The organism is Actinomadura darangshiensis, from assembly GCF_004349235.1.
In the GTDB taxonomy this organism is placed as follows: Bacteria; Actinomycetota; Actinomycetes; order Streptosporangiales; family Streptosporangiaceae; genus Spirillospora; species Spirillospora darangshiensis.
Window position 1 is genome coordinate 1 of the sequence record NZ_SMKY01000046.1, and the last position, 42705, is coordinate 42705.

Genomic DNA, 42705 nt, shown 5'->3' on the forward strand with positions numbered 1-42705 from the left:
GGGCTTGGGTGGGGATGTCCAGGCGGGCGTGCCGCTCGCGTTCGCCGAGAAGCCAGAGCAGGACGTCCTCGGATGTGGGGCGGGCCTTCGGGTCCTTGTGGAGGCAGGCGGCGGCGACGTCGGCGAGCGGGCTCGGCAGGGCGGCCAGGTCGGGCGTCTCGTGGAGGATCCGGTACATCACGGTGGGCAGCGGGCCGCCGGCGAACGGGTCGCGGCCGGTGGCGGCGAACAGCAGGGTCGCGGCCCAGGCGAACAGGTCGGTGGACGGCCCGACGCGCCCGGAGAACTGCTCGGGCGCCATGTAGGCGGGGGTCCCGACGACCTGGCTGGTCATCGTGGCGCCCGTGTCGAACGCGCGGGCGATGCCGAAGTCGATCACGCGCGGCCCGTCCGGGCCCATCAGGACGTTCTGCGGCTTGAAGTCGCGGTGCACGATGTTCGCGCGGTGGATCGCCGACAGCGCCGTCACCGAGCTGATCGCGAGCCGGTCGAGGTCGGCGCCCTCGCGGGGCCCCTCCTCCTGGACGAGGGCGCGCAGCGACGGCCCGGGCACGTACTCGCTGACGATGTAGGGGCGGTCGCCCGCCGTGTCGGCGGCGAGCATCTGCGCGGTGCAGAACCCGGCGACCCGCTCCAGCAGGGCCAGCTCGCGCACGAACCGCTCCCGCGCGTCCGCGTCTGCGATCAGCTTGCCGTGCAGGAGCTTGACCGCGACGCGCGACGGCCCCGGGCCCGGCGCCGCCGGGCGGCCGAGGTACACCACGCCCTGGCCGCCGGCGCCGATGCGGCCGAGCAGTTCCCAGCCGCCGAGGCGCGCCGGATCGGCCGCGGTGAGGGGAACCGGACCCGCCATTCGTACCCCCGCGAAAAATTCGTCCATTCCGGCGGGCACAAAACCGCTCCGCCCGGCATCGAAGAGTATAGGTTCGGCGAGCCCGAAGCGGGGGAAGAGGCATGCTGAAGATCCGTTCGACAATTGCACGGTACCGGGCTTGCGCGGTGCCGCTGGCGGGGTCGGCCGCGGCCCTCGCGGTGGCGGCGGGCACGCTGTCGGGCTGCGGGGACGCGGGCGCCACCATCACGCGGCTGACGGTCGGATCGCCCGGTCCGGAGCCGTACACGCTGGTGGCCGACACCGACAAGGCGAACGTGAAGGAGCGGCCGCGGGCGGGCGGGACGAAGGACGGCGACTCGCCCGGCCTGTACGGCGGGACGCGCCGGGCGTCGACCTGCGACCGGCGGAAACTCGTCGCGTTCCTGCAGGCCAACCCGGACAAGGCGCGCGCGTGGGCGGGCGTGCAGGGCATCCCGGTGAGCGACATCCCGCGGTATGTGTCGCGGCTGACGCCGGTGCTGCTGCGCACCGACACGCTCGTCACCAACCACGGGTACCGGGACGGGAAGGCGACGAGCGGACCCGCCGTCCTGCAGGCCGGAATGGGCGTTTTGATCAATGGTTACGGTGTGCCCGCGGTTAAGTGCAATTGTGGCAATCCCTTGACCCGGCCGGAGAAAAAGATCTCCACCCGGAACGCGTCCTACGATGGCCGGTCCTGGCCGGGATTCGAGAAGGCGAATGTGACCCGGATCCGCCCGCGGGATTCGCGGAAGGGGACGATCACGACCTTCGTCCTCGTCGATCCGGAGGGCACCATGGGGTTCGAGCGGCCGCGCGCCACCGGCGGCCCGGAGGACGGCCCGCCCACCGGGCTGCCGTCGACCGAGACGGAGGTGCCGTCGAGCGACTCGCCGTCGCCGTCCGACTCCGGCCTGGAGTCCCCCGGCACCGAGTCCCCGGGCACCGAATCGCCCGGTCTGGAGACGCCTGGGACGGAATCGCCCGGCACACCCGGGCCGGAGACGCCCGATCCGCAGCTCTCCCCCGCATCACCGGGCGTGACGCCGCAGGAGCGGGGTAGGGGCACCGGCGGGATGCGGCCGGGCGACGGCCCGCCGAGCCCGATCTCGCTGCCGCCGTCCGAGGAGCCGGCCCCGGCCGTCACCTGAACGGGCATGCGATAGATTGTTCATATGAGCAGTGCTTCAGACGTTGTGGCCGCGGCCGGCCCCGCGGAGGTGCCCGCCGACGCGTGCGCCGTCCGCGTGGTCGACGCCGAGAAGGTCGCCGCCGTCTCCGCGTCCCTGCCGGGCGCGGAGACGATCGCGGACCTGGCGCAGGTGTTCGGGCTGCTGTCCGACCCCGGCCGGCTGCGGGTGATCACCGCGCTGCTCGAAGGGGGAGAGATGTGCGTGTGCGACATCGCCGCGGCCTGCGGGCACTCGGAGTCGGCGGTCTCGCACGCGCTGCGCCTGCTGCGCGCCAACCGCGTCGTCCGGGTCCGCCGGGCCGGCCGGATGGCCTACTACCGGCTGGACGACTCGCACGTCCGGCTGCTGCTCGATCTCGCCCTCACCCACGTCGGCCACGGGGAGGAAGGCACATGACCGGGGAGGACGCGCCGGCCGGGCACGGCCACGGCCACGGGCACGCCGTCTCGGCGGGCGCCGACCGGCGGCTGCTGACCGCCGCGCTCGCGCTGATCCTCGCCTACATGTCGGGCGAGGTGGTGATCGGGTTCGCCGCCGGGTCGCTGGCGCTGATCACCGACGCCGCGCACATGATGACGGACGCCTTCGCGATCGCGCTGGCGCTGGTGGCGATGCGGATCGCCGTGCGCCCGCCGAAGGGCGGCTACACCTTCGGCCTGCGCCGCGCCGAGATCCTGTCGGCGCAGCTGAACGGGCTGACGCTGATCCTGCTCGCGGTCTACTTCGTGTACGAGGGCGTCCGGCGGCTGGTCGACCCGCCCGCCGTCGAGGGCCAGTTCGTCTTCTGGACGGCCGTCGCGGGCATCGCCGTCAACATCGCCGCGACCGTGCTGATCAGCCGCGCCGACCGGCGCAGCCTGAACGTCGAGGGCGCGTTCCAGCACATCCTCAACGACCTGTTCGCGTTCATCTCCACCGCGGTCGCCGGCCTCGTCGTGTGGACGACGGGCTTCGCCCGCGCCGACGCGATCGCCTCCCTGGTGGTGGCCGCGCTGATGTTCAAGGCCGGGTACGGGCTGCTGCGGGACGCGGGCCGGGTGCTCATGGAGGCCGCGCCCGCCGGCATCGACCCGTCCGAGCTGGGCGCCCGGCTCGCCGGGCGCCCCTGCGTCGAGGAGGTCCACGACCTGCACGTGTGGGAGGTCAGCTCCGGCTACCCGGCGCTGTCTGCGCACGTGCTCGTCGACACCCAGGGCGACTGCCACGCCGTCCGCCGCGACCTTCAGGAACTGCTGCGCGACTCGTACGGGATCACGCACACGACCCTGGAGGTCGACCACGTGGACGACCCGTCCGGCGGGCACGGCCACTGCGACGACGCGCACGGCCCCCGCCATGTGGCGGAGGCCGGCGAGCCCCACGATCACGCGGGCACCGCCCCCTGCGACCACTGACAGCGGGCTAGGTGGTGCAGGTGGCGTTGTTGACCTTGAAGGTGGACGGGGCCGGGTTGGTGCCGCCGCTCGACGCGTTGAACCCGATCGTCACCGAGCCGCCCGGTTCGATGGCCTTGTTCCAGTCGAGGCCGCGGGCGGTGACGTTCGCGCCGTCCTGCGCCCAGGTGGCGTTCCAGCCCTGGGCGACGCGCTGGTCGGCGGCGAACGCGAACCCGAGCGTCCAGCCGGAGAGGGGTGAGGTGCCGGTGTTGGTGACCGTGACCTGCGCGGTGAATCCGCTCCCCCACTGGCTCTGCACCTTGTAGGCGACCTCGCACGCCGGCGCGGCCGGGCCGTCGTCCGCGGGGATCTCGACCAGCGTGATCGAGGACGCGGGGAACGTCGAGCTGAACCCGTCCGAGCCGACGGTGACGTCGGGGGCGTGGACGATCGACGACTGGTCGGCGCCGCTGTAGCGGTAGACGTGGCCGGCGGCCGAGCCCGACCGCCCGGCGACCGACACCGTGCTGGTCAGGTCGTCGGTCAGCGACTTGTTCACGATCATCAGCGTGAGCGCCTTGTCGGCGGAGCGCTGCGCCGCGTACACGGCGAGCTTCCCCTGGTCGGCGCTCTTCGCGCTGACCGACGTGTCGCCGAAGGACGCCCCTGCGCCGTCGTAGTTCCGGTACATGCGGAACGCGTACGCGCCCGGGTCCGCCGAGCCCGGCGGCGCCCACAGGGTGGCCAGGTCGAGTCCCTCGCGTCCGAAGATGCCGAGGACGTCGGCCTCCGCCAGGGCGCCGTTGACGTGGCCGAGCGCACCCCAGTTGTACTCGGTGACGGCGAGCTTGGTGCCCGGGTAGTTCGCGTTCACCAGATCGCGCATGCGCGGGATGTACTGGATCGGCTGGTCGATCCAGCTCTCGTCCGTGTACGTGGGGTCCCAGAGCTGCCGGGTGGAGCGCAGCCGCAGCTCCTGGGTCGCCGCGTCGCCGGCCTCGCCGAGCGCGACGCCGCTCTGCTGCGGGTAGAGGTGCTCGTCGAAGTAGTCGAGGATCCGCTTGCCGTGCTGGTCCTCGTACGCCTTCATCTGCCGCAGGTACCAGTCGGCGAACGCGACGCCGCCGTGCGCGGCGCGGTCCGGCGGGTTCGACCAGCAGTCGCCGCCCTCGCGGTCGCAGGTCTGCTTGTCCAGGCCCGACATCGTGAGCGACTGGTAGCCCCAGCCGACCGGGCCGAGCGTCTTGGCGCCCGGGTCGGCGGCCTTCACGGCGGACGCGATCGCGTACGTCTGGTCGCGCATCTCGTCGTAGCCGGCGCCCTCCGGGTGGACGTCCCGGTGGGTGGCGTGCCACAGGTCGGGCTCGTTGTCCAGGTTGTAGAACCGGACACCGCCGCCGTCCGCCGTGCCGTACTTGCCGGTCAGGTGGGACAGCCAGTCGGTGACGTACCGCGGCCCGGCCGGGACGCTGGTGTCGGCCGGGTCGTTGCCGGTGACGTTCGAGCCGTCCGGCTTGACGCCGTTGCCGCAGTCGGGGCGCCATTCGGTGTCGGCGCCCTGCTGCGGCCCGTACTTCTCGATGCCGAACCCGCAGGTGTAGTCGCGGGCCTTCGGCGTCCAGCCGATGAGCGGGACGGACAGGATCGTGTCGGTGCCGGTGCGCCGGTCCTGTTCGGTGAACTGGTCGGTCTCGGACCCGTCGGGCAGCGCCGCGGGGTCCGGCGCCGGGCCCGGCACGTTCTCGAAATACCAGTCCGAGCCGCGGTTCGTCTCGTCGTACAGGTAGTTGTAGCGGGTCGTCGCGTTGCCGCCCCACCGCCGGACGGGGAGGTTCAGCTCCTTGGCGAGATCCTCCCCGGCGAAGTTCATCCCGTAGATGTAGGGGCTGATCGTGTGCCGGGACGCGCCCGGGTCGACGGTCAGCGCGGGGCCGTCCGCGGCCTGTGCGGCGGGCGCGGCCCACGGCAGGAGCGCGGCGGCCAGCGCCGCGGCGAGCAGTGCCTTCGTCCGTGCCACGTCACACCTCGCACGCCTGGTCGTTGACGTCGAACGCCGTCGGCGTCCCGGACGTGCCGGTCGCCTGGAACCCGACCGTGAGCGAGGCGCCGGGCGCGATGGCGGCATTCCAGCTCAGGCTCTCGGCGCTCACGTCGGCGCCGCTCTGGGTCCAGGTCGCGCTCCACCCCTGGCTGACCTTCTGGCCGCCGGGGAAGGCGAACTCCAGCGTCCAGCCGTTCAGCGCCGACGAGCCGCTGTTGGTGATGGTCACCTGGGCGGTGAAGCCGTCCGCCCAGGTGTTCTGCACCTTGTAGGCGACCTTGCAGGACGTCTCCGGCGGCGTCCCGGGGTCGCCGTCGCCCGGGTCGCCGCCCGGGTCGCCGGCGCCGAGCAGGTACGGGTCGAGGTACGCCTGCTTCGCCGTGTTCACGGTCGTCCAGTCGTCGTTAAGGATGCCGCCCGTGTCACCGGAGTTGGGGTTCCACGACCAGTACGTGAAGGACATCCCGCTCGTGCCCGTGCCGAGGTAGTCCATCAGGGTGCGCAGCCAGGTCTGGTCGCGCGGGTCGCGCAGCGTGGTGCCGAACTCGCCGAGCAGGACGGGCGCGACGTTGTTCTTGTAGAGGTAGCCCCAGTTCTTGTCCCAGATCCCGGCCAGGTTGGACGGGAAGGACGGGTCGTCGAACCACGGCTGCGGGTACACCGACGTCGCGTAGTCGTGCGCGGAGTAGACGAGCCGGTTCGGGACGTCCAGCCGCACGGGGGCCGCCGCGGCGCCCTGCAGGTTGCCGCCCCACCAGTAGTTGTCGCCGCTGTAGTCGTTGACGCCCTCGACGATGATCAGCCAGTTCGAGTTGACGGCGAGGATCGCGTTGCCGGCCCGCTCGGCGGCGAGCCGCCAGTCCGTCGCCTGGTCGCCGCAGCCCCAGCAGGCCGGGGAGTGCGGCTCGTTGTGCAGGTCGGCGCCGATGACGGTGGTGTTGCCCGCGTAGTGCCGGGCGAGCATCGTCCAGTCGGAGATCCACCGCGACTCGGGATAGGCGCCCGTGTACCAGAGCGCGGACTGCCCGCCGGAGTCCGGGCGGTGCCGGTCGAGGACGACCTTCAGCCCGAGCTGCCCCGCATACCCGATGATCTTGTCGAGGACGCCGAGGCCGTCCAGGCCCTGCAGGTCCGGGTTCTTGGTGTAGTCGATGCTGTTCGGCGTGCTGCCGGCGTCGAAGAGCTGGCTGCTGTAGGGCAGCCGCAGCGTGTTGTACCGCAGGCTCTTGATCTGGTCGAGCATGTCCTTGTAGCCGCGCGACCAGAGGCCGTGCGGCGAGTAGTTGGACGTCTCGGCGCCGAACCAGTTGATGCCCGTCATCCGCACCGGCTGCCCGCCGGAGTCGAGCAGCTGACGGCCGCTGGTGTGCCAGTACCCGCTGCCGGCGGCGGCGTGGGCCGGCCTCGGCGTGCCCGGCACGAACGCCAGCGCCACCAGCGCGGCCAGGGCGAGCAGGATGAGGCGGCTGCGTCTCGCGATCGCGGTCATGGTCGTTCTCCTCTTCCGGGACGTCAGCGCGCCGCGCGGGTAATGGCCGGGGCGCCGGGTGCGGAGCCGGTGCCCTGGATGCCGAAGCTCGCCGAGCCGTGCGCGGGGACGGCGCCGTCGTGGTCCGCGTTCACGGCGTGGCCGGCGCCGCCGACCGTGACGGAGAACGAGTTCGTCGCCAGCCCCGCCCCGCCCTGCCAGATCTCGAAGCCGGCCTCGGCGTCGATGAGGTACCACGCGTTCTCGATGTAGCCGCGGGACACGGCGTCTCCGGTGATGGCCCGCAGGTCGAGCCCGCTGACCGAAGCGGTGCCGTCCGTGCGCACGTAGGCGATGTAGTTCCAGTTCATCCGGCTGTACCAGACGTCCCAGGTCGCACCGGCGATCTGGACGCCGCTCGCGACCCGCGTCCCGGCCGGCTGCACGCCGCCGCGGTGGTTCAGCCAGACCATCACCTCGGCGCCGTCCGGGTCGGTCTCGGTGCTCGGGTGACTGTCGTACCAGAGGTCGTACGACACGTTGTACGAGCCCGAGCCCGGCTGCGTCGTGCTCCAGTCGCTCGTGACCGACGGCATCGACCCGACCTGCACCGGGAAGCCGCTGCCGGAGGTGCACTGGCCCCAATGGCAGCCTTTGAACAGCGACGGGTACGCGGCCGGGGCGCCGCTGGTCGAGTTGCCGTGCCCGGACGAGTCGACCGTGAACGACGTCCCGTCCACGGTGATGCACTGCGGGGTGCTCGCGCCCCAGATGTTGTTCTGCGCGATGTACTCGCCGCCGTTGACGGGTGTCGAGTCGGTGGCACCGCACAGCCGGGTCGCCGCGGACGCGGGTGCCATGAAGGGGACGGGGATCGCCAGCAGGGCCGCGGCGAGGACGGCACAGCTCTTGAGACGCGCTTTCATGCGGGGTCCTCATTCGGTCGAGTGGGAGCGCTCCCAAAGTCGCGGCGCCCACCCCGCCTGTCAAGGTCGGAGCCGCGCGTCCCGCGCTGACCAGCGGCCTCGCATGAAAACTGCTGAAACGCCTACGCGAGGCCGAACAGCTTGGCCGGGCCGTGCCAGCACACGGACCGCATCCAGTCGTCGCCCAGGTCGAGGGCCGCGAGGGACTCCAGCTGGTGCGCGTACTCGTACGGGATGTTGGGGAAGTCGGTGCCGAGCAGGATGCGGCCGTCCAGGCCGAGGTCGCGCAGCCGGGGCAGGAGCGCGTCCGGGAACGCGGCCAGCGCCGCGAAGCGGGTGAAGACCATCGTCGTGTCGAGGTGGACGCGCTCGTACCGGTCGGCGAGGGCGAAGAAGCCGTCGAACTCCGGCGCGCCCAGGTGCGCGACGATGGCGGTGAGGCCCGGGTGCCGGGCGAGGACGTCGCCGAACGGGCCCGGACCGGTGTAGCCGTTGGCGACCGGGCCCGAGCCGGCGTGGACGAGCGCGGGGACCCCGGCGTCGGCGAGCATCCCCCACACCTCGTCCAGCTCCTTGGCGCGGGGGTCGAACCCGCCGACCTGGAGGTGGACCTTGAAGACCCGGGTGCCGCCGTCGAGGGCGCGGCGCACGTAGTCCGCGACGCCGGGCTCGGGGAAGAACGTTGCGGTCTGGAGGCATTCGGGGACGCGGGCGGCGAACTGGGCCGTCCAGTCGTTCAGCGACTCGGCCATGCCGGGCCGGTGCGGGTAGGTGAGCGAGGTGAACGCGCGGACGCCGAGGCCGCGCAGGAACGCCAGGCGCTCCTCCTCCGAGTCCCGGTACCGGATGGGCCACTCGGTGCCGATCAGCGGACCGGCCTCGTCGAAGTACCCCCAGACCGCGCTCATCAGCCGCTGCGGCATGAAGTGGACGTGGACGTCGATGATCCCGGGCAGCCCGAGGGCCCGCCAGAACGAGGCGACTGCAGAATCAGAATGAGGTTCGGCCACGCCCCGACCCTAGCCGGGCGTCAGGTGATCTCCGCGAGCAGGGCGGGCAGCGCGGCCCTCAGCTCGCGCCGCCAGTACGGCCACGTGTGCGTGCCCCGGTAGAAGTGCGTCGAGACCGGGATACCGAGCTTCTGCAGCTTGCCGGCGAACTCCCGCGAGACGGTGTGCGCGAGCGCCTCCAGCACGTCCGCTCCGGGAACCGGGTCGAAGGGGCCCGCCGTGCCGTCGCCCGCGCTGACGTGCACGCGGACGCCGGCAAGCCGGTCCGCGAGGTCGTACGGGTTGTGCTGCCGCCACACGACGCGCTGCTCGTCGGGGTCGCCCCACACGTCCGTCCAGTCGGCGGACGGCGCGCCGATCGCGACGCCCAGTTCCACGAGGTCGGCGACGTCCAGTCCGGCCGGGTCGCGGTGCAGCGTGTGGACGGGCCCGCTGAACGAGGCCGCCGCCCGGAACAGGCCGCGGTGCCGGGCCGCGTACGCCAGCGCGCCGAGCCCGCCCATCGCCTGCCCGGCGACGGCGCGGTCCGGCCCGGCGCGGTATCCGCGTTCCAGGATCTGCCGGAGTTCGGCCAGATGAAAGGTCTCCCACTTCGGCGCGCCGCCGTCGCCGCGATTCCACCAGTCGGTGTAATTTCCGCACGGGCCGCCGTCCGGCATGACGACGATCACATCGGCGTGCTCGGTCAGTTCCTCGATGTCGCTGTGGTCGCTCCACGCGGTGTGGCCGTCCCGGCCGGCGCCGGCCCCGTGCAGGAGCCAGAGCACCGGCCAGGTGCGGGAGACTTCCCGCGACCAGCCGGGCGGCAGCAGGAGGCGGGCGTGCGCGACGCGGTCCAGGACGGGGGAACGAACGGCCAGGTCGAGGACGCGGCGGCGCGGGCGGCGCTCGCCGACCACCGTCGCGCCGTCGTCGGCGGGGGCGCCGGGCGGCGCCGTGCCGCCCGCCGCGATGGACGCCGTGACCCCGGCGACCAGCACGACGAATCCCGCTCCGGCCAGGCCGCGCAACCCCATGTTCCCGCCCGTCATTCAGATGTGCTCACTTGTCAGGATTCCCCCTGACGGCGATGTTTCAACGCTGTGTAAACGGTTTATAAAATGTCGGGCCGGGAGTTCCGGTCCGGTGTTCCTTGTAGGGTGACGCGGACGAAGGGGGCGACCGGTCGAGATGCGGAGCGTCCAGATGCGGAGCAAGGCGGAGCTGGAATCGGCGATCGCGGGCGGCGGGCGCGCGGTGCTGGTGATCAACTCCCGTTCGCGGCGGGGCCGCCGGCTGTACGGCACGGCCCGGCGGCTGCTGCGCGAGTCGGGCCTTGAGTTCCCGCACGTCTTCCCGGTGACCGACCCGACCCGGCTGCGCGAGCTGTTCACCGACGTGCTGGCACTGGAACCCGACCTCGTCGTGGTCGGCGGCGGGGACGGCACGGTCGCCGAGGCCGTCGGGCACCTGGCGCACCGCGACATCGCGCTCGGCGTGCTGCCGCTCGGCACCACCAACAACTTCGCCCGCAGCCTGGAGCTGCCGCTCGACCTGGCGGGCGCGGTCACGACGCTCGCCGTCGGCCGGCCGGGCGCGGGGAAGGTCGCGGACGTCGACGTCGGCTGGTTCGAGTCGACCGGCGACCCGCAGGGCGAGGGGCCGGGCGCCGACCGCGAGCACATCTTCGCGAACATGGTCAGCCTCGGCCTGTCGGTCGAGGTCGCCGGGCACGTCCCGCACACGCTGAAGCGGTTCGTCGGGCGTCCCGCGTACGCGCTGACGGCGGCGCGGCTGCTGCCCCGGCACGAGGCGTTCACCGCCCGCGTCACGATCGACGGCGAGGTGCGGGAGCTGGCTACCCACCAGCTGAACATCGCCAACGGCGCGCACCACAGCGGGCAGCGGATCGCCCGCGACGCCAGCCCCGACGACCGGCTGCTGGCCGTCTACCGGCTGGGCGACGAGCGGCGGCTGCGGCTGGCCTCGGCGACGGCCCGGCACGTCCTCACCGGCCAGTGGCGGTCACTGGAGGAGGACGCGTTCCTCACCACCGCGCAGGTCGAGATCGAGACCGACCCGCCGATGCGGGTGGACGTGGACGGCGAGATCCGCGGCCGCACCCCCGTGTCGATCAAGCTGCGCGGCAACGCGCTGCGGGTGATCGTCCCGCAGGCGTTCCTCGACACCTGACACCGCGCCGCCGGTCAGCTCCGCTCGTCCGCCATGACGTAGGCGCCGCCCTCCAGGCGGCCGATCAGGGCGAGCGTCCACGCCGTGGCGGAGTCGGCGGAGTGGACCCACCAGCCGAGCAGCTCGCGCAGGTGGTCGGACGGGTCCTGCTCGTCCAGGTGCGGGGCGACCTCCGCGCGCCAGCCGGCCAGGCCGTCCAGCCGCTCGCGCAGCAGCCCGATCGCCTCGGCGCGCGGCAGCTCGGTGAGGAACCCGAGCCCCGCCGTCAGCATCTCCGGATGCCGGACGTCGACCGCGGCGAAGGCGCAGCGCAGCAGCCGGAGGAACTCGGCCCGGCCGGCGTCGGTGATCTCGTAGTCGGTGTGCGGCGGCCCGGCGTCGCTCTCCTCCACCTCGTGGGCGCGCAGCAGGCCCTCCTTGGCCAGCTGCTTGAGCGCGTGGTAGATCGAGCCGGGGTTCACGTGGGCCCACTCGTCCGACCCCCACGAGATCAGCTCGCGGCGGACCTCGTAGCCGTGCGCCCGCCCGAACCGCCGCACCCCGCCGAGCACCAGCAGCCGCGTCGTCGACATCCTCTCCCCCTGATCGCGAACAAACCTGTTCAGGGTAGAGGCTCCGGTCGGCGGCGCGCGGCAACCTCACCGCTTAAGGTCGGCGAGATCCTCCGGGGTGAGCGTCAGCCGCGCGGCGGCCAGGTTCTCCTCCAGGTGGTCCGGGGAGCCGGTGCCGGGGATGGCGAGCAGCACGGGCGAGAGGGCGAGCAGGCCCGCGAGGAGCACCTGCGGGACGGTCGCGCCGCGCCGGGCGGCGATCGCGTTGACGACGGCGTCGTCGGGGATGCCGAACCCGCCGAGCGGGAAGTACGGCGCGTAGCCGATGTGCTCGCGCTCGCAGACCGCCAGGAGTTCGGCGTCCTGCGGCTGCGTCACGTCGAACCGGTTCTGGACGGCGGCGACCGGCGCGATCGTCCTCGCCTCGTCGAGCTGCGCCCGGCTGATGTGGCTCAGCCCGAGGTGGCGGATGAGGCCCTCTTCGCGGAGGCCGGCGAGGACCTCGAAGCGCTCGCCGATCGGCTCGTCCGAGGGGTCCTCCATGCCGCCCGGACGCAGGTAGACGAGGTCGAGCCGGTCGCGGCCCAGCTCGGTGAGGTTGCGCTCCACTTCGGCGCGCAGCTGCGACGCCTTGAGCTGGCCGGACGGGATCGGGTCGTCCGGCCCCCGGTACGGGCCCACCTTCGTGGCGACGACCAGGCCGGACGGGTACGGGCTGAGCGCCGCGCGGATCATCTCGTTCGCCGCCGCGCCGTCCTGGTGGTAGTAGAACGCGGCGGTGTCGATGTGGTCGACGCCCAGCTCGACGGCCCGGCGCAGGATCTTCAGGCCGGTGTCGCGGTCGTTGGGCGGTCCGTCGAGGGAGCTCACGGGCAGCCGCATCGCGCCGAAGCCCATCCGCTTGATGCGCAGGTCGCCGCCGAGATCGAAGTTCTGTGTCATGCGGTCCACTGTGCTGCGGGCCGGCGTCCTGGACGAGCCGGTGGCAGCTTGCTGCCACCGGCCACGTGGCAGACTGGACACCGATGAGCGTCGATCTGGACCGGAACGTCGTGCTTCGCGGTGAGGCGGAGCTGGTCGAGCGCGCCGGGCGGCTGTTCCTCGCGAGCGAGGAGTTCGCCTGCGCCGCGACCGACATGAACACGTGGGCGCTGCCCGGATACCGGGAGCGGATCGTCGCCGAGCGGCACCGGAACCGCGCCGGGCCGGCCACCTACAAGCTGCACAACCCGGCGGCGCTCGCGGACGAGGAGTCCGAGCGGCACCTGGTGGAGATCGCGAAGGCGGGGGCCCAGGTGCGGATCTGCCCGACCCCGCTCCCGCACGAGACGATCATCGTGGACCGCAGGGCCGCGATCCTCGCGGGCCCGGCGGTGGGGGGCGTCCGCGAGTACACGGTCGTCCGGTCGCCGGGCGTGGTGAAGGGCGTCGTCTCGCTGTTCTGGGCGACCTGGGAGACCTCGATCGAGCTGGCCGACTACCGGCGCGACCGGCCGCCGGCGCTGAGCGAGGAGAGCCGGCGCATCCTGCGGCTGCTCGCCGGCGGGCTGAAGGACGAGGCGGCGGCGCGGCAGCTCGGCATGTCGCTGCGCACCTACCGGCGCCGCGTCGCGGAGATCCTCACGCTGCTGGACGCCGGCTCCCGGTTCCAGGCGGGCCTGCGCGCCCAGGAGTTCGGCCTGATCGGCTGACGGGGGTCAGCCGCCGGCCAGCGGGACGAGCTTGACGAACACCAGGTCGGGGTCGCCGGTGAGGTCGATCTCCTCGTCGAGGTCCTCGACCTGGCGGTCGCCCGCGAGCACGAAGAAGCCGTTGCTCAGGAACGCGCGCTCGGCGATGCCGGCCTGCCGCTCCCAGTCGAGGCGGCGGGGTTCGCGGAGCCGGTAGCCGTTCAGCTCCGCCTCGGCGTCGTCGGGCCGGACCAGGCCGCTGAACCGGTCGGACGGGCGGGCGTTGTGCCGGGCGACCTCCTCGCGGACCCGGAGCCTGATCAGCTCCCGGACGGTCATCCGGTCCGGGAGCCCGGCGACCTGGAACTCGGCGACGGCCGCGCCGGTCGCCGTCTCGTCCTTGAACTTCACGGCGGGCATCAGGCACCTCGCTCGATCTGCGTGCGGATGGACTCGTCGTCGATCCTGTCGTCGGCGACGAGAAGGAACGCCTTGCTGAGGATGAGGGAGAGCCGCTCGTCCTCGAACGGGAGGAAGACCGTGGCGCCCGTCTTGCGGCGCTCCGGGACGATGCAGAGGAACGCGTCGTCCGGCTCCATGACGATGTTGGCCGACCCGAGGTGGATTCTGTAGGTGCGCAGCTCGCCCTTGACGACCAGGTAGCGGCCGTCGATCGTGCAGCGGTCGGCGATCTTCGTGCGGGGCAGGATGCGCCGCAGGGCGTCCTTTCGGGTCTGCGTGGATTCGCCGAGGTCCGCGTACCACTCGCGCATCCAGTACTCGTGGGCTTCGCCGTCCTCCCACATGGGGTCGGCGGCGATCGAGGTGACGCCGACGAACAGGTCGACGTCGCGCATGGCCTCGCTGAGCACCAGCGGCGGGACGCGGGCGAGCGGCGCCTCTCGCCAGGCGCCGTCGTCGCGGCGGTCGAAGGCGACCCGGTTCGTCCCGGCGATCTCGTCCTCGCCCTGCCAGTCGGCCAGGACGTGGGAGAACCTGACCCGCCACTCCCCCGCCGCGAGCGTCCGAGCCGCCTCGTCGGTGCTTCCGCCGTCCCAGGGGCCGAGCAGGCTGCTCGTCCAGCCGCGGGCCCGGAACAGCGCGAACATCCGCCGGTAGTGGACGAGGTGCGCGGCGAACCGGTTGGAGTAGGTCCCGGTCTCCTCCTCGGCCGGGGTGAGGAGGTAGATCTCGCGGAACGCCTGCTTGAACGGCTGCCGGATCCGCCGGTCGACGAGCAGGTCGCGCCAGGCGCGCACCTCGTCCGGCCGCGACCTGATCGGGTGCCACAGCCGGACGGGCGCGTCGTCGGCGGCGTCCGGCAGTTCGCCGGCCTCCGGGAGGACGGTCTGCCAGGTGCCGGGCTCGACCTCGATCTGCCAGATGAGGGTGCGCACGGCCGGAGCGGCGATCGGATGGTGCAGGAGGGTGTCGCGCCATCGGCCGAACGGGTGCGTGGCCTCGACGGTGAAGCCGCCCTCCAGCGCCCGCGCGAGGGTGACGAGCTGGGCGTTAACGCGTTTGACGAGGTCGCGCAGCTCCTTGACCTCGTCCTTGTGGTCGCGGCGGACGGCCGCGGGCACGCCCTTCAGGGCCTTGCCGTCCTTCTCGAAGGTCAGCTCGGCCTTGCCCGTGACGGTGACGACGGCCGTGTGGCCGCCGAGTTCCCGGCGGAGGACGCCGCCGGGACCGAAGCCGAGGCCGGGGAGGCGGAGCGCGACCTCGGTCCGCTCGGCGAGGGCCGCCTCGACCTTCTTGAGCATCTTGTCGAGCTGCTTGGGCACCCCGGCGTGCCGGACGTTCTGCCGGACGGTCCGGATCGTGGCGACCAGCTCGGGGATCGGAAAGTCCTGCGCGGCCCGGACGACCTCGTACAGAAGCGCCTGCGAGGGCAGCGTCTTGGCCTCGGTCGGGGCGACCGAGACGTCGGGAAGGAGCCGGTCGAAGAGGGCGGGGAGCCACGGCTCGTCCCGCAGCAGCAGGAGGCGCGCGGCGCGGCCGAGAGTCACGGCCTCGCCGGAGGTGAACGCCTTGTCGGCCCGGTACGGGACCTCTCCGCGTTGGACCGCGCGTGCCCGGTCGGCCGCCTGTTCCAGGGTCCGGCGGGCGAACCGGGCGTAGGCGGGAATGGCGGCGAGGCGTTCCCACGCGTCCGCGAGGGGAGGCGGGCTGGTGTACGAGCCGCCGTGGTCGAGTTCGGTCAGCAGCACCCGCTCCGCTGGGGCGAGGCCGAGGATGACGTCGAGTTCGTCGAGCGCGAACGAGCCGGCCTTGTTCTCGCGCAGCCGTTCGGCCACCAGGTGCAGGACGTCCTCGCCCGCCAGCCCAGCGATCGCCAGCAGCGCGAACGGCTGACCGAGGCGGTCGTCACCGAGCAGGAAGTCGACCAGGGTGCGGGCCTGGGCGGCGACATCCGGCCACGGGCCCGTGCAGCGGAGCAGCGAGCCCGCGCCGAGGGTCAGGTCCGCCCATTGGCGCTGGGGCAGGCCGTCGACGAGCGCCTCGAACATCCGCTCGCACGCCTCCGGGGTGTAGCGGGGCTGCCGCTCTTTGGCCTCGCCTTCCACCATGAAACGTGCGGAGGTCGAGACATACCCCTCTGCTCGGCCCAGGCCGTAGGCGACGGGCATGAGGGTGCCGAGATCCCGGTCGGAGAGCTGCGGCAGGTCGGCGTACCGGGCGCGGAGGTGCTCGTCCTCCGGGGCCGGGTCGGTCATGGCGCGCAGGAGGCGGGCGGCCAGGTCCATCAGGCGCCCCTCGTGATCTGCCCCAGCACGGCCTCGTCGGTGATCTTGTGGTCGGCGGCCAGCAGGAACGCGGTGCCGAGGATCTGCGTGAGCCGCTCGTCCTCGAACGGCAGGAACAGGCCCTTGCGCCCCAGCCGCCGGGACGGCTCGACGTGCAGCCTGTCGTCGCCGGGCTCCATGAGGACGCCGCCGGAGTCCAGATGGATCTTGTAGGTGCGCAGCCCGCCGCGGACGACGAGGAACCGGCCGTCGACCGAGAAGCGGTCGGCGATCCGCGTGCCGGGCAGGATGCGGCGCAGCGTGTCGCCGCGGATCCCGGCGGTCGCGGAGAGCTCGCCGAACGGCTCCTGCGCCGCGATCGAGGTGACGCGGACGAACAGGGCGACCTCCCGCGTCCCCTCGCTGAACACCAGCGGCGGCACGTCCGCGGGCGGCGTCTCGCGCCAGCGCCCGGCGATCCGCCGCTCGAACCGGACCAGCTCGGGCCCGTGGTGGCAGCTGACCCGCCAGGCGCCCTCGGCGAAGACGCGCCGGACCTCGCCGTCGAAGCAGCCGCAGCGCAGCTCCGGCCCGGCCTCGGGAGGCCCGAGCCGGAACGTCTCCCGGAACGCCTGCTTGAACGACTGCGTCATCCGGTTGCCGGTCACGAACCCGCGCCAGGCCCGGACCGCGCCGGGGAGCGCCCGCGCCGGATGCCACAGCCGAACGCGCGCCCCGGCGGACGGGACGGGCAGCGCCCGGCCGTCCACGGTCACCAGCACGCCCTCGCCGGGGGTGGCGCCGTGCCAGCGCCCGTCCGGCGTCTCGAACTCCCAGATCAGGCCGCGCGCGACCATGCCGGTGACCGGATGGTCGCGGTAGTGGTGGCACCACTCCCCGAACGGCCAGGTGCGCTCCACCGCCATCAGCGCCTCGACCCGGGTGCGCTCCGCGGCGAGCGTCGCCCGGACCCGCTTCACCAGCGTCTTCAGCTCCTTGACCGGCGCGGCGAACGGCCCCCGCAGCGCGCCCGGCACGGTCGGCAGCGGGCGGCCGTCCGCGCCGATGAACGTGAGCCGGACGGTCAGCGGGTCGGTGACGGCGAGGACCGCCTGGTAGCCGCCGATGTCGCGGGCGAGCGAGCCGTCCCGGCCGAGGCCGTGCGCGGGCACGCCGCGCTCGACGAGCTGCGCCGGGGTGATGCCGCGCCGCCCGGCCGCCGCCTCGATCGCCGTCCGGATCTGCCGGCCGAGGACCGGGTCGCGGACGTCCCGGCTCAGCCCGCGCAGCACGTCCAGGGCGCGCGGGTCGGCGAACTCGCCGAGCGCGTTGACCGCCCCGCCCGCCAGCTTCACCGCGGGCGCGAACTCGCGGGTCACCCCGGCGGCGCGGCGCGCGATGACGTCCAGCAGCGGGATCACGCCGGGGTCGCCGACGAGCGCGGCGGCCCAGACCCGGCCGCGGGCCCCCGGCTCGTCGCGCAGGGACGGGTCCGAGAACGGCCGCCCGGCGGCGAGCCGCGCGTCCTTCGTCGCGTACCAGCGCACCCGGTCCAGGACCTCGCCGCGCGCGACGGGGTCGTCCAGGAGTTCCAGCGTGCGGCGGCGCCACGTGCGCGTCGGCCGTGGTGCGTTGAGCGCGTCCAGGTGCGCCCTGAGGTCGTCGGACATGAGGTGATCTTTCCAGAAGGCGGCGCCGGGTCCGGGCGTTTCAGGTGATCACAGGCGTGATCTGGTGCCGGATCGCGGGGTCGGTGATCTTGTGGTCGGCGGCGAGCAGGAACGCCTTGCTGAGGATGAGGGAGAGCCGCTCATCCTCGAACGGCAGGTACAGCGCGCTCTGGTTCCGGCCGCGCGCCTGGACGATGCAGAGATACGAGTCGTCCGGTTCCATCAGGATATTGGCCGAGCCGAGGTGGATCCTGTAGGTGCGCAGCTCGCCGCGGACCACCAGGTAGCGGCCGTCGAGCGAGCAGCGGTCGGCGATCTTCGTGCGGGGCAGGATGCGCTCCAGCGCCGCGCGGCGGACCTCGGCGTTCGCGGTCAGCTCGCCGAACGTCGTCCGCCGCCAGTAGGCGGTGTACCTGTCCTCGCCCCGGTCGGCCCAGTCCGCGTCGGCGGCGATCGAGGTGACGCCGACGAACAGGTCGACGTCGCGCATCGCCTCGCTGAACACGACCGGCGGGACGTCCGCGACGGGCGCCTCCCGCCAGTGGCGGCCCTGCCCGCGCTCGAAGCGGACCTGGTCGGTCGTGGCGTGCTCGGGCGCCCAGTCGGCGTCGTCCGCCGGGTCGTGGTAGAAGCAGGCCCGCCATTCGCCGCCGCCGTACTCGCCGCGCGCCTCGCCGTTGTAGCCGCTCTCGTAGCGGCCGAGGAAGTTGGCCTGCCAGCCGCGCTCCTTGAACAGCGCGTAGAGCCGCCGGTAGTGGACGATGTGCGCGGCGAACCGGTTGGAGTAGGTCCCGGTCTCCTCCTCGGCCGGGGTGAGGAGGTAGATCTCGCGGAACGCCTGCTTGAACGGCTGCCGGATCCGCTGGTCGGCGACGCGTGCCCGCCACTCCTGTATCTCGTCCACCGTGGCCCGGATGGGATGCCAGAGCCGCACCCGCACGGGCTTCCCGCCGGGGGCCATCTCGGCGTGCCAGGCGCCGTTCTCGTCCTCGAACTCCCAGATGAGGCCGCGGACGATGACGCCGGTGACCGGGTGGTCGCGGTAGTGCTCGCGCCATTCGCCGTAGGGCCAGACCCGGTCGTCGGACATGAGGCCCTCGATGCGCGCCCGCTCGTTCGAGAGCGTTGCCCGCACTTCCTTGGCCAGGGCCTTCAGTTCTTTCAGCTCGCCGGGGAAGCCGTCCTTGACCGCGGCCGGAGCCGTCCGGGCGGGCTTGCCGTTCGCGCCGGTGAAGGTGAGCCGCACGGTCGCCGCGTCCTCGACGGCGACTCGCGCGGTGTGGTCGCCGAGCGTCCGCTCCACCGAGCCGTCCGGCCGCAGGCCGTGCGCGGGGACGGTGCGCTCGATGAGCTGCGCCCGCGTGATGCCCTGCCGCTCGGCCGCCGCCTGGAGCGCGGTGTCGAGCTGCTTCCGCAGCGCCCGGTTCCTGATCTTCGCCTGGAGCCGCCACAGCGCCTCCAGCGCACCCGGATCCTCGACCGCCCCGAGCGCGTTGATCGCCGCGCCCGCGAGCTTGAGGTCCTCGTAGAGATCCTCGCCGGGCACGCCGGTGCGCAGGGCGAGCGCACGCAGGTGCGGCACCGCCGCCCCGCCGCCCGTCAACGCCGCCGCCCAGACGATGCCTCGCGCCACGTCCCCGTGGTTCTGGTGGACGAGGTAGTGGTAGTGGTACACGTCGCTGACCCAGTCGGCGTGCGGGCCGTGCTCCTTCGTGCACAGGGGCTCGTCTTCCGCGAGCGCACGCAGGCATGCGGCGACGGGTTCGCGCGCCGAGGCCGCTTCGGCGAGCGACACGCACGCCCGGCGCCACTTCTGCGAAGGGCGCGGCCCCGACAGGTTCGCCAGGTGCCGGACGAACCGGGCCATTTCCAGCGTCGATGCCGGCTTCGTGCGGTCGCGCAGCGGAGCGGCCCACATGCCGTGCACGGGAAGCAGCCCGTCGGGGACGTACGCCTCATCGACGCTTTCCAGCAGGGCCAGCAAGTGCCGGGCGACCGGTCCGCGGAATCCGACCGGGACATCGGCCTTCGCGAACGTACGGTCGACGCGCTTCAGCCTCGGCGCGAGTTCGCGGAGGCCGTCGGCGTCGAGCCGCTTGGCGGCGGCCAGCGCGACGTCGAGGGCCTCGGCGAACCGGAAGCCGCCGTCCTTGGACTCGCAGGCGCGCACCAGCATCACCGCGACCTCGCCGGGCGTCCAGCCGTCCGCCCGCGACGCCAGGCCGTGGGCCGGCGTGCGGTACTCCCAGGTGGAGTACTCGTCGAAGCCGGTGCGGAGCATGATCGCCAGGGCGGCGGCCCTGGCGTCCGCGCTCCCGCGTCCGTCGAGGTGGAGGCGGATCTCGCTCGCACTCGCGGACTTCTCCAGCAGGGCGAGGAGCCCGCGGGACCTGTCCAGGGCGGCGAGGCGGATGCCGTCCAGGCCGTCGTTCTTGCGGTAGCCGGCGGCCAGGGTGTCGTAGCGCATGGCGGGATCGTGACAGGGGTGACTGACACTCCAGGGTCACCTACTCTCGGGAGGTATCCGCAACAGAATCGGATTCGGGACGGCCAATGGCGCACAGCGTGGTGATCATCGGAAGCGGGTTCGGCGGAATCGGGATGGCGGTCCGGCTGCGGCAGGCCGGCGTCCACGACGTGGTGGTCCTGGAGAAGGCGGACGGGCTCGGCGGCACCTGGCGGGACAACACCTACCCGGGCGCGGCCTGCGACGTCCCGTCCCACCTGTACTCGTTCTCGTTCGAGCGCAAGACGGACTGGTCGCGCCGGTTCCCGCCGCAGCCGGAGATCCTCGAATACCTGTGGCACTGCGCCCGCAAGTACCGGGTGCTGGACAAGATCCGGTTCGGGACCGAGGTCACCGAGGCGCGGTTCGACGAGGCCGCCGCGCTCTGGCGGATCTCCACGACGGCCGGCGAGCTGGACGCGCGGGTGCTGGTCTCGGCGTGCGGGCAGCTCAACCGGCCCGAGCTGCCGCCGATCGAGGGGCGCGAGTCGTTCGCGGGGCCCTCGTTCCACTCGTCCCGCTGGGACCACGGCACCGGCCTGCGGGGCAGGCGGGTCGCGGTGGTCGGGACGGGGGCGAGCGCGATCCAGATCGTCCCGGAGATCGCGAAGGAGGCGGCGGAGCTGCGACTGTTCCAGCGGTCCGCGCCGTACGTGATCGACAAGCCGGACAAGCCGTACCGGGCGTGGGAGCGGGCCGCGCTGAAGACCGTCCCGGGCCTGTACGCGCTCAGCCGGGCCCGCGTCTACGCGCTGTTCGAGACGCGCGCCCTCGGGTTCATCAAGTACCCGAAGCTGATGGGGCTCATGGAGCGCGGCTTCCGCCGGCACCTGGAGGAGCAGGTCGCCGACCCCGGGCTGCGCGCCGAGCTCGTCCCCGGGTACCGGATGGGGTGCAAGCGGATCCTGCTGTCCGGCGACTACTATCCGGCGCTCACCAGGCCGAACGTCGAGCTGGTCACCGACCCGATCGAGCGCGTGACGCCGGCCGGGATCAGGGCGGCGGGCCGCACGCACGAGGCGGACGTCATCGTGTACGCGACCGGGTTCCGCTCCACCGAGTTCCTCTCCCCCATGAAGATCGCCGGACGGGACGGGCGGGAGCTGAACGAGGCGTGGCGGGACGGCGCGCAGGCGCACCTCGGCATCACCGTCAGCGGCTTCCCGAACCTGTTCCTGCTGTACGGGCCGTACACCAACCTGGGGCACAACTCGATCATCTACATGCTGGAGTCGCAGATCCGGTACGTGCTCGGCTGCGTCCGGGCGCTGCGCGACGCCGGGCTCGACTGGATCGACGTGCGGGCGGAGGTGCAGGACGCGTTCACCCTCGACATGCGGGAGCGGATGCGGACCACCGTGTGGGAGGCGGGCTGCCAGAGCTGGTACATGACGGCTGACGGCAAGGTCGTCAACAACTGGCCCGGGTACACCTTCGCCTACCGGAACGCGACCCGGCGCCCCGACCCGCGGGATTTCCGCGCGCGGCGTGCTACCGCCCGGTAGCCGGGGCGGCCTAGGCTCGGTGCCATGCCGACCGCCTTCATCACCGGTGCGACCGCGGGGATCGGTGCCGCCTTCGCCCGCCGGCTCGCCTCCGACGGGTTCGACCTGGTCCTGCTCGCGCGCGACGCCGAGCGGCTGGAGCGCACCGCCGCCGGACTGCGCGACACGTACGCGGTGCACGCCGAGGTGCTGCCCGCCGACCTGTCCGCCGAGGAGGGGCTGGCGGCGGCCGAGGAGCGCGTCCGCAAGGACGTCGACCTGCTGGTCAACAACGCGGGGTTCGGCAACAGGGGCGTGTTCCTGGACGTCCCTGTTGCCGACGAGCTGACCATGCTGAAGGTGCACTGCGAGGCCGTGCTGCGGCTCACGCACGCCGCGCTGCCCGGAATGCTGGAGCGCGGCCGGGGCGCCGTCGTCAACGTCTCGTCCGCCGCGGCGTTCGCGACGCGCGGCACGTACGGGGCGTCCAAGGCGTGGGTGGTGAACTTCAGCCAGGGCGTCGCGGCCGACATCAAGAAGCGGTCGCGAGGCCGGGTCCGGGTGATGGCGCTCTGCCCCGGCTACGTGCACACCGAGTTCCACGAGCGCGCCCAGATGGACATGTCGGACGTCCCGGGCTTCATGTGGCTGGACAAGGACGACGTCGTGGACGCCGCCCTCCGCGACCTGCGGCGCGGCGTGCAGGTCAGCATCCCGAGCCCGCAGTACAAGGCCCTCGTCGGCGTCAGCCGCCTCCTCCCCCGCGCGCTGGTCGCCCGCGTGTCGTCGACTACGGGCCGTAAATACGATTGATCAACCTGTCAAGGGTCACGGTCTTGTCACGCGCGGTACGACAGGGCAGGGTTGGCGTTCGAGCCGCTTCGCCGGCGCGCCGAACGGCTCTTCCCACCCCCGTCCGCCGAAGGGTCCCACCCGATGGGTCACGACCTGGGCTATGCCGCCCTCGCGCTGATCGCGACCACCGTCTACTACATCGCCTTCCTCGTCTTCCGGATCTCCGCGCGCCGAATGGAGCCGCTGCGCGGCAGCCGCCCGTTCCGGGTGGCCCGGCTCATGCTGACGAGCCCGGTGTGGCTCGGCGGCGGGCTCCTGCTGTTCCTCGGCCTCGGCTACGAGGTCGTGGCGTTCTCCGCGGTGTCGCTCGCCGTCGCCCAGCCGATCTTCGCCGTCAGCCTGGTGTTCCTCGTCGCGTTCGCGGTGCGCTTCCTCGGCGAGCGGCTGAGCGTCCGGGAGTGGGCGAGCGTCGCCCTGTTCGTCCTCGCCACGATGCTGATCGGGCTGTCCGCCACGTCCGAGGGCGACCTGCATGCCGACGCCACCCTCACCGGGACGCTGACCGACCCGTGGATGATGATCGCCGTGTGCGCGCCCGCGGTCGTCGTCGCGGCGCTGGTGTGGCTGGTCGGCGACCGCCGCACCGGCGGCCGGCACGCCCGCAAGCTCGCCGGGGTCGCCTACGGCATCGGCGCGGGAGCGTGCGCCGGGCTCGCCGAGGCCGGCATCCGCGGCATCTCGATCCGCTACGAGGACACCGGGAGCGTCCGGGCGGTGCTGGAGTCCCCCTACCCGTACCTGACCCTCGGCCTCGCCGCCATCGCGCTCGGCCAGCTGCAGATCGCGCTGCAGCGCTGCCGGGTCGCGATCGTCGCGGTCGTGCTGACCGTCATCGGCCGCTCGTACCTGATCGTCAGCAGCAGCGTGCTGTTCGACGAGCAGTGGCCGCGCGACGACGGGGCGTTCGCCCTGCGCACCGGCGGCTTCATGCTGGCGCTGGCCGCGCTGGTGCTGTTCCCCCGCTACGAGGAGCCGGCCGCGCCGGAGCCGGAACCGGCCGCCGGGAAGGGCGTGCGGACCGTCCCTTGATCGCTTACATTGCCGCAATGGCCTCCACCCGCCGCCGGGCCCTCGGCACGGCACTGTTCGCCGCCTCGCTGCTGCTCGCCCTGTTCGCCGCGCCCGCCAACGCCATCGTCGGCGGGGCCCCTGCGCAGACCGCGAAGTATCCGTGGCTGGCCGCCGTCGGATCGCCGGTCTTCTTCGTCCGGCCGTCCGGCCAGTTCTGCGGCGGCGTGCTCATCAAGGCGGACGAGATCCTCACCGCGGGCCACTGCGTCTCGATGTTCCGCGCGGTGCCGGGCATCCTCACGGCCACCTTCGGCCGGGACGAGCTGACCGGCGGCGCGGGCGAGACGGTCGCGGTGAAGTCCGTGCGCATCCATCCGGAGTACAGGGAGACGTCGTTCAAGGACGAGACCGTGGGCCACCACGACCTCGCCGTCCTGACGCTCGCGCGGCCCGTGCACCGCCCCACGGCGGCCCTCGGCTCGCCCGGTTCCGCGCGCACGGGACAGATCGCCGGCTGGGGGTTCACGTCCGAGAACGACCTGTTCAACACGCGTTTGCGGGCGGCGGACGTGCCGCTGCCCGGGGACGCGGCGTGCAAGCGCGCCTACGGTGACTCGTTCGACCCGTCCGACATGCTGTGCGCGGGGTCGGACAAGGCGGACTCCTGCCAGTTCGACAGCGGCGGCCCGCTCATCGCGCGCGGACGCGTCGCCGCACTCGTCTCCTGGGGCTACGGCTGCGGCAAACCCGGCTACCCCGGTGTCTACGCGAAGCTCGACTCCCTGCCCTGACGCGCCATTGCCGCCGCCCCCGCCCGCCTGGATGCTGGTCGTATGCGGGTGCTGGTGACGGGGGCGGCGGGATACATCGGATACGCGGTCGGGCGGCGGCTGGTCGCGGCCGGGCACGAGGTGGACGGCCTCGTCCGGCGGGCCGCGGACGTGCCGGACGGGGTGCGTCCCGTCCACGGCGACCTGCTCGTCCCGGACGGGCTGCCGCGCGGCCCCTACGACGGCGTGTGCCATCTCGCGGCGCTCACCCGCGTCCGCGAGTCGTTCGACGCGCCGCTGCGCTACTTCACCGCCAACGTCCAGGGCACGGTGAACCTGCTGGAGGCGGTCGGCGCGGACCGGGTCGTGCTCGGGTCGACGGCCGCCGTGTACGGGACGCCGGAGCGGCAGCCGATCCCGGAGACCGAGGGCACGGCGCCCGCGAGCCCCTACGGGGCGTCGAAGCTGGCCGCCGAGCAGGCCGTCCGGTTCCATGCCCGGACGGGCGCGGCCGGCGCCGTCGTCCTGCGCACCTTCAACGTCGCCGGGTCGGTGGACGGACGGCCCGACCCGGACGAGACCCGGCTGATCCCGAAGGCCCTCGCCGTCGCCGCCGGGCGCGCCCCGCACCTGGAGGTCAACGGCGACGGCCTGGCGGTCCGGGAGTACCTGCACGTGGACGACCTGGCCGCCGCCTACGTCCGTGCGCTGGAGGCGGTCCGCCCCGGCGAGGACCGCGTCTACAACGTCGGCACCGGCGTCGGGACGGCGGTGCACGAGGTCGTCGCCGCCGTCGAGAAGGTCACCGGCCGGCCGGTGCCGGCCCGCCGCCGCCCGGCCCGCCCGGAGGCTCCGGTGCTGGTCTGCGACGCCGCCGCGATCCGGGCCGGGCTCGGCTGGCGGCCGGGCAAGTCCGCGCTGCCGGAGATCATCGCCGCCTCGTGGAACGCCCTGACTTGCGCGGACGGCTAAACTCGCCCGCGTGTCCGAGCCGAAGTTCGAAGTCCAGATGCTGCACGACCGGGTCATGATCAAGGTCGAGAAGGACAGCGGGGAGCGCCGCAGCACCGGCGGGATCGTGATCCCCGCGACGGTCGAGGAGGCGAACCGCCTCGTGTGGGGCGAGGTCTGCGGGGTCGGCCACCACGTGCGGATCGTCAAGGCGGGCGACCGCGTCCTGTTCCACCCCGGCGACCAGTACGAGGTCGAGATCCAGGGCGAGAACTACCTCGTCATGCGGGAACGCGACCTGCACGCCATCGCCAGCGAGCGTCCCGAGCACGGCACCGGCCTCTATCTCTGACCTCGGGGATCGTCAGGCGGGCCGGGCCGGGCTCACCTCCTGCCGGTGGACGACCACGTCGTACCACTGGCGCAGGGTCCCGCCCGACATGTACGAGCCCGGGCCCGTGTGCGCCAGGCCGCGGGTCCTGATCGGGGCGTCCAGCCAGCGGCGGACCGGCGGCGGGGCGGGGCTCCGCAGGTCGAGGACGAACTGCGCGGTGCGGACGCCGCCGAAGGGGCGCTCGAACCAGTCCGGCGCCGGCCGCGGCATGTCGACGGCCGGGTTCCCCTCGCCGACGGACACCTTCCCGTGGTCGAAGGTGAAGCCGATCGACCGGTATCCCGTCCCGTACCAGCGGCGCAGGTACGTCCCGGCGCTGGCGAAGCGCATCTCCGGGTCGGGGCCGACGATGCGCAGCCTCGGGGCCACGGCGGTGTGCGGGCTCGCCGCCCAATAGGCGATCTTGTCGCCGCTGTACCGGCGCCACCACTTCAGGTTCCCGGCGGCGTGGGCGTCCCGGTAGGAGTGCTGGTCGGTCTCCGGGAGGCTGTAGTGCTCGTAGAACGACACGATCTGCCGGGCGTTGTGGAGTGCCAGCGCGTGCGCGCGGTCTCCCTTGCGGTGCGGTAGCCCCTCGACGAGCTCGTACAACCGGTGGGCGTGGCGGATGTACCGGTCCTTGTCGTCCGCCGCCCCGTAGAAGGCGGCCCATTCCCACATGTCCGCGATGCGGGGCTCGACGACGTCCAGGTGCCGCTGGAGTTCGGGCAGCCGCTCCGGGGCGGTCGCGGCGACGTAGGACTTGACGGCCTCGTACTCCGCGGGACCCGTCAGGAAGTACTCCACCCCGACGAAGCGCACCTTGTCGCTCCGGCCGGTGTTGAAGCCGCGGAGCCAGCGCAGCACGTCGGCCACCTCGCGCGTCTGGTACTGCGGGAGCATGTCGCGCATGATCGCGTCCAGGTCTCCCTGGCCGGTGCGGATGTAGCGGTCGATGCGCAGGCCCGTGGTCCAGTTCTCCTCCCAGGCGACGGAGCGGAAGCCCATCCGCTCGACGAGCAGGCGGAGCGTCCGGTGCTTGAGCAGGGTCTCCTCGGCCGCGCCGTGCACCGACTCGCCGAGCCCGACGACGGTCGCGTTCCCGATCGACCGCCTCACCGGCGCCTGGTCGTCGAGCGGCGCCGAGGGGTCGACCGTGCGCAATGGCTCCGCGTTCTGTCCGGCCCAGACCGTCACCGGTTCCGTCCGTGGCTGAGCGTTGGCGGCGGGCGCACCTGCCAGCACGGCACCGGCACCGACGGCGGGCGCGAGCAGCAGCAGCGATCGTGAGGTCCAGCGGAGTTTCGTCATGGTCTTCTCCTTGTCGTGGAGAAGCACGATCGCTCCTGTGTTCGCGGGGCCGCGTCCTCCCACGGGCGGCTCGTCCGCTACGCCCGCCGAGGTACGGCCGCGTGTCAGGCGTCCGTCTCGATCAGGAAGACCGGCCGGTCGTCGGCGCCGGGTGCCGCCGGCTCCCCCGAGGCGGTGGTGAAGGCCGTCCGGACGAACGGCACGATGCCGAACTTGCGGCGGTAGGCGGTGATGATCCGCTGCTTGCGGTCGTCGTCGATCTCGGTGAGCCGCACCCGGCGCATCCGCCGCCCGCGGCCGATCTCGGCCCGGCCGTCGGCGCGGACGTTGTGCGCCCAGTGGGTCTCGCCGAACGGTGAGACGAGCCACTGCCGGCCGTCGAGCTTCAGCACCGCGACCGGCGTCGTGCGGGGCAGCCCGCTGCGCCGCCCTCGCGTGCGCAGCAGGCGCAGCGGCCCCATCGGGACCCCCCAGCCGAGCATCCTGGACGGTCCGCGGCTCATCCGCGTCAGGCGCGGCGGCAGCTCGGCGCTCATGGCGTCGCCCCTTCCTGCGAGTCGTTAAGTGGTGGAAACCTCTCCACTTGACTGTGCCACGGCGGCTCGCCGTCCGCAAGAACAAGCGGAGTAATTTTCTCCACTTCCTCTCACGCGGCGGATGTCTCCTTGCGGAGGACGGGGAGGACGTCCCGCGCCAGCGACTCGACCTGCCCCTCCTCGCCGGGTCCGGACGGCATGAAGTTGAACGACGTGAAGCCGATCTCCATGAAGCCGAGCAGCCGCTCGATGACGGCGCCGGCCGGGCCGGTCACCATGCCCAGGTCGTCGTCGACGCGGTCCTGGATGCGGACACCGACGTTGTAGGCGCAGGTGATCCGCGCAGGGTCGCGGCCGGCGTCCTCCGCGGCGGCGAGCACGCGATCGCGCATGACCCTGGCCTTGCCGGGCGGGGCGAAGCCGAGGGAGGGGATCCAGCCGTCGGCGAGCCGCCCGGTGAGGTCCAGGGCGCGCGGGCCGAAGGTGCCGAGCCAGATCGGGATGCGGCGCCGGGGCTTCGGCTCCAGGTGCGCCTCGCTGGTGCGGTGCAGGCGGCCGTGGAAGGTGAACGCCTCCTGCGACCACAGGCCGCGGGCGATGCGGACGGCCTCCTCAAGCCCGTCGACCTTGTCCCGGGCGGTGGGGACGTGCATCCCGAACGCCCGGAACTCCTCGTCGGAGTACCCGCCGCCGAGCCCCAGGACGAGCCGCCCGCCGGAGAGCCGGTCGAAGGTCTCGGCCATCTTGGCGACCATCGCGGGGTTGCGGTAGGGCACGCCGAGGACCCGTGTGGCCACGCCGATCCTGGACGTCGCGGCGGCGATCCACGCCAGCATCGTCCAGGTCTCCATGCTCGGGTGCGCGGTGGACGGGTGGTCGGAGGCGGACACGAAGTCGAACCCGAGATCCTCGGCCCGGCGGGCGTCGGCCACCGGGTCGGCGCCGTCCGCCGCCGAGGTCGAGATGTTCAGGCCGTAGCGCATGGCCGAAGTATTTGACATGTCAAACAACGTAGGCAGCGGGTATGTGACATGTCAAGTAAGCTGCCGGGCATGGACGAACCGCGCTGGCTCGAACCGGCCGAGGACCGCGCGTGGCGCGGCTACCGGCGGCTGTCGCTGCTACTCGACCGGCAGGTCGCCCGGGATCTCGCGGCCGACTCGGGGCTGTCGGAGCCCGACTACGATGTGCTGTCGAACCTGTCAGAGACGCCCGGCGCCCGGATGCGGCTGACCGAGCTGGCGGCGCACATGCGCTGGTCGCCGAGCCGGCTGTCGCACCATGTGACCCGGATGCAGCAGCGCGGGCTGGTCACCCGGCACAACAGCCCGGCCGACGGGCGCGCGGCGGTCATCGCGCTCACCGGCGAGGGGCTCCGGACGATCGAGGAGGCCGCGCCCGCGCACGTGGAGTCCGTGCGGCGCCACTTCATCGACCTGCTCACCCCCGAACAGGTCGGGGTCTTCGCCGCGCTGGCCGACTCGGTCGTCGCCCACCTCGTCGAGGTCGAGTCCCGCTAGCGCCGGCGATCTTCCGGTCATGGACGGGCCACCGCCCGAGCCAGTACGCTAACGTACTAGTTCGTCCATACCGAGGAGAGGCGGCTCGCGACATGCGCAGGTCGATCGCCACGGTCTCGCTGAGCGGCTCGCTGGCCGACAAGCTGACCGCCGCCGGCGCCGCCGGGTTCGACGGTGTCGAGATCTTCGAGAACGACCTGGTCGCCGGCGACCTGACCCCCGAGGACGTGCGCCGCCGCGCCGCGGACCTGGGCCTCGGCATCGACCTCTACCAGCCGTTCCGCGACTTCGAGGCGGTGCCGCCCGGCGTCCTCGCCGGCGGGCTGCGCCGCGCCGAGCACAAGTTCGCCCTGATGGAGCGGCTCGGCGCGACCATGATGCTCGTCTGCTCGAACGTCTCCCCCGCCGCCGTCGACGACGACGGGCTGGCCGCCGAGCAGCTGAAACTCCTCGCGGAACGCGCCGCCGAGCACGGCATCCGGATCGCCTACGAGGCGCTCGCCTGGGGCAGGCACGTCAGCGACTACCTGCACGCGTGGCGCATCGTCCGCGAGGCGGACCATCCGAACCTCGGGGTGTGCCTGGACAGCTTCCACATCCTCGCCCGGGACACCGGCCCGTACGCCATCGAGACGATCCCGGGCGAGAAGATCTTCTTCCTGCAGCTCGCCGACGCCCCCGCCCTGCCGATGGACGTCCTGTACTGGAGCCGCCACTACCGCTGCTTCCCCGGGCAGGGCGACCTCGACGTGGCGGGCCTCGTCGCGAGCGTGCTGCGGACCGGCTACGCGGGGCCGCTCTCGCTGGAGGTGTTCAACGACATCTTCCGGCAGGCCGCCGCCATGCGCACCGCCCAGGACGCCCTGCGCTCCCTCATCGCGCTGGAGGAGCAGGTCGGCGAGCGGCTCGGCGGCGCGTCCCGCCCGGCCGCGCTCGCCCCGCCGCCGCGCCCGGTGGTGCCGAGCGGGTTCGCGTTCGCGGAACTCGCCGTACCGGACGCCGGCCCGCTGCCCCGGCTACTGGACGGCCTCGGCTTCACCCGCACCGGAACGCACGCCGGCAAGCCGGTGGACCTCTGGGAGCAGGGCCGGGCGCGCATCCTGCTGAACCGGGGCAGCGCGGAGAGCCAGGACGGCCCCGCCCTCGGCGCGATCGGGCTGGAGTCGCCGGACCCGGCCGCGTCGGTGAAGCGGGCCGAGGCGCTGCTGTCCCCCGTCCTGCCGCGCCTGCGGGGCCCCCACGACGCACCGCTGGACGCCGTCGCCGCCCCGGACGGGACCGAGCTGTTCTTCTGCCGGACGAGGCATCCCGACCACACGAGCTGGACCGACGACTTCACCACCGGACGCCGGGCCTCGGAGGACGCCGGCGGCGAGATCACCCACATCGACCATGTGGCGCTCACCCAGCCGTGGCACCACTTCGACGAGGCGTCGCTGTTCTACCGCAGCGTCCTCGGTCTTCGTCCGCACGACAGCCTGGAACTGCCCGACCCCTACGGCCTGCTGCGCAGCCGCGCGGTGTCCAGTGAGGACGGCGGTGTCCGGGTGGCGCTCAACGTCGCCTACGTCGGGGCACATGGCGGGAGGCCCGATGCGGCCTGGCAGCATGTCGCGCTCGCGAGCCGGGACATCGTCGCCGGCGCCCGCCGGCTGCGCGCCGCCGGGCTCTCCCCGCTGGCCATTCCCGAAAACTATTACGACGATCTCGAAGCCCGGCACGATCTCGGCACGGAACGCCATGAACTGCTCCGCGAGCTGGGACTTCTCTACGACCGGGACGAGTACGGCGAATTCCTGCACTTCTACACCGCCACCACCGGGCGGGTGTTCTTCGAAATCGTGCAGCGCATCGGCGATTACCGCGGATACGGCGCGATCAACGCGCCGGTCAGGCTCGCAGCCCAGCACACGCGTGCCCAGCGCGTCCCGCCGCCATAAGATGAGCCCCATTCTCCTCCAGCAATCGCCTCCGTGGAGCCACATGTCGTCGCAGCCCGCCACCCCCGCCGCCGGAGAACGCCTGCGCGACGCCGACCGCACCCGTGCGGAGATCCTGGACGTCGCGCAGCGGGAGTTCGCCCGGCACGGATACGCCGGCGCCCGGGTGGACGAGATGGCGGCGCTCATGCGCACCACCAAACGAATGATCTATTACTACTTCGGCGGCAAGGAAAAGCTGTACATCGCCGTTCTGGAAAAGGCCTACGGTGAGGTCAGGGCGCTGGAGTCGACCATCGACGTGCAGCATCTCGCCCCGGTCGAGGCGATCCGCACGCTGGCGGAGCTGACCTTCGACCACCATGACGCGCACCAGGACTTCATCAAGCTCGTCAGCATCGAGAACGTCCACCGGGCCGAGCATCTGCGCAAGTCCGAGCTGCTGGTGAACCTCGGCGGGCCGGTGTCGCACCTCATCTCGCAGATCCTCGACGCCGGCCGCGGCACCGGCGACTTCGTCGCCGACGTGGACGCGATCGACATGCACATGATGATCAGCTCGTTCTGCTGCTTCCGCATCGCCAACCAGCACACGTTCGGCGCGCTGTTCGGCCGGGACATGACGGCGCCCGAGCACCGGGCGAAGCACCGCGAGATGATCGGCGAGATGGTCGTCGCCTACCTGACCGGCGGCGGCCGCCGGTAGGCGAAGCCGCTCCCGGCGACGCTCCCGGCGGCCTCGGCCGCGTCGCGCACCAGGTGGTGGTCGGGCGAGAGGCCGCAGGCCGGGTCGGTGCGCGCGGCGTCGCCGGTGAGGGCGAACGCCTGGCAGCGGCAGCCGCCGAAGTCGGTCTCCCGGCGGGGGCACTCCCGGCAGGGGCCGGTCATCCAGCCGGTCCCCCGGTAGGCGTTGAAGGCGGGCGACTCCGCCCAGATCCAGGCGAGCGAGTGGTCGCGCACGTTCGGCGGCGCCAGGTCCGGCATGGCGTAGGCGGCCGGGCAGGGCAGCGCGGTGCCGTCCGGGCCGACCGTGATGGACCGCGCGCCCCAGCCGCCCATGCAGGGCTTCGGCACGCCCTCGTAGTAGTCGGGCAGCACCCAGACGATCTCGGGTCCTGAGCCGTCGTGCGCGGCGACGATCTCCTTCGCGCGGTCGAGCTGCTCGCGCGCGGGCAGCAGCGCCGTGCGGTTGCGGAGCGCCCATCCGTAGAACTGGGCGTTCGCCAGCTCGATCCGGTCGGCGCCCCAGCGGGCGCCGAGGTCGAGGATCTCCTGGAGGCGGTCGAGGTTGTGCCTGTGCAGGACGACGTTCAGGCCGAACGGGAGCCCGGCGGCGGCGATGACGCCGGCCGCTCGCTCCTTCGCCCGGAAGGACGTGCGTCCGGCGATGAGGTCGGACGACTCCGCACGGGCGTCCTGCACCGAGAGCTGCACGCTGTTCAGGCCCGCTCGGACGAGGTCGTCCAGGCGGCGCGAGGTCAGGCCGAGCCCGCTCGTGACGAGCTGGGTGTAGACGCCGGCGTCGTGCGCGGCCTCGACGATCTGGACGATGTCGCGGCGCAGCAGCGGCTCGCCGCCCGAGATGTGCGCCTGGACGATCCCCATCCCGGCCGCCTCCGCGAACACGCGGGCCCATTCGGCGGTGTCCAGCTCGGCGTCCCGCCGGACGAGTTCGAGCGGGTTGGAGCAGTAGGGGCAGTGCAGCGGGCAGGCGTGGGTGAGTTCGGCGAGCAGCGCCCAGGGTGCGTCCGTCATCGCAGCCATCCCTCCGCGCGGACCCGGTCGAGGAACTCGGGCACGTCGTCGTCCAGCGGCGCGCCGGGGAACGCCTCGCCCAGCTCGGCGACGATGTCGCCGACGGTCCGGCTGCCGTCGCAGAGCCGCAGGACGCGGCCGCCGGTCTCGCTGAGCCGCACGGCCCGCTCGGGCATGAGCAGCAGATCGGCGCCGCGCACCGTGTCGTGCCGCAACACGATGGAGCGCGCGAGGGCGGGCCGCCAGTCTCCGTCCGTCCGGTCAGCGGGCATCGACGGCCTCCCCGACCCGGGCCGCGTGCTCGACCGCGTCCAGCAGCGACCAGAGCACGTCGCACTTGAAGGTGAACGCGGCGAGCACGCGTTCCTCGTCCTCGGGCGTCCGGGCCCATTCCTGGACGAGGGCGAGCGCCTCGGCCGCGTCCTGGCGTCCCTGCGAAACCCGCACCTGAAAGTAGCGCAGCCCCTCGGGCTCGACCCACGGATAGTGGAGTTCCCAGGCGTCGATCCTGGTCGCCATCAGGTCGGGCGCGAACAGCTCGGTCAGCGAGGACGCGACGGCCTCCAGGCGCGGGCGGTCCCGGCAGAAGTTCACGTAGCCGTCCACCGCGAACCGCACGGCGGGCAGGACGCCCTCGCCCGACAGGAGCAGCGTCCTGTCCAGGCCGACGGCCTCGCCCAGGCGGAGCCACCGCTCGATGCCGCCGTCCTCGCCGGGCCGGCCGTCGTGGTCGTGGATGCGGCGGATCCAGTTCTGCCGCAGCTCGCGGTCGCCGAGCTTGGCGAGGATGAAGGCGTCCTTGACCGGGATGTGCCGCTGGTAGTGGAATCGGTTGAGCACCCAGCGGCGCAGCTCCTCCTGGGACAGCAGCCCCTCGTGCATGCGGAGGTTGAACGGGTGCCGGTGGTGGTAGCGCTCGGCCGCGAGCCCGCGGAGCCGGCCTTCGAGGTTCACAGCTGGATCACCGCGTTCTCCGTGGCGACCTCGATTCCCAGGGCGGCCAGGGTGCGGTGCCCTTCGGCGTCGGGGTCGACCAGTGGGTTCGTGTTGTTCAGGTGGGTGTAGAGGCGACGTGTGGCGGGCAGTGCGGCGAACCGCTCGGACGTGCCGTTCGCGCCGGTGATGGGGAGGTGGCCCATCTGCGTCGCGGTCCGCTCGGTGAAGCCGGAGCGGCGGGGCTCCTCGTCGTCCCAGAAGGTGCCGTCGAGGAACACGCAGTCGGCATCGCCGAGGACGTCGTCCAGTTCGGGAGGCCAGTCGGCCAGGCAAGGGGCGTAGACGGTGGTCGTGCCGTCCCGCCGGTCGGTGATGCGCAAGGCAACGGACCACGCGTCACCGTGACCGTCGAGGCCCGCGGCGTAGCGGGGGCGCTTTCCTGACACCCGGATTGTCTCCACCTCCAGCGTTCCGAAGGAGGCGGGCTCCTTCTCCGGCAACTCTGACCAGGTCACGCCCGCGTACGGGGCGAGGACAGCGTCCAGGCGGAGGCCGTCCGCCAGCGCCTGCCGGACCGTAGCGGTCGCGAGGACGTGGAGGCTCGGCGCCTCCCGCAGCCGCGGAAGCCCGAGGACGTGGTCGAGTTCGGCGTCGGTGAGGACCACACCGGCGACCGGGCTGCGCCGCGTGCCCGTCTCCGGGCGCAGGTCGGGGTGCGCCTCGATCTGCTCGGTGATGTCCGGTGTCGCGTTCACCACGAGCCACCCTCCACCGCCGGCGTCGACCGCGATGGAGGCGTGCCGGCGGCGCAGCCCCGGGCGGGCGCGGGCGGCGGCGCACCCGCCGCATCCGCAGTTCCACTGGGGAACGCCGCCGCCCGCCGCGGTGCCGAGAATGCGCACCCGCATCCGTGCCGCCCTTTTCAGCTTTCCGCGGTGAAATACGCGGTGACCTCCATCGAGGTCTCGATGATCTCGTAGTCGGGCTTCACCCAGGACGTCGAGCCGGTCATGGCTTCTCTTTTCACTCGATCCATCACTTCACCACGATCTTTCCGGTGTTCTGCGGAAAGACCGGGTCGTTGTAGAAGTACTCGCCCGGCTTGCGGAAGGTGTGGCGGTACGACTCGCCGGGCTTGAGCTTCCCGGTGTTGAACTCGTGCTCGAAGAACGACGCGGCGCCGTGCGAATGCTCGTTTCCGGACGGGTTGAGGAACGTCACCTCGGTGCCGACCGGAATGGTCAGGTGCTGCGGTGACATCGCATCCTGCGCGACGAAGTTCTCCTCGTCGCCGGGGATGTTCTCGTCCTCATTCCAGATCCGGCCGAGGGTGACCGTGTTGCCGGTGACCGCGCCCTCGACGGCCGCCGCGCGGATCTGGTTCCGCTTGGACGGCGGCGTCGGTGTGGGCGCCGGGCCGACCTTCCCGTGCAGCTTGAACGCCCACAGGTGGTCGCCCTTCGGGATGTCGCGGTAGGGCAGCCAGCTGCCGCCGGCGAACACCGCGACGTACTGCTCGCCGTCGATCTCGTAGGTGATCGGGCTGGTGTGCACGCCGGCGCCGCACTGCCACGTCCACAGCTCGCGGCCGTCGGTGTCGTCCATCGCGACGAGCACGCCGTCCGGGCGGCCCTGGAACATGACCCGGCCGGCCGTGGTGAGGATCCCGTTGCCGTGGGCCAGCGACCACTCCCCCTCGCGGCGCCAGGCGGGCCGGTTGGTGCGCGGGTCCACGGCGACGATGCCGCCGGAGAAGTACTCGCCGAGCGGCCGGGCGGTGTTGACGCGCCCGCCGTTGGTGTTGGAGTAGGCGGAGTTGACGAGCCCGTACCCAACGTAGACGAACCCGGTGTGCGGGCTGAACGACAGGTACGACCAGTCGGCGCCGCCGCCCGCGCCGGGGAACAGGATGGTCGCGTCGTCCCAGAACGGCGTGTAGATCTCCCCGGTCGGGTAGTACGGGACGGGCCTCGTGGTGTCGTGGAAGCTCGGCGACTGGTGGACGAACGGCTCGCCGCCGGGGAACGGCTGGGTGGGCCACGTCTTCTGCCGCGGCTCCTGCGGGACGGGCCGCTCGGTCATGCCGTGGACCGGCTTCCCGTTCTCCCGGTCGAGGATGTAGTACATCCCGGTCTTGCTTCCGTACACGACGACCTTGCGTCTGCGGTGCCCGATCTTCAGGTCGCACAGCACGGGCGCCATCACGTTGTCGAAGTCCCAGATGTCGTGGTGCACCGACTGGAAGTGCCAGCGCCGCTTGCCGGTCTTGGCGTCGATGGCGACCAGGCAGTTGGCGAACAGGTTCGCGCCGGCCCGGGTGGAGCCGTTGGTCCGCGGATAGGGGTTGCCGAACGTCCAGTAGACGAGGCCGAGCTCGGGGTCGATCGCCGGGTGGATCCAGCAGACGACGCCGCCGGTCTTCCAGGTCTCGCCCTCCCAGGTGTCGTTGCCGTACTCGCCGGGTCCGGGCGGGCCCCAGAAGATCCAGGCGGTCTCGCCGGTCCGGGCGTGCAGCGCGTACCCGCGGCCGCGCGCGCCCGCGGTGCTGCCCTCGGTGCCGACGTAGATCAGGCCGTCCCAGTAGACGATGGCGCCGGCGAGCCCGCCGCGGTTGCCGCCGCACTGCCCGCTGTCGGGGTCGCAGTCCGGGTCGCCCTCGCCCGCGATGAGCAGCTCCCGCTGCCAGACGACGGCGCCGGTCCGCTGGTCGAGCGCGTAGACGATGTTGGCGCCGGACGTGGTGAAGACGAGCCCCTCGCCGAGCCCGACGCCGCGCATGTTGGTCTGCTCGGAGCCGACGCTGGTCTTCCACTTGATCTCGCCGGTCCGGCCGTCGACGGCGAAGATGTTCTGCTGGGCGGTCTGGACGTACAGGACGCCGTCCTGGGCGACGATCGTGCTCTGCTGCGATCGGCCCTCCGTGCTGCCGCCCTCCAGGTTGACGTGCCAGGCGCCGCCGAGGTGCCGGACGTTGCCGCGCGTGATCCGGTGCAGCGCGGAGTGGTTCTGGTTCCCGTAGTCGCCGCCGACCTTGGGGAAGTTCCTGGCCGCGCGGCCGAGCCGCCGGGACTGCTCGGGGACGGGGAGTGCGAGCCGCGGGCGGGTCGCGGCGCCCGCCTCCGGTGCGCGGAGCCCGGTAAAGGCGGCGGTTCCGCTGATGACGGCGGCACCGGTCAGGAAGTTCCGTCGTTCCATGCTGCACTCCCGAACTCGTGGTCCGTTAGACGGACCAACCGATCCGATCAACGGACGACACGGTAGGCCGCCGCCGCGAAATTGACAAGGGTATTGCCGCCCCGCCGTCGTCATGAGATCGTCCTAACGCCTCTGAACGGTACATCTGGACCGCTAGATGGACCACAGAGCGAGCCTGTCAGGAAGGAACCTGCGCCATGAGGAGACCCTCGTCCCACCTGGTGACCGCGGTGACGGCGGCGACGGGCACCGCCGCCGCGCTGGTCGCCGCGACGCTGCTCACCGGACTTCCCGCCGCGGCCGGCGGAACCCACGCCAAGCCGCAGCAACGCGGGGCACAGCAGCTCGGCGACCCCGACTACGGCGTCTGCCGGGGCACCGACCCGCGCTGCTACCACGACTGGGGCAACTTCGACCCCGCCGAGGGCTACAAGGTCCTCGTGTACAGCCGGACCGCGGGGCCTCGGCACGCCAACCTCGGCCCCGCGCTCGCCGCCGGGCTGAACCCGCCGCTCAGCGACGCGAACGTCGCGCAGAAGGCCCTGGTCGAGATGGGCCGGGAGAACGGGTTCGCGGTCGACTGGACCGAGGACGTCACCCAGCTCTCGTCCCCCGGGAAGCTGTTCAAGTACAACGCCGTCGTGTTCATGAGCACCACGCGGGACACCCTGGACGACGCAGCCCAGACCTCGCTGCGGCAGTACATCCGGGGCGGCGGCGGGTTCGTGGGCGTCCACAACGCGTTCGGCACCGAGTACAACTGGCCCTGGTACGAGGGGCTCCTCGGCGGCGCGAACTACTACGACCACGGGCACGCCCAGACCGGGACCGTCCGCACCGTGGACCGCAGGGACGTCTCCACCGCCGGCCTGCCGGGACGCTGGACGTTCAGCGACGAGTGGTACAACCTCGTCCCGTTCCCGTCCAGGGTGCGGTTCCTCGCGGCCGTCGACGAGAAGTCGCTGCCGGAGGGCGTGCAGGGCGGGTCGGGCCATCCCGGGCACGGGTCGTTCCACCCCGTCGCCTGGTGCCAGTACTACGACGGCGGGCGGGCCTGGCTCACCACGCTCGGTCATGACGCCAAGGCCTTCACCGACGACGGCACGGGTTTCGCCGGCGCCGTGCAGTTCCGGAAGATGCTGCTGGGCGGCATCGAGTCGGCCATGGGCAAAGAGCCCTTCTGCCGGTGACACTGATGTGCCGGTGACAGTGCTGTGCGTCGCGTTCCGGCGGCCGGGTCCGCACCCGGCCGCCGGCCGCTACAGGCCCAGGTAGATGCGCCGCACCTGGACGTCCTCGCGCAGTTCCCGGGACGTCCCGGTCATCGCGACCTCGCCGTTCTCCATGACCACGCAGTCGCTCGTGGCCTCGAACGTCAGCTTGGCGTTCTGCTCCACGAGCAGCAGGCTGAGCCCCTCCTCGCGCAGCCGCACGAGGACGGCGAGGATGTCCTCGACCAGCTTGGGCGACAGCCCCATAGACGGCTCGTCCAGCAGGATCAGGCGGGGCCGCGACATCAGCGCGCGGCCGACGGCCAGCATCTGCTGCTGCCCGCCCGACAGCGCCCCGGCGAGCCGGGACCGCATCTCCTTCAGCACGGGGAACAGGTCGTACACCTCGGCGAGCGCCTCCCCGGTGCCGCCGTCGCGCCACGAGCGGGCGTAGGCGCCGAGCATCAGGTTCTTCTCGACGCTCAGGCCGGGGAAGACGTGCCGCCCCTCGGGGACGTAGCCGATCCCGTGCCGGACCACGTCGCGCGCCTTGACCTTGGTCAGGTCGGTGCCGCCGAACCGGATCCGGCCGCCGCTGCGCGGCACGAGGCCCATCAGCGCCTTGAGCGTGGACGTCTTGCCCGCGCCGTTCGCGCCGATGATGCCCACCGACTGTCCCGGCGCCACCGAGAACCCGATCGACCGCACCGCGCAGACGCCCCCGTAGTGGACCGACAGGTCCTCCACCGTGAGGGTCTCCGCCTTCTCGTCCTCGCCGGGCATCAGCTCACCTCCGTCGGGTCCGGCAGCGGCATGTCCGCCATCGCCGAGTCACCGAGATACGCCTCGATCACGGTGTGGTCGCCGGCCACCTCGGCGGGCGTCCCCTCCGCGATCACACCGCCGTTCGACAGCACGGTCACCCGCTCGCACAGCGACATGACCAGGCCCATGTTGTGCTCGATGAGGACGACGGTGACGCCGCTGTCCCGGATGGACCGGACGATCTCGGCGAGCTGGCGCACCTCCTCGCCGTTCAGCCCGGCGGCCGGCTCGTCCAGCAGCAGGAGCCGCGGCGAGCCCGCCATCGCGCGGGCGATCTCGATGCGGCGCTGGATGCCGTAGGGCAGCGAGCCCGGCGGCGCGGCGGCGAACTCGGTGAGCCCGAAGCGCTCCAGCAGCGCGTCCGCCCGCCGGTGCAGCCGCCGCTCCTGCCGCCAGATCCCGACCGGCCACAGCAGGTACCGCCAGATGGCGCGGGTGCGGGTCCGGTCCAGGGCGACGAGCAGGTTGTCGCGGACCGTCAGCTCCCCGAACAGCCGGAGGTTCTGGAAGGTCCGGGCCAGGCCGAGCATCGACAGCCGGTACGGGCGGCCGCCCGAGATGACCCGGCCGTCCATGAGCACCCGCCCGCCGGACGCCTTGTAGAAGCCGCTGACGACGTTGAACAGCGTCGTCTTCCCCGAGCCGTTCGGCCCGACGATGCCCCGGATCTCGCCGCGCTCCACGGTGAGCGACACCTCGCTGAGGGCCTTCAGGCCGCGGAACTGCTTGGAGACGTCCCGGACCTCCAGCATCGGAGGCGCGCCCTCCTGCGCGGCCGCCTCCTCCCCCGGCTCGTACGGCCGGAAGGGGCGCAGCGCCGCGCGGTCGGCGGACGTGCCCCGGCGCCGGTCGACGACGGCCCGCACCCTCGCGGGGACGCCCGCCAGCCCGGTCGGGGCGAACACGACCATGAGCACGACGACCACGCCGAAGCCGAGCTGCGCGTAGGTGGGGTAGTCCACCAGCTGCTCGCGGATCAGCGTGAGCCCGACCGCGCCGACGACGCAGCCGGCCAGGCTCTGCCGGCCGCCGATCACGACCATCGCCAGCAGCAGGAACATGTTGGCGATGCTGAAGGTGTCCGGCGCGATGTAGCGGATCAGCCCCACGTACAGCACCCCGGCGAGGCCGCCGAACACGCTGGACAGCATGAACGCCGTCATCCGCAGCAGCGGGATCTCCGCGCCGACCGCGCCCGCGGCGAGCGGGTCGTCCCGCATCGCCATCATCCGGCGGCCGAGGCCCGTCCGCACCACGAACTGCCCGAACAGCAGCGCGAGCGCGAACACCACCGCTTCGAGGTAGTAGTACAGGTACTCGCTGGACAGGTCGATGCCGAACATCGGCGGGACGGGGATGGCCGAGATGCCCTCGGCCCCGCCCGCGATCTCCGCGTTCGTCGTCCAGTTGATGAACCCGAGCGCGAGCCCGAGCGTGACGATGCCGAGGTAGTGCGACTGCATCCGCAGCGCCGGGACGCCGACGAGCAGCCCGATCACCGCGGACGCCAGCAGCGCCAGCGCGGCCGCCGGCCAGAACCCCAGCCCGTTGTGGGTGGTGAGGATCGCGGTCGCGTAGGCGCTCACCCCGAAGAAGGCGACCTGCGCGAGGTTGATCTGGCCCGCGATGCCCATGGCGAGGCCCATCCCGATCGCCAGCAGCGCGAACACCAGCGCGATGTTGACGACGTGGATCGTGTAGCTCCCCACCTGGTACGGCAGGATCAGGGCGAGGACGACCAGCACCGCGATCCCGCCGAGCCGCGGTGTGCGGGGATGTCGGAGCAGCCCGGTCATGCGCGGCTCACCGTCATCTCGCCGAAGATCCCGGTCGGCCGGATCATGATGGCCACCGTGAACACCAGGAACACGACCAGCTCGGAGTAGCCCTGGAAGTGCCCGGCCGCGAAGGAGTCCAGGATCCCGATGGCGAAGCCGCCGACGATCGCGCCCGGGATGTTGCCGCAGCCGCCGAGCATGGCGGCCGCGAACCCCTTGATGCCGATCGCCCCGCCCATCGTCGCGTTCACGTACAGCAGCGGGCCGACGAGCCCGCCCGCGAGGGCCGCGAGCCCGGCGCCGATCGCGAACGCGATCGCGTTGCTGCGGCCGACGTGGATGCCGACGGCGGTGGCCGCCTCGTGGTCCATCGCGACCGCCTGCATGGCGGCGCCCAGCTTGGTGCGCTGCAGGAACCCGGCCAGCAGCACGACGGCGACCGCCGCGATGGCGAGGACGACCAGGTCGTAGGTGCGGACGCGGAGCCCGGCGAACTCCAGCGGGGCGCCGCCGACCGGGGACGACACGGCGCGCCCGGTCGCGCCCCAGATCAGCACGGCGACCGCCTGCAGGACCATGCCGAAGCCGATCGTGCCGATCAGCATCAGCGTGAAGTCCTTGTTCTCCAGCGGGCGCAGCACCCGCTCGATGACCAGGCCGATCAGCCCGGTCACCGCGATGGCGAGCGCCATCGCCACCGCGAACGGCAGCTTGGTGGACATGTAGAAGGTGGACGCGGCATAGGCGCCGATCATGAGCACGTCGGCGTGCGCGAAGTTGACCAGCCCCATGGTGCGGTAGACGAGGGAGAACCCCATCGCGACCAGGGCGTAGATCGCGCCGAGGCTCAGCCCGCCTATCAGCGTCTGAAGGAAGACCTGCATCGTTCCGCTTCCCCGGTCAGCCGCCGGCCTTGACGAGCTTCCCGTTCTTGATGATGCCGATCGAGGTGGCCTTGATGCCGACCCCGGTCTCGTCGTATGCGAAGCTGCCGAGCAGCCCCTCGTGCTTCACCGCCCGGATCGCGTCGGCAAGCTTCTTGCCCTTCGCTGCACCGGAGCTCTTCAGCGCGGTGAGCAGGATCTGCGCGCCGTCGTAGGCCTTGGCGCCGTGCATCTCGGCGTCCTCGCCGTAGGCGGCCTTGTAGGCGGCGGCGAACTTCTTGGACGCCTCGCTGATGTCGTTGCCGAGGTAGGGCGAGCTGACGATGGTGCCCTCGGCGTTCTCCGCGCCCGCGGTGTCGAGGTAGACGGGGGTGCCCTGCGGCGCGGCGCCGGCGAACGGCGCCTCGATGCCGAGGTCGCGGGCCTGCTTGACGATCAGCCCGGACTCGACCTCCTCGGCGCCGAGGAAGACGACCTGCGGCGACTTCTGCCGGATCTTGGTCAGCTGCGCGCTGAAGTCCTTCTGGTCGGTGGTGACGACCTGGTCGGCGGCCGGCGTGACGCCGCGGTCCTTCAGCGCCTTGAGGAACGCGTCGTGCTCCCCTTTGCCGTAGGCGCCGTTGTTGGTGATCATCGCGATCTTCGTGTACTTCTTGTGGTCGACGACGTACTTGGCGAGCGTCTCGTCGTAGGTCGTGCTCGTCGGCCCGTTCAGGAACAGGAAGGGGCTCTTCAGCGCGATCATCCCCGGCGACTGCCCGGACGCGATGTTCGGGATCTCGGCGGTGCGCAGCGTCGGCGCCATCGCGATCGTGACCGCGCTCTCCGCGGTGCCGAGCATCGCGACGTAGTCCTGGCTGTCGATCTTGCGGGCGATGTTGGTGCCGACGGTCGGGTCGCCCTGGTCGTCGAACACGTCCAGCTTGACGGTGCGGCCGCCGATCCCGCCGGCCTTGTTCCACTCGTCGACGGCGAGCTTGGCGCCCTTGTACTCCCACTTGCCGAGCGAGCTGAGCTGCCCGCTCTGCGCGTCGACCAGGGCGATCTTGATGGGGCCGGTGCCGCCGGAGCCGGAGTCGTCGTCCTCGCCGGGGGCGGCGCAGCCGGCGGCGGCGAGGCCCACGGCGAGGACGCCGGCGGCGAGCGCGGTCAGGCGGGGTCTGGGAAGGTTTCGCATGATGTCACCTCGGGGGGTGGGACAACGG

40 protein-coding genes are annotated in these 42705 nt (G+C 72.3%); 15 read left to right on the forward strand and 25 right to left on the reverse strand.

Annotated features, from left to right (window positions below):
• Nucleotides 1-853: serine/threonine-protein kinase (locus E1293_RS13150; protein WP_132197425.1), on the reverse strand; the 853-nt coding region annotated here is incomplete at its 3' end.
• 101 nt (nt 854-954) lie between these two features.
• Here E1293_RS13150 and E1293_RS13155 point away from each other — a divergent pair.
• From E1293_RS13155 to E1293_RS13165, 3 genes are read left to right on the forward strand one after another with little or no spacing between them, the layout of a single operon-like run.
• Nucleotides 955-2007: a DUF6777 domain-containing protein gene (locus E1293_RS13155; protein WP_132197427.1), complete on the forward strand. Its 1053-nt coding sequence runs from the start codon at nt 955-957 to the stop codon at nt 2005-2007.
• A gap of 24 nt (nt 2008-2031) precedes the next feature.
• Entirely contained in the window at nt 2032-2445 is a 414-nt protein-coding gene (locus E1293_RS13160) for an ArsR/SmtB family transcription factor (protein ID WP_132197429.1), read from the forward strand.
• Nucleotides 2442-3443, forward strand: a complete 1002-nt coding sequence (locus E1293_RS13165; protein ID WP_132197431.1) for a cation diffusion facilitator family transporter — start codon at nt 2442-2444, stop codon at nt 3441-3443. Before E1293_RS13160 ends, E1293_RS13165 begins: the two co-directional genes overlap by 4 nt.
• 7 nt (nt 3444-3450) lie before the next feature.
• Here the strand turns inward: E1293_RS13165 and E1293_RS13170 are convergent, their stop codons facing one another.
• The 5 genes from E1293_RS13170 to E1293_RS13190 all read right to left on the reverse strand — a co-directional run bounded on the left by E1293_RS13170 (nt 3451) and on the right by E1293_RS13190 (nt 9901).
• A complete protein-coding gene (locus E1293_RS13170; RefSeq protein ID WP_207938831.1) occupies nt 3451-5442 on the reverse strand; it encodes a glycoside hydrolase family 44 protein in 1992 nt (663 codons plus the stop codon).
• A 1-nt stretch (nt 5443) separates the two neighbouring features.
• Nucleotides 5444-6955: a cellulase family glycosylhydrolase gene (locus E1293_RS13175; protein WP_132197435.1), complete on the reverse strand. Its 1512-nt coding sequence runs from the start codon at nt 6953-6955 to the stop codon at nt 5444-5446.
• 23 nt (nt 6956-6978) lie between these two features.
• A complete protein-coding gene (locus E1293_RS13180; RefSeq protein WP_132197437.1) occupies nt 6979-7860 on the reverse strand; it encodes a GH12 family glycosyl hydrolase domain-containing protein in 882 nt (293 codons plus the stop codon).
• Between the two features lie 122 nt (nt 7861-7982).
• Complete coding sequence (locus tag E1293_RS13185; protein ID WP_132197439.1) at nt 7983-8870, reverse strand: amidohydrolase family protein; 888 nt, start codon at nt 8868-8870, stop codon at nt 7983-7985.
• Between the two features lie 20 nt (nt 8871-8890).
• Nucleotides 8891-9901, reverse strand: a complete 1011-nt coding sequence (locus E1293_RS13190) for an alpha/beta hydrolase (RefSeq protein WP_132197441.1) — start codon at nt 9899-9901, stop codon at nt 8891-8893.
• Nucleotides 9902-10055: 154 nt separating this feature from the next.
• On the opposite strand from E1293_RS13190, the gene E1293_RS13195 reads away from it, so the two are divergent.
• Nucleotides 10056-11042 (forward strand): diacylglycerol/lipid kinase family protein, encoded by a 987-nt coding sequence (locus E1293_RS13195; protein ID WP_132197443.1) that lies wholly within the window; start codon nt 10056-10058, stop codon nt 11040-11042.
• Nucleotides 11043-11056: 14 nt separating this feature from the next.
• On the opposite strand, the gene E1293_RS13200 is transcribed toward E1293_RS13195, so the two are convergent.
• Complete coding sequence (locus E1293_RS13200; RefSeq protein ID WP_132197445.1) at nt 11057-11614, reverse strand: PadR family transcriptional regulator; 558 nt, start codon at nt 11612-11614, stop codon at nt 11057-11059.
• A 66-nt stretch (nt 11615-11680) separates the two neighbouring features.
• Nucleotides 11681-12535, reverse strand: a complete 855-nt coding sequence (locus E1293_RS13205) for an aldo/keto reductase (protein ID WP_132197447.1) — start codon at nt 12533-12535, stop codon at nt 11681-11683.
• 83 nt (nt 12536-12618) lie between these two features.
• Here E1293_RS13205 and E1293_RS13210 point away from each other — a divergent pair, with 83 nt between their 5' ends.
• Nucleotides 12619-13284, forward strand: a complete 666-nt coding sequence (locus E1293_RS13210) for a helix-turn-helix domain-containing protein (RefSeq protein WP_132197449.1) — start codon at nt 12619-12621, stop codon at nt 13282-13284.
• 6 nt (nt 13285-13290) lie between these two features.
• Here E1293_RS13210 and E1293_RS13215 read toward each other — a convergent pair whose 3' ends face one another.
• From E1293_RS13215 to E1293_RS13235, 4 genes are read right to left on the reverse strand one after another with little or no spacing between them, the layout of a single operon-like run.
• Nucleotides 13291-13683 (reverse strand): hypothetical protein, encoded by a 393-nt coding sequence (locus E1293_RS13215; protein WP_132197451.1) that lies wholly within the window; start codon nt 13681-13683, stop codon nt 13291-13293.
• On the reverse strand, nt 13683-16010 hold the full coding sequence (locus E1293_RS47385) for a DUF4132 domain-containing protein (protein ID WP_165978195.1): 2328 nt from the start codon (nt 16008-16010) through the stop codon (nt 13683-13685). Before E1293_RS47385 ends, E1293_RS13215 begins: the two co-directional genes overlap by 1 nt.
• The gene (locus tag E1293_RS13230; RefSeq protein WP_132197455.1) at nt 16010-17659 is read right to left on the reverse strand and encodes a DUF4132 domain-containing protein; all 1650 of its coding nucleotides are present in this window, start codon (nt 17657-17659) and stop codon (nt 16010-16012) included. Before E1293_RS13230 ends, E1293_RS47385 begins: the two co-directional genes overlap by 1 nt.
• A gap of 40 nt (nt 17660-17699) precedes the next feature.
• The gene (locus E1293_RS13235; RefSeq protein ID WP_132197457.1) at nt 17700-20126 is read right to left on the reverse strand and encodes a DUF4132 domain-containing protein; all 2427 of its coding nucleotides are present in this window, start codon (nt 20124-20126) and stop codon (nt 17700-17702) included.
• Between the two features lie 86 nt (nt 20127-20212).
• Between E1293_RS13235 and E1293_RS13240 the strand changes: the two genes are divergently transcribed.
• The 6 genes from E1293_RS13240 (at nt 20213) to E1293_RS13265 (ending at nt 25588) form a co-directional block, all read left to right on the forward strand.
• Nucleotides 20213-21670, forward strand: a complete 1458-nt coding sequence (locus E1293_RS13240; RefSeq protein ID WP_132197459.1) for a flavin-containing monooxygenase — start codon at nt 20213-20215, stop codon at nt 21668-21670.
• 24 nt (nt 21671-21694) lie between these two features.
• Nucleotides 21695-22462, forward strand: a complete 768-nt coding sequence (locus E1293_RS13245; RefSeq protein WP_132197461.1) for an SDR family NAD(P)-dependent oxidoreductase — start codon at nt 21695-21697, stop codon at nt 22460-22462.
• 123 nt (nt 22463-22585) lie between these two features.
• Nucleotides 22586-23533, forward strand: coding sequence for a DMT family transporter (locus E1293_RS13250; RefSeq protein WP_132197463.1), 948 nt, complete (start codon nt 22586-22588; stop codon nt 23531-23533).
• A 17-nt stretch (nt 23534-23550) separates the two neighbouring features.
• Nucleotides 23551-24306 (forward strand): serine protease, encoded by a 756-nt coding sequence (locus E1293_RS13255; protein WP_132197465.1) that lies wholly within the window; start codon nt 23551-23553, stop codon nt 24304-24306.
• A gap of 42 nt (nt 24307-24348) precedes the next feature.
• A complete protein-coding gene (locus E1293_RS13260) occupies nt 24349-25257 on the forward strand; it encodes an NAD-dependent epimerase/dehydratase family protein (RefSeq protein WP_132197467.1) in 909 nt (302 codons plus the stop codon).
• Nucleotides 25258-25267: 10 nt separating this feature from the next.
• Nucleotides 25268-25588, forward strand: a complete 321-nt coding sequence (locus E1293_RS13265) for a GroES family chaperonin (protein ID WP_132197469.1) — start codon at nt 25268-25270, stop codon at nt 25586-25588.
• A 12-nt stretch (nt 25589-25600) separates the two neighbouring features.
• On the opposite strand, the gene E1293_RS13270 is transcribed toward E1293_RS13265, so the two are convergent.
• The 3 genes from E1293_RS13270 to E1293_RS13280 form a co-directional block, all read right to left on the reverse strand.
• Nucleotides 25601-26947 (reverse strand): erythromycin esterase family protein, encoded by a 1347-nt coding sequence (locus tag E1293_RS13270; protein WP_132197471.1) that lies wholly within the window; start codon nt 26945-26947, stop codon nt 25601-25603.
• 77 nt (nt 26948-27024) lie between these two features.
• Entirely contained in the window at nt 27025-27456 is a 432-nt protein-coding gene (locus tag E1293_RS13275) for a nitroreductase family deazaflavin-dependent oxidoreductase (RefSeq protein ID WP_132197473.1), read from the reverse strand.
• Between the two features lie 110 nt (nt 27457-27566).
• A complete protein-coding gene (locus tag E1293_RS13280) occupies nt 27567-28457 on the reverse strand; it encodes an LLM class flavin-dependent oxidoreductase (protein WP_132197475.1) in 891 nt (296 codons plus the stop codon).
• 51 nt (nt 28458-28508) lie between these two features.
• On the opposite strand from E1293_RS13280, the gene E1293_RS13285 reads away from it, so the two are divergent.
• The 3 genes from E1293_RS13285 (at nt 28509) to E1293_RS13295 (ending at nt 31622) form a co-directional block, all read left to right on the forward strand.
• Complete coding sequence (locus E1293_RS13285; RefSeq protein WP_132197477.1) at nt 28509-28976, forward strand: MarR family winged helix-turn-helix transcriptional regulator; 468 nt, start codon at nt 28509-28511, stop codon at nt 28974-28976.
• A 92-nt stretch (nt 28977-29068) separates the two neighbouring features.
• Complete coding sequence (locus E1293_RS13290; RefSeq protein WP_132197479.1) at nt 29069-30916, forward strand: bifunctional sugar phosphate isomerase/epimerase/4-hydroxyphenylpyruvate dioxygenase family protein; 1848 nt, start codon at nt 29069-29071, stop codon at nt 30914-30916.
• A 43-nt stretch (nt 30917-30959) separates the two neighbouring features.
• Nucleotides 30960-31622 carry a TetR/AcrR family transcriptional regulator gene (locus E1293_RS13295; RefSeq protein ID WP_132197481.1) on the forward strand — a complete coding sequence of 221 codons (663 nt, stop codon included), beginning with the start codon at nt 30960-30962 and terminating at the stop codon, nt 31620-31622.
• On the opposite strand, the gene pqqE is transcribed toward E1293_RS13295, so the two are convergent.
• The 6 genes from pqqE to E1293_RS13325 are packed head-to-tail and all read right to left on the reverse strand — an operon-like array spanning nt 31595 to nt 36802.
• On the reverse strand, nt 31595-32671 hold the full coding sequence (gene pqqE, locus E1293_RS13300; RefSeq protein ID WP_132197483.1) for a pyrroloquinoline quinone biosynthesis protein PqqE: 1077 nt from the start codon (nt 32669-32671) through the stop codon (nt 31595-31597). The genes E1293_RS13295 and pqqE overlap by 28 nt on opposite strands.
• Entirely contained in the window at nt 32668-32943 is a 276-nt protein-coding gene (gene pqqD / locus E1293_RS13305) for a pyrroloquinoline quinone biosynthesis peptide chaperone PqqD (RefSeq protein WP_132197485.1), read from the reverse strand. The genes pqqE and pqqD overlap by 4 nt, the downstream gene beginning before the upstream one ends.
• A complete protein-coding gene (gene pqqC / locus E1293_RS13310; RefSeq protein ID WP_132197488.1) occupies nt 32933-33625 on the reverse strand; it encodes a pyrroloquinoline-quinone synthase PqqC in 693 nt (230 codons plus the stop codon). Before pqqC ends, pqqD begins: the two co-directional genes overlap by 11 nt.
• On the reverse strand, nt 33622-34515 hold the full coding sequence (gene pqqB, locus E1293_RS13315) for a pyrroloquinoline quinone biosynthesis protein PqqB (RefSeq protein WP_132197490.1): 894 nt from the start codon (nt 34513-34515) through the stop codon (nt 33622-33624). Before pqqB ends, pqqC begins: the two co-directional genes overlap by 4 nt.
• Nucleotides 34516-34529: 14 nt before the next feature.
• Entirely contained in the window at nt 34530-34619 is a 90-nt protein-coding gene (gene pqqA / locus E1293_RS13320) for a pyrroloquinoline quinone precursor peptide PqqA (protein ID WP_165978196.1), read from the reverse strand.
• A 23-nt stretch (nt 34620-34642) separates the two neighbouring features.
• Nucleotides 34643-36802, reverse strand: coding sequence for an outer membrane protein assembly factor BamB family protein (locus tag E1293_RS13325; protein ID WP_165978197.1), 2160 nt, complete (start codon nt 36800-36802; stop codon nt 34643-34645).
• A 197-nt stretch (nt 36803-36999) separates the two neighbouring features.
• Here E1293_RS13325 and E1293_RS13330 point away from each other — a divergent pair, with 197 nt between their 5' ends.
• Nucleotides 37000-37992, forward strand: coding sequence for a ThuA domain-containing protein (locus E1293_RS13330; RefSeq protein ID WP_132197496.1), 993 nt, complete (start codon nt 37000-37002; stop codon nt 37990-37992).
• Between the two features lie 69 nt (nt 37993-38061).
• Here the strand turns inward: E1293_RS13330 and E1293_RS13335 are convergent, their stop codons facing one another.
• Genes E1293_RS13335 through E1293_RS13350 form a run of 4 tightly spaced genes read right to left on the reverse strand, consistent with a single transcriptional unit; the run spans nt 38062 to nt 42677 of the window.
• Nucleotides 38062-38796, reverse strand: coding sequence for an ABC transporter ATP-binding protein (locus E1293_RS13335; RefSeq protein WP_132197498.1), 735 nt, complete (start codon nt 38794-38796; stop codon nt 38062-38064).
• The gene (locus tag E1293_RS13340) at nt 38796-40634 is read right to left on the reverse strand and encodes a branched-chain amino acid ABC transporter ATP-binding protein/permease (protein ID WP_132197500.1); all 1839 of its coding nucleotides are present in this window, start codon (nt 40632-40634) and stop codon (nt 38796-38798) included. Before E1293_RS13340 ends, E1293_RS13335 begins: the two co-directional genes overlap by 1 nt.
• A complete protein-coding gene (locus tag E1293_RS13345; RefSeq protein ID WP_132197502.1) occupies nt 40631-41500 on the reverse strand; it encodes a branched-chain amino acid ABC transporter permease in 870 nt (289 codons plus the stop codon). The genes E1293_RS13340 and E1293_RS13345 overlap by 4 nt, the downstream gene beginning before the upstream one ends.
• A gap of 16 nt (nt 41501-41516) precedes the next feature.
• Nucleotides 41517-42677: an ABC transporter substrate-binding protein gene (locus tag E1293_RS13350; RefSeq protein WP_132197504.1), complete on the reverse strand. Its 1161-nt coding sequence runs from the start codon at nt 42675-42677 to the stop codon at nt 41517-41519.
• Between the last annotated feature and the right edge of the window lie 28 nt (nt 42678-42705).

What these genes read in the sequence shown, in the direction of transcription:
- E1293_RS13335 (WP_132197498.1), bottom strand. Translation starts at nt 38,796, where the DNA reads ATGCCCGGCGAGGACGAGAAGGCGGAGACCCTCACGGTGGAGGACCTG.
- E1293_RS13275 (WP_132197473.1), bottom strand. Translation starts at nt 27,456, where the DNA reads ATGAGCGCCGAGCTGCCGCCGCGCCTGACGCGGATGAGCCGCGGACCG.
- E1293_RS13235 (WP_132197457.1), bottom strand. Translation starts at nt 20,126, where the DNA reads ATGCGCTACGACACCCTGGCCGCCGGCTACCGCAAGAACGACGGCCTG.
- E1293_RS13195 (WP_132197443.1), top strand. Translation starts at nt 10,056, where the DNA reads ATGCGGAGCAAGGCGGAGCTGGAATCGGCGATCGCGGGCGGCGGGCGC.
- E1293_RS13190 (WP_132197441.1), bottom strand. Translation starts at nt 9,901, where the DNA reads ATGACGGGCGGGAACATGGGGTTGCGCGGCCTGGCCGGAGCGGGATTC.
- E1293_RS13325 (WP_165978197.1), bottom strand. Translation starts at nt 36,802, where the DNA reads ATGGAACGACGGAACTTCCTGACCGGTGCCGCCGTCATCAGCGGAACC.
- E1293_RS13285 (WP_132197477.1), top strand. Translation starts at nt 28,509, where the DNA reads ATGGACGAACCGCGCTGGCTCGAACCGGCCGAGGACCGCGCGTGGCGC.
- E1293_RS13160 (WP_132197429.1), top strand. Translation starts at nt 2,032, where the DNA reads ATGAGCAGTGCTTCAGACGTTGTGGCCGCGGCCGGCCCCGCGGAGGTG.
- E1293_RS13330 (WP_132197496.1), top strand. Translation starts at nt 37,000, where the DNA reads ATGAGGAGACCCTCGTCCCACCTGGTGACCGCGGTGACGGCGGCGACG.
- E1293_RS13165 (WP_132197431.1), top strand. Translation starts at nt 2,442, where the DNA reads ATGACCGGGGAGGACGCGCCGGCCGGGCACGGCCACGGCCACGGGCAC.
- E1293_RS13350 (WP_132197504.1), bottom strand. Translation starts at nt 42,677, where the DNA reads ATGCGAAACCTTCCCAGACCCCGCCTGACCGCGCTCGCCGCCGGCGTC.
- E1293_RS13250 (WP_132197463.1), top strand. Translation starts at nt 22,586, where the DNA reads ATGGGTCACGACCTGGGCTATGCCGCCCTCGCGCTGATCGCGACCACC.
- pqqA (WP_165978196.1), bottom strand. Translation starts at nt 34,619, where the DNA reads ATGACCGGCTCGACGTCCTGGGTGAAGCCCGACTACGAGATCATCGAG.
- E1293_RS13260 (WP_132197467.1), top strand. Translation starts at nt 24,349, where the DNA reads ATGCGGGTGCTGGTGACGGGGGCGGCGGGATACATCGGATACGCGGTC.
- E1293_RS13290 (WP_132197479.1), top strand. Translation starts at nt 29,069, where the DNA reads ATGCGCAGGTCGATCGCCACGGTCTCGCTGAGCGGCTCGCTGGCCGAC.
- E1293_RS13295 (WP_132197481.1), top strand. Translation starts at nt 30,960, where the DNA reads ATGTCGTCGCAGCCCGCCACCCCCGCCGCCGGAGAACGCCTGCGCGAC.
- pqqD (WP_132197485.1), bottom strand. Translation starts at nt 32,943, where the DNA reads ATGCCCGCTGACCGGACGGACGGAGACTGGCGGCCCGCCCTCGCGCGC.
- E1293_RS13345 (WP_132197502.1), bottom strand. Translation starts at nt 41,500, where the DNA reads ATGCAGGTCTTCCTTCAGACGCTGATAGGCGGGCTGAGCCTCGGCGCG.
- E1293_RS13280 (WP_132197475.1), bottom strand. Translation starts at nt 28,457, where the DNA reads ATGTCAAATACTTCGGCCATGCGCTACGGCCTGAACATCTCGACCTCG.
- E1293_RS13210 (WP_132197449.1), top strand. Translation starts at nt 12,619, where the DNA reads ATGAGCGTCGATCTGGACCGGAACGTCGTGCTTCGCGGTGAGGCGGAG.
- E1293_RS13230 (WP_132197455.1), bottom strand. Translation starts at nt 17,659, where the DNA reads ATGTCCGACGACCTCAGGGCGCACCTGGACGCGCTCAACGCACCACGG.
- pqqB (WP_132197490.1), bottom strand. Translation starts at nt 34,515, where the DNA reads ATGCGGGTGCGCATTCTCGGCACCGCGGCGGGCGGCGGCGTTCCCCAG.
- E1293_RS13180 (WP_132197437.1), bottom strand. Translation starts at nt 7,860, where the DNA reads ATGAAAGCGCGTCTCAAGAGCTGTGCCGTCCTCGCCGCGGCCCTGCTG.
- E1293_RS47385 (WP_165978195.1), bottom strand. Translation starts at nt 16,010, where the DNA reads ATGGACCTGGCCGCCCGCCTCCTGCGCGCCATGACCGACCCGGCCCCG.
- E1293_RS13175 (WP_132197435.1), bottom strand. Translation starts at nt 6,955, where the DNA reads ATGACCGCGATCGCGAGACGCAGCCGCCTCATCCTGCTCGCCCTGGCC.
- E1293_RS13215 (WP_132197451.1), bottom strand. Translation starts at nt 13,683, where the DNA reads ATGCCCGCCGTGAAGTTCAAGGACGAGACGGCGACCGGCGCGGCCGTC.
- E1293_RS13245 (WP_132197461.1), top strand. Translation starts at nt 21,695, where the DNA reads ATGCCGACCGCCTTCATCACCGGTGCGACCGCGGGGATCGGTGCCGCC.
- pqqE (WP_132197483.1), bottom strand. Translation starts at nt 32,671, where the DNA reads ATGACGGACGCACCCTGGGCGCTGCTCGCCGAACTCACCCACGCCTGC.
- E1293_RS13240 (WP_132197459.1), top strand. Translation starts at nt 20,213, where the DNA reads ATGGCGCACAGCGTGGTGATCATCGGAAGCGGGTTCGGCGGAATCGGG.
- E1293_RS13205 (WP_132197447.1), bottom strand. Translation starts at nt 12,535, where the DNA reads ATGACACAGAACTTCGATCTCGGCGGCGACCTGCGCATCAAGCGGATG.
- E1293_RS13200 (WP_132197445.1), bottom strand. Translation starts at nt 11,614, where the DNA reads ATGTCGACGACGCGGCTGCTGGTGCTCGGCGGGGTGCGGCGGTTCGGG.
- E1293_RS13340 (WP_132197500.1), bottom strand. Translation starts at nt 40,634, where the DNA reads ATGACCGGGCTGCTCCGACATCCCCGCACACCGCGGCTCGGCGGGATC.
- E1293_RS13255 (WP_132197465.1), top strand. Translation starts at nt 23,551, where the DNA reads ATGGCCTCCACCCGCCGCCGGGCCCTCGGCACGGCACTGTTCGCCGCC.
- E1293_RS13155 (WP_132197427.1), top strand. Translation starts at nt 955, where the DNA reads ATGCTGAAGATCCGTTCGACAATTGCACGGTACCGGGCTTGCGCGGTG.